We start from the raw sequence: 57320 nt of genomic DNA on the forward strand, positions 1-57320 counted from the left end.
CGCGTCCCGCCGCCTGCACCTGCACTTCCTGCACAATCCCATCGAGGTCCTGGGGGAGGACGGCAAGGTCTCCGGCATGCGCTTCGAGCGCCAGGAGCTCGACGGCTCGGGCAACGTCCGCGGAACCGGCGAGATCCTGGACTACCCGTTCCAGGCCGTCTACCGCGCCATCGGATACTTCGGGTCGGCGGTGGAGGACGTCGAATACGACGGCCGAACCGGCACGATCCCGAACGCCGGGGGCCGCGTCCTTGGCGCCGACGGTGTGCACGTGCCCGGGATCTACGCCACGGGTTGGATCAAGCGCGGCCCGGTCGGCCTCATCGGCCACACCAAGGGCGATGCGCTCGAGACCGTTACCCACCTGCTGTCCGATCTGGCAGAGCTGCCGCTCGCCACGGATCCGGCCACGGACGCCGTCGTCGCGCTCTTGGAATCAAAGGGCATCGAATACACCACCTGGGACGGTTGGCTCGCGCTCGACGAGCACGAAAAGCAGCTCGGCGCGGACGCCGCCCCCGCGCCCACGGCCAAAGGACCGGTGGTCCGCGAACGCGTAAAGGTCGTCGAGCGCGGCGCGATGGTCTCCGTCTCGCGCGGCGCCACCGCCGACAGCCGGGCCTGACGCCGAACCCCGGGCAGCGGATCCGGCGGGTCGCGTCATCCGCCGGATCCGTTAGACTGGACGCCATCGGCTTAGACCCGGCCATCACCGGCGAGCCTCCGGAAGAAAAGGCGCATCGTCCACCGGACGCCGCGTCCCAGTAGAACCGGACGGGTATGCCCGTCACAGCAGTCAAGGAGCGGCCGCGCACCGGGATTTCCCGGGGCGCGAGCAAGCGGGGTGGTACCGCGCGGACCGGCGACCGACAGCCGGGACACGTCCCCGCATCGAGTACACGCAGCGTCCCCCGGGACGCCGACCGATGCCAGGACTGCCGCAGATGACCAAGTACCCCAAGGCTTCCACCGATCCGCAGGCCACCACGGCCGCCTCGCCCCGCTTCCCCGAGATCGAGGAGCGCGTCCTGGGGTATTGGGCCGCGGACGCGACGTTCCAGGCGTCGATCGACCAGCGCGAGGCCGGCGACAACGAGTTCGTCTTCTACGACGGCCCGCCCTTCGCCAACGGCCTGCCGCACTACGGGCACCTGCTCACCGGCTACGTCAAGGACCTGGTGGCGCGCTACCAGACCCAACGCGGCCACAAGGTGGAGCGGCGCTTCGGCTGGGACACCCACGGTCTGCCGGCGGAGCTGGAGGCCATGAAACAGCTCGGCATGACGGACAAGCAGCAGATCGAGGCCATGGGCATCGACAAGTTCAACGACGCCTGCCGCTCCTCCGTCATGAAGTACGCCGACGAATGGCAGGAGTACGTGACCCGCCAGGCGCGCTGGGTGGACTTCGAGAACGACTACAAGACGCTCAACGTCGAGTACATGGAATCGGTCATCTGGGCCTTCAAGGAACTCCACACCAAGGGACTCACGTACCAGGGCTTCCGCGTCCTTCCGTATTGCTGGAAGGACGAGACGCCGCTGTCCAACCACGAACTGCGCATGGACGACGACGTCTACAAGAGCCGGCAGGACCAGACGGTCACCGTCACGTTCCCCCTTCGGGCGGGGGAGTCCGACGTCTCGCGTGAGCTGGCCGGAGTCCTCGCGCTGGCGTGGACGACGACACCCTGGACGCTGCCCACGAACGCGGCACTCGCCGTCGGACCCGACGTCGAATACTCCGTGGTGCCCATCGGTCCGGACGGCGTCAAGGCCTCGGCCACGGAGTTCGACGCCGGAGCGCGCTTCCTGATCGCCAAGGACCTCGTCGGCAACTACGCGAAGGACCTCGGCTATGCGGACGCCGGGGCAGCCGCCGCCGCGGTCACGTCCACCCACACGGGCTCTACCCTGGCCGGCATCGCGTACGAGCCCCTCTGGGACACGTTCGCGGAAGACGAAATGTACGGGATGGAGAATGCCTACCAAATCCTCGTGGCGGACTACGTCACGACCACCGACGGCACGGGAATCGTCCACCAGGCACCCGCCTACGGCGAGGACGACCAGGCCGTCTGCGAGGCCAACGGCATCCCCGTGGTCCTGTCGGTCGACGAGGGCGCGCGCTTCCTCCCGATGTTCGCGGGCGGGCCGCTGGACTCGATCGTGGGCGTGCAGGTCTTCGACGCCAACAAGACCATCACGAACGTGCTGCGTGCCGACGGCCGGCTGGTCCGCCAAGCCAGCTACGAACACAGCTACCCGCACTGCTGGCGCTGCCGCAACCCGTTGATCTACCGCGCCGTCTCCTCCTGGTACGTGCAGGTCACCGCCATCAAGGACCGCATGGTCGAACTCAACCAGGGAATCAACTGGATCCCGGGCAACGTCAAGGACGGCCAGTTCGGCAAGTGGCTCTCCAACGCACGCGACTGGTCCATCAGCCGCAACCGCTACTGGGGATCTCCGATCCCCGTCTGGGAGTCCGACAATCCCGAATTCCCGCGTCGCGACGTCTATGGATCGCTCGCGGAGATCAAGGCGGACTTCGGCCGCCTGCCGCTGAACGACGCCGGTGAGGTCGACCTGCACCGCCCGTTCATCGACGACCTCGTGCGGCCCAACCCCGACGACCCCACCGGCCAATCCACGATGCGCCGCGTCGAGGACGTCCTGGACGTCTGGTTCGACTCCGGATCGATGCCGTACGCGCAGGTCCACTACCCCATGGAGAACAAGGGCTGGTTCGAGTCGCACAACCCGGCGGACTTCATCGTCGAGTACATCGGGCAGACGCGCGGCTGGTTCTACACCATGCATGTGCTGTCCACCGCGCTGTTCGACCGCCCCGCGTTCACGAACGTCATCAGCCATGGGATCGTGCTGGGTTCCGACGGCCAGAAGATGTCCAAGTCGCTGCGGAACTACCCGGACGTCAACGAGGTCCTGGACCGCGACGGCTCCGACGCCATGCGGTGGTTCCTGATGGCCTCGCCGATCCTGCGCGGTGGCAACCTGGTGGTCACCGAGCAGGGCATCCGCGAGGGCGTTCGGCAGGTGCTGCTTCCGATGTGGAACGTCTGGCACTTCTTCAGCCTCTACACCAACGCCGCGTCCAACGGCTCGGGATACGAGGCGAAGGCCCGCTACGAGTCGACCGATCCGCTGGACCGCTACATGCTCGCCGCCACCGGGGACCTCGTTCGCGAGGCCACCACCGCGTTGGACGCGTACGACATCTCCGACGCGTGCGACGCCGTCCGCCGTTACATGGACACGTTGACCAACTGGTACGTGCGCCGTTCCCGCCAGCGCTTCTTCGAGGAGGACGGGCAGGCGTTCGACGTCCTGTACACCTGTCTGGAAACGCTGTGCCGCGTCGCGGCCCCGCTGTTGCCGCTGGCCACCGAGGAAATCTGGCGCGGTCTCACGGCCGGCCGATCCGTGCACCTCGCGGACTGGCCGGACGCCTCCGTGTTCCCGCGCAACGAGGAACTGGTTGAGCGCATGGAGCTCACCCGCCGGGTCTGCTCCGTGGGCTCGTCCCTGCGCAAGGGCGCGAGCCTCCGCGTGCGCCTGCCGCTGGGCGGGATGACCGTGGTCGCCGAGGGAGCCCGGGACCTGGAGGGAACCTTCGCGTCCATCATCGCGGACGAACTGAACCTGCGCTCGGTCACCTTCCTGGACGCGAAAGAGGCCGACGCCGGCGAATTCGGCATCAGCCAGAGGCTCGTCGTCAACGCCCGCGCGGCCGGACCGCGGCTCGGCAAGGGCGTACAGCAGGCCATCAAGGGATCGAAGTCCGGCGACTGGTCGGTTGACGCCGACGGCGCGGTCGTCTCCGGCGGGCTGGCCCTCGAGCCCCACGAGTACAGCCTCGAGACGGTCGTCGAACAATCGACCGACGGCGCGTCGATCGCGGCGGCCGTTCTGTCCGGCGGCGGCTTCGTGGTGTTGGACACCCAGGTCACCGACGAGCTCGCGGCCGAGGGGCTGGCGCGCGACATGGTGCGCAGCATCCAGCAGGCGCGCAAGGACGCGGACCTTGCGGTCAGCGACCGGATCCGCACGGTCATCCACGCCGACGCCGCAACCGTCGCGGCGCTGCACGCCAACGCGAATCTCATCAAGACGGAAACACTGACCGTGGGACTGGTGCTCGAGGAAATCTCCGGCCCCGTGCGCATCGACTTGGAAACCGTCGCGGCCGCCGAGGCCGCACTCACCGGATTGGATACCAACAAGTGACCAACATCGACGAATTTTCCGTGGAGAGCGTCTACGCGGAACTCCTGGGAAGGGCACCGGAGAACAAGATCGAACCCCGCATGGAACCGATGTTCCGTGTGATGGAGATCCTCGGTGAGCCGAACAAGGCGTTTCCGATCATCCACGTCACCGGGACCAACGGAAAGACGTCCACCGCGCGGATCCTCGAATCGCTGCTGCTCGCCCACGGCCTGCGGACGGGCCGATACACCAGCCCGCACCTCTCGAAGGTCACGGAGCGGATCAGCATCGACGGCGAACCGGTCGACGACGAGACCTTCGTGCGCATCTGGGACGAGATCCGCCCCTACCTGCGGATCGTGGACGGGGAGTTGGAGGCACGCGGCGAAAACCGGCTCACGTATTTCGAGGCGGTGACCGTGCTCGCCTTCGCCGTCTTCGCGGACACCCCGGTGGACGTCGCCGTGATCGAGGTGGGTCTCGGCGGCATCACCGACGCGACCAACGTCGGCGACGGCCAAGTGGCCGTCGTGACCCCCATCTCCCTGGACCACACGGAGCTGCTGGGAGACAGGGTCGAGGACATCGCCGCCGAGAAATCCGGCATCGTCAAGCCCGGCGGATTCCTCGTCAGCTCCGCGCAGCCGCCGGCCGCCGCGCAGGTGCTCCTCGAAGCAGCGCGTGGCAAGGACGTCCCCTTCCGATTCGAGGGCGTCGAATTCGGCGTCGAGGAGCGCACGCTTGCCGTGGGGGGTCAGCTTCTCGCCATCCGCGGACTGGCCGGGCGCTATGCCGACCTGCAACTGCCGCTGCACGGCGCCCATCAGGCGCAAAACGCCGCCGTCGCGGTCGCCGCTTTGGAGGCGTTCCTCGGTGGAGGCGAGAAGCCGTTGGACATCGAGCTGGTCCGCGAGGGCTTCGCGAACGCCGCCTCGCCCGGCCGGCTCGAGGTCGTGCGCACCGCACCGACCGCGATCGTCGACGCCGGCCACAACCCGGAGGGGCTGCGCGTGAGCGCGGAGGCGGTCAAGGAGGCCTTTGGCTTCAGCAAGCTGGTCCTCGTGGTGGGCATCCTGCGCGACAAGGACGCGCCGGCGATGCTCGCCGAACTGCGCGCCCAGTACGGCGAGCTGGTCGAGGACATCTGCCTGACCCAGTCGACGTCGCCGCGGGCGATCCCCGCGGGGGAACTGGGGGAGATGGCCATCGAGGCCGGATTCCCGGAGGGCGACCTGTACGTCACGGAGCGGCTCGACGACGCCCTGGAGTGGGCAGTCGGCCGCGCCGAGGCCACCGAGGACTTCGGCGGCGGAATCCTGGTCACCGGCTCCATCACCGTGGTGGCCGAGGCCCGAACACTGTTGGGGAGCTAGCGGCATGGCACGCATGACCAGGGCACAGCGCGAATGGCGGCCCGGGCAGAAGAGGAAACGGCGCTCGATCCGGGTGATGTTCGCCTCGACCGTCCTGACGCTCGAGGCCTTCGTGGTGCTGTTCGCGACGCTCGGCGTGTTCGGCCTGTACCGGGACCGTTTCGCCCCGGCGCTGACCCTCTCGGCCGGCGTCGGACTGGCGGTCGTCTGCATCCTCACGTGCGCGCTGCTGCGGCGGCCGTTGGGCTACTGGATCGGCTGGGCGATCCAGATCGTCCTCATCATGGCGGGATTCGTCGAGCCGCTGATGTTCGTCGTGGGCATCCTTTTCGCGTGCACCTGGTGGTACGCGGTCGCCAAGGGACGATCGATGGACCTCGAGAATGCCCGACGCGACCGCGAGCAGGAGCGCTGGGAGGCACGGAACACCGGTCCGGCGGACGGCTCCGCGCCGCCAGCGGGCGGTCGCCCCGTCGCAGACTAGACTTGAATCCGCACACCTTCCCGACCACACACCACCGAAGGAGCACACCCTTGTCCACTGAACGGACCCTGGTTCTCATCAAGCCCGACGGCGTCAAGCGCCAGCTCACCGGCACCATCCTGGCCCGCATCGAGGCCAAGGGCTACGGCCTCGTGGGGCTCAAGCAGGTTTCGGCCACCCGCGAGCTGCTCGAGGCCCACTACGAGGAGCACGTCGGCAAGCCGTTCTACGAGCCGCTGGTCGAGTTCATGCTCTCCGGACCGCTTGTCGCCGCCGTCTTCGAGGGCGACCGTGTCATCGAGGGCTTCCGCTCCCTGGCCGGCACCACCGACCCGACCACCGCGGCCCCCGGCACCATCCGCGGCGATCTCGGCCGCGACTGGGGCCTGAAGGTGCAGCAGAACCTGGTCCACGGTTCGGACTCCGCCGAATCCGCGGCCCGCGAGATCGGCATCTGGTTCGCCTAACGACAACAGAGAGGGAACGACGCCGGTGCGCACCGGCGTCGTTCCCTCTCTTTATGCGCGGGCGAACCTAGCCGACGAAGACGTTCATGAAACGGAAGAAAACGGACGCCGCGCACAGCACGAGAAGCAATGCGACCACGACCCAGGACCACTCCCGGGCCGCGCGGCGCAATCCGGTCCCCGCGGGCAGCACGCCGGCGTCGATGTTGCGGGCCGTGGTGTAGACGAACAGCGGCACCACCATGGCCCAGACCACCATGCAGTAGAGGCACAGGATGTTGATGTCGTACAGCGCTTGGGACCAGAGCCACACGCAGAACACGAACGCGAGCGTGATGCCGGCCTGGAACGCGATCCACCACCACGCGGCCAGGCGCGCGCCCGCCAGCAGGGCCGCGCCGGTGGTCACGACCACCGCGAACCCCGCGATGCCGATCAAGGGGTTGGGGAATCCGAACAGCGACGCCTGCCACGACTCCATCACCCGGCCGCAGGACACCCACGGGTTGATGTCGCAACTGGTGACGTGCCCGGGGTTCCGATAGAGCGCCAGGCGTTCCAGAACCAGAACGGCCGAGGCGATCCACGCCACGGTGCCGGCGAGGAGGAGCAACGTGCCGAATCCCCGGCTCGTCTCCGTGTTCTCCGGCTGTGGCACATGGACTCCTCGGTGGGGCCGGCGGTCGGGCCGGACGGTGGTTGCTCACGATGATTCTAGGCCGCTTCCGCGGCGCGCTTCGCCCGGTGTGAGAAGATGAAAGCGGTCGGTCGAGGATCCACAGTCCCCGTCCGGCCCAGCGACAGGCTTCCCAGCCCGCGGGCGATGGATCATTTCACGGTGCCGGAACACGGCATCGCTTGAAGACCGCCGACGGTCGCCGCAACGTAAAGCGGCTTGCCGGGAAAAGCGCCGCTGGTCCACCGGGACGTCCGCACCCCTCAATGACGGTGCACCTCGGCGGATAGCACACTGACTTCCGGGAACGGGATGGCCGCAAGGCTCCGTTCCCGAACTGAGCACCCGGCGGGCCCTGCTGTGGAGGAACTCCCCGGGTAGGAGTATGGCCTTTCATGGAAACGACCAACGAAGAACTGAACGAAACGCCGGCTACCGCCGTCGCCGAGGACGCCCCGAAGAAGCGCGCACCGCGCAAGCGAACGGCACCCAAGAAGGCCGACGACGACGCCGGGGCGTCGGGAATCCAGATGCCCGCCGCCGAGGCAACCGCTCCCGGTGCGGTTCCTTCGTCTACGGAGGAGGGGGCACCGGGCGAGCCCGTGGTCGCCAAGCGGGCGCCCCGTCGCCGTACGGCCGCCAAGAAGCCGGTCGAGGCGGAGGGACCCGCGGCGCCTACCGCCGCCACGGATGTCCCCGCCGCCGGTGCCCCGCCTGAGGAGTCCACCGAGTCGCCGGTCAAGCCCGTCCGCCGCCGTGCGAGCCGGGCCAAGAAAACCGAGGAAGCAATCCCGGCAGCCGCCGTTGAGGCTCCGGCAGGGGAGGCCGAATCAGTTGTTGCGGTCGGCTCCGCGGAGGCCTCCGCGGAGGAGGCCGTCCCGGCCGAACCAGCACCGGCCAAGGCCACCAGGACGCGCAAGGCCCCGGTCCGGCGCACGAAGAAGTCGACCGACGAGCCTGCCGAGATGCCGGCCTCCGCCGATGCGGGCGTCCCCGCAGCCGACGCCGCCGCTTCGGGCCGCGCGGTGGAAAATGCGGGTTCCTCGTCCACGGACGCCGTCGAGGCCACCGAGCCGTCGAGTGGTGCCGCGGATCCGTTCGCGGTCCCCGAATCGCCGATGTCCCTGCTCTTCCACGCGCCGGACCTCACCGCAGTCGTGGCACCCACGCGTCCGAGGTCCGCCGAGCCCGCAGGTGCCGATGCGGCGCCCACCGAGGACGATTCGGAAGAACGCTCCGGCGGACGCCGTAGCCGCCGCGGTCGGGGACGCGCCCGGGAAGAGGGCATCGAAACGCCCGCCCCGGAGGCCCAGGACCAGGAGCAGGACGAGAACGGCACCGAGGGCGACGGCGTCGTTTCGCGCCGCCGTCGCCGCCGCCGCCGTGGCGACGCCGATCTTGAGCTGACGGGCGGACAGGACGACGATCCGCCAAACACGGTGACGCGTGTCCGCGGCCCGCGTGCGGCGGCCCCCGAGCCCGCCCCGTCCAACAAGGTGACCAGCGTCAAGGGCTCGACCCGGCTCGAGGCCAAACGCCAGCGCCGCCGCGAGTCGCGCGAGACAGGCCGCCGGCGACATGTCATCACGGAGGCGGAGTTCCTCGCCCGCCGCGAATCCGTCGACCGCCAGATGATTGTCCGCCAGCGCGAGGACCGCATCCAGATCGGCGTCCTGGAGGACGGCATCCTTGCCGAGCACTTCGTGTCCAAGACGCAGCAGGACTCCCTGATCGGCAACGTGTATGTCGGCAAGGTGCAGAACGTGCTTCCGTCCATGGAGGCGGCGTTCGTCGACATCGGGCGTGGCCGCAACGCCGTGCTCTACGCGGGCGAGGTCAACTGGGATGTGGCCGGCCTCGACGGCCAGCCGCGCCGCATCGAACACGCGCTGAAGTCCGGCGACTCCGTGCTGGTCCAGGTCACCAAGGACCCGGTGGGCCACAAGGGCGCGCGGCTGACCAGTCAGATCTCGCTTCCCGGCCGGTACCTGGTCTACGTCCCGGGCGGATCCATGACCGGCATCTCCCGCAAGCTGCCGGACGTCGAGCGCAACCGCCTCAAGAAGATCCTGAAGGACCACCTGCCGGAAAACGCCGGAGTGATCGTCCGCACGGCCGCCGAAGGCGCCAGCGAGCAAGAGCTGATGAACGACATCAACCGCCTGCGCGCCCAGTGGGAGTCCATCGAAGCCAAGTCCACGTCGACGAAGACCGCGCCTCCCGAGCTGCTCTACGGCGAGCCGGACCTGACCATCAAGGTGGTCCGCGACGTCTTCAACGAGGACTTCTCCAAGCTGATCGTCTCCGGCGAAGAGGCGTGGGACACCATCGAGGCCTACGTGACCTACGTGGCCCCGGATCTCCTGTCGCGCCTGGAGCAGTGGACGTCCGACGAGGACATCTTCACGGCGAACCGCCTCGACGAGCAGATCCACAAGGCCCTCGAACGCAAGGTGTTCCTGCCCTCGGGCGGTTCGCTGGTGATCGACCGCACCGAAGCCATGACCGTGGTCGACGTCAACACCGGCAAGTTCACGGGTAGTGGCGGGAACCTCGAGGAAACCGTCACCAAGAACAACCTGGAGGCGGCCGAGGAGATCGTCCGGCAGCTGCGGCTGCGGGACATCGGCGGCATCATCGTCATCGACTTCATCGACATGGTCCTCGAGGCCAACCGGGACCTGGTGCTCCGCCGCATGGTCGAGTGCCTCGGCCGCGACCGAACCAAGCACCAGGTCGCCGAAGTCACCTCGCTCGGTCTGGTGCAGATGACGCGCAAGCGCATGGGCACCGGGCTGCTGGAGGTCTTCAGCGAGAACTGCGAGGCCTGCAACGGCCGCGGGGTTGTCACGCACGAGGAGCCGGTGGAGCACCGCCGTTCCTTCCCGTCCCAGGGCGAGGCTCCCGCGGGCCCGCGCAACGACCGCGCGCCCCGGCAGGAGCGCCGCCGGCGCCGCGGCCAGGACAAGGACCAGGACACGGGTGCGGAGGTCCAGCATGCTCCGACGCCGGCGCCCGAGGACCCCGAGCGCGCGGCGAAGGCAACCGCCGCACGTGCGGCCTTCGCCTCCATCGCCGCCGCCGCGCAGGCCGCCCACGAACACGAGGCAAACCACGGCACTGAGCAGGAAGCCGCGGTGGAACCGTTGCCGTCCGCTGCGGGGACCGCGGAGCCGGTGGACGCCGGGCAGGGCGAACAGGACGAGGACCAGGTCCTGAGGATCGCCGGCGAGGAAGTTCGTCTCCCGCGCTCGCGCCGTCGGCGCCGCGCCTCCTCGCCGGAGCAGGCACCGTCGTTGACGCTCGAGTCGCTGTCCGCGGCGTTCGGGGCATCCGCCGACAGTTCGGAGGGCCACGCAGCAGGGTCGGCGCCACCGGAGTCGTCGACGCCCGCGCCTCGGGAAGAGTCGGCCGCATCCGAGCGCCCACGGCGCAACCGGCGCTCCTCGGGGAACCGTGGCGCGGCGCCGGAAACGACGCCGGAAACCAACCCGCGTCCGGCGGTGTCGGGAGTCGCGGGCCAGTCCGTCGCGCCTGTGGAGACGGAGCCGCCCGCGGTATCGGAGCCGGCCGAAGCCCGTCGGCCGTCGGTGGCCACGGAGCTCGCTCAGCCCCAAGAGCGGCCTCGTCGACCCCGGCGCAATCGCTCGGCGCGCAGTGCGCAGGGCGCGGGCGACACGCCGATCGAGAACACCTCCACGGACGGCTCACGCACGTCCGCCGCGGTCGGAAGCGCCCATGTGGCACGGCTGTCGGACGAGAACGTCGCGGCGCCGTCCGACGGAGAAGGAACGGGCCCCTTGGTGCTCGGCGTCGGCGTTCCGGCGTCGGAACTTTAGGCGTACGCTCTTGACGACTCGCCGGGGCAGCGTGTATTTGCCCCGGCGGGCCGGATTAGCGTAACCTTGATCTTCGGTGCGAACGCCAGCTAATCGGAATTTCCGCTCGGCGTGACAGCACGGCGCAAACCCGAAACCTAGTTGCGGGTGCCTTATGCGCAGTTAGAGTAATAAACGTCGAGAGAAGTGAGTACCAAAGTGGTGTACGCGATTGTCCGCGCTGGCGGCCGCCAGGAAAAAGTCTCTGTTGGAGACTTCGTTACCCTTGACCGCGTCCCCGTGGCAGCCGGCGGCACCATTGAGCTCCCGGCCCTGCTTCTGGTCGACGGCGACAAGGTGACGTCCGCAGCCAACGAGCTGGCCAAGGTCACGGTCACCGCCGAGGTTCTGGAGAACCTCCGCGGCCCGAAGATTGTCATCCAGAAGTTCAAGAACAAGACCGGCTACAAGAAGCGACAGGGATTCCGTTCCGCGCTGACGAAGGTCAAGGTCACCTCCATCGCCTAAGGCGCCGGAGAGCAGTTTCCCCCCGATTTGAAGGTAGGCACATTCAATGGCACATAAGAAGGGCGCGAGTTCCACTCGCAACGGCCGCGATTCCAACGCCCAGTACCTGGGCGTCAAGCGCTTCGGTGGACAGGTTGTCTCCGCCGGCGAGATCATCGTCCGCCAGCGCGGCACCCACTTCCACCCCGGAGCCAACGTTGGCCGTGGAGGCGACGACACCCTGTTCGCCCTCGCAGCAGGCGCTGTCGAGTTCGGCACCCGCCGCGGACGCCGCGTCGTGAACATCGTGGCCGCCGACTAGTAGTCCGGCGACAGCGAGTTTTACTAGACTGGAGGGTGGGCCGTTCGGCCCGCCCTCCTGTTGCATTTCGGCAGTACCCGCATATCGGCAACATCGCGCCGCCGCCCCGGCGGCGCACCCTAAAGAGGAGTCCCGTCAGTGGCAGCGTTCATAGACCGCGTGGTCCTTCACGTATCCGGTGGAACCGGAGGCCACGGCTGTGTCTCCATCAAGCGCGAGAAGTTCAAGCCGTTGGGCGGTCCCGACGGCGGGGCCGGCGGCAATGGCGGCGACGTGATCCTGCGTGTCGACCCGCAGACCACAACGCTGCTCGATTACCACCACCTGCCGCACCGCCATGCGAGCAACGGCGAAGGCGGCAAGGGGGACATGCGTCCCGGCAAGCACGGCGAAACACTGATCCTTCCCGTTCCCGAGGGAACGGTCGTCAAGGACCGAAGCGGAAACATCCTCGCCGACCTCGTGGGCGAGGGAACGGAGTACGTGGCCGCGTCCGGCGGGCTCGGCGGACTCGGGAACTCGGCGCTCTCCTCGCAGAAGCGCAAGGCACCCGGTTTCGCGCTCCTCGGCATCGCCGGCACCGAGGGCGACATCGTCCTTGAGCTGAAGACCGTCGCGGACATCGCGCTGGTCGGCTACCCGTCGGCGGGCAAGTCCAGCCTGATTGCGGCCATCTCCGCCGCGCGTCCCAAGATCGCGGACTACCCGTTCACCACCCTCGTTCCGAACCTCGGCGTCGTACAGGCGGGCGAAGTCCGCTTCACCGTCGCGGACGTGCCCGGCCTGATCCCGGGCGCTTCGGAGGGACGCGGCCTCGGCCACGAGTTCCTCCGCCACGTCGAGCGTTGCGCGGCGCTGGTCCACGTGCTCGACTGCGGCACCCTGGAGTCGGACCGAGATCCGATCTCGGACCTCGACACCATCCAGGCGGAGCTCGACGCCTACGAGGTGGATTCCAGCTTCGCCGGGGTCGACGGGCAGATCATTCCGCTGAACGAACGCCCGCGACTGATTGCCCTGAACAAGGTCGACATGCCCGACGGCGACGACATGGCCCGTTTCGTGCGGCCCGAACTCGAAAAACGCGGATACCGAGTCTTCGAGGTCTCGGCGCTGGACCGCACGGGACTGCGTGACTTGACGTTCGCGATGGCCGGGCTGGTCGAAGAGGCCCGAAAGCTCATCGATGCGGCCCCGCCGATCGCACCGGTTCCGGTCCTGCGTCCCCGGGCCGTGAACTCCAAGGGCTTCGACATCCGCCGCGAGGAGCGCAACCTCGAGCCGCTCTTCCGGGTACTGGGGGAGAAGCCGCTGCGTTGGGTCAAGCAGACCGACTTCACCAACGACGAGGCAGTCGGCTATCTGGCGGACCGCCTGGCCAAGCTCGGCATCGAAGAGAAGCTGTTCCGCATGGGCGCCAAGCCCGGCGACGCCGTGGTCATCGGCGACGACCGCGAGGGCGTGCTGTTCGACTGGGAGCCCACCATGGCCGCGGGCGCCGAGCTGCTCGGATCGCGGCGCGGCCACGACGTGCGCCTCGAAGAGCTCAACCGGCCCACGCGCGAGCAGAAGAAACAGGACCATCAGGACCGCAAGGACCGCCGTGCCGCGGCTCGGGACGAACTAGAGGCCGATCGCAAGGCCGGCGTCTGGACGGAGTCCGTCAACTACAAGCACCAGCAGCGTCCGCAGGCAGACGGCGAGTAGCCATGCGGGAAAACCGGAAGCCGTCCGCGGTCAGCGAGCCGGCGGACCTGGCCCGCGCGCGCCGGGTGGTGGTGAAGGTCGGCTCCTCGTCGTTGACCACCATCGGCGGAGGGATTTCGGAGGCCGCGCTGGCGTCTTTGGTCGACCGACTGGCCGCGGTCCGCAATGCGGGGACGGAACTGATCCTGGTGTCCTCCGGTGCCATCGCCGCCGGTCTGGCTCCGCTCGGCCTCGCCCGCCGGCCGCGTGACCTGGCGACGCAGCAGGCCGCCGCCAGCGTGGGCCAGGGACTGCTCATGGCACGGTACACCCAGGCTTTCGGCGCCCACGGCGTCAACGTCAGCCAGGTGCTTCTGACGGCCGACGACCTGATCCGTCGCCAGCAGTACGCCAATGCGTTCCGGGCCCTGAGCCGCCTGCTGTCCCTCGGCGTCGTGCCTGTGGTGAACGAGAACGACACGGTCGCGACCCATGAGATCCGGTTCGGGGACAACGACCGCCTCGCCGCACTCGTCGCGCACCTCGTGAAGGCCGATGCGCTGGTGCTCCTTTCGGACGTCGACGCACTCTACGACGGTCCTCCGCAGGCCGGAGCGTCACGCATTCCGCGGGTCGATTCGGCCTCCGACCTTGCCGGTGTGCGCATTGGCAGCGCCGGCAAGGCCGGCGTCGGAACGGGCGGGATGGCCACGAAGGTCGAGGCCGCCACCATGGCGGCCGAGTCCGGCATCCCGGCACTGGTCACGTCCACCGGCAACGCGGCGCGCGCCCTGGCCGGCGAGGACGTCGGCACCTGGTTCGCCTCGCGGGGCAACCGCAGGCCGGCCCGGATGCTGTGGCTCGCGCACCTCGCCAGCACGCAGGGCAGGCTGGTGCTCGACGACGGCGCCGTTGCCGCGGTTGCCTCCGGCGTCAGGTCGCTGCTGCCCGCCGGCATCACGGGCGTGGAGGGCAACTTCGAGGCCGGGGACCCCGTCGAGATCGCCGACGCCGCAGGGACCGTCGTCGCGCGCGGCCTCGTCAACTACTCGTCGGTCGAGCTGCCCGAGATGCTGGGGCGCAGCACGCGCGAATTGTCGCGGAACCTCGGCCCGCACTACGAACGGTCCGTCGTCCACATCGACGACCTCGTCCTGGTCTAAGCGCAGGCGCCGGGCCGCAACATGCGGGCACCCGACGGCCCGGGTACTAAACTGGTGCCATGACCCAGCATGTCCACCAGGCTGAAGAAGCCGCGCCCGCCGACGCCCCCTCCCCATCCGCGCCCCACGCGGCGACGGAGACGACCCGGACGCCTCCGGTGGCACCGACGGGGCCCTCCGCGGTCGAGGCCGTTGCCGCCATGGCCGACCGGGCACGCCTCGCGTCGCGCCATCTGGCACGCGCGAACCGGGACTGGAAGGATCGGGGACTCAACGCCATCGGCCGGGCGCTGGATGCCGGGCGGCGCCCGGTGCTGGAGGCGAACGGGCGGGATCTCGACCGCGAGCGGTCGGCCGGCACCTCCGACGCCCTGCTCGACCGGCTCCGCCTGGACGATTCCCGCGTGGACGCCCTGGTGGGTGCCCTGGATGAACTCGCCGCCCTGCCCGATCCCGTCGGCAGCGTCCTCCGCGGGCAGACGCTGCCCAACGGGCTCCGCATGAGGCAGGTCTACGTCCCGATGGGAGTCGTTGGCGCCATCTACGAGGCCCGTCCCAACGTTACCGTCGACATCGCAGGCCTGGCGCTCAAGAGCGGCAACGCAGTGCTGCTCAGGGGCGGTTCCGCGGCCGCCGAGACCAATCGTGTCCTGGTGCATCTCATCCGCGATGCCCTGCGCGAAGCGGGGCTCCCCGCCGATGCGGTGCAGAGCGTGGACGAATACGGGCGCGCCGGTGCCAATGCGCTGATGGGTGCCCGCGGAAAAGTGGACGTGCTGATTCCGCGCGGCGGACGGTCCCTGATCCAGTCCGTGGTAAAGAACGCCCAGGTTCCCGTCATCGAGACGGGGGAGGGCAATGTGCACATTTATCTGGACGAATCCGCGGACGAGGCCGCAGCCGTCGAGATTCTCCTGAACGCCAAAACACAACGGCCGTCGGTCTGCAACACGGTCGAGACCCTGCTCGTACACCCCGGTTCCACCGCCGCGCCCGCTGTCCTCGCCGCGCTGGCCGCGGCCGGTGTACGGCTCCATGCCGACCCCCGCGCCGCGGGCATCGCGGGGGACACCCCCACAGTGGCGGCCACCGACGAGGATTGGGCCACCGAATACATGGACCTCGACCTCGCCGTCGCGGTGGTGGATACATTGGACGACGCACTGGAGCACATCCGTCGCTGGTCGACGGGACACACGGAGGCCATCCTTACCAACAATCTGGTCAACGCGGAGCGTTTCGTCGCCGAAGTCGATTCCGCGGCGGTGATCGTCAACGCATCCACGCGCTTCACGGACGGTGGACAGCTGGGTCTGGGTGCCGAGGTGGGCATCTCGACGCAGAAGATGCACGCGCGCGGCCCCATGGGCCTGCGGGAGCTGACGACCACCAAGTGGATCGTTCAGGGCGACGGCCACGTCCGTTCGTAGACCCTTGGCCCAGTAGGTACGATAGAGCCCAAGCAAGATCAGTTTCGCGCGCCCCCGACCGGGTCCTCCGCGTGGACGGAACCAAACTAGGAGAGACATGCTCACTCAGCAGTTCGCAGCAGTGCTGGCCAGCGCGGCGGAAGTCGAAGCCGAGTCCGCGACCGGCACAGCCCTTCTGGTCGGAGGCAGCATCATGGCGCTGTTCCTTCTGATGCTTCTGGTCACGGTTTCCTTCTCCAACGTCGGCCGGCGCCACGAGATCCACGCAGAGATTCCGGATGCCCACCGCCAGCACGCCAACAAGCACGGCGTCGAGCATCACTAGCGAAACCGAGGCAAAGGGCTCCGCGCGGCCCTTTCGCCTGGGGGTGATGGGAGGCACGTTCGATCCCATCCACCACGGGCACCTGGTCGCCGCGAGCGAGGTGGCCGCGGAATTCGATCTCGACGAAGTGGTGTTCGTGCCCACGGGCCGTCCGTGGCAGAAGTCGCACCGCGTGGTCACGGATTCCGAACACCGGTATCTCATGACCGTGGTGGCCACGGCGTCGAATCCCCGTTTCACGGTCAGCCGCGTGGACATCGAGCGTCCCGGGCCGACGTACACCATCGACACGTTGCGGGACCTTCGCCGACTCCGCCCCGAGGCAGACCTCTTCTTCATCACGGGTGCCGACGCGATGGCGCAAATCCTTTCGTGGAAGGACATCGACGAGTTGTGGAGTCTGGCGCACTTCGTGGGCGTCACCCGACCGGGACACGAACTTCCCGACCTCGGACGGCAGGACGTCAGCCTGCTGGAGGTGCCCGCGATGGCCATTTCGTCCACCGCGTGCAGGACCCGGGTACAGACCGACAAGCCGGTCTGGTACCTCGTGCCGGACGGGGTGGTTCAGTACATCGCCAAATACGAGTTGTATAGTGACGACGGCGGAGACGACAGCGCCTAGCCGGGAATGGATAGCATGAGCGACGACCAAGGGCCCGCGGTGAGCCGCCGGTCCCTGCGCGAAAAGAGACGAGCCGGGGAGGCCGCGAGCCGCAACGAGCGTTCGTCGGCCGACGGCGTCGAACACAATCCTTCGTCGCCCGAAGACCCAGCGGCTCCCCAGCACGCCCCCATAGCCGAACCGACCGACGCCACCGCGGCACGGGTCGCCCGCGCCAACCGGTCGCGCCGTGCCGCGGACGCTCCGGTCGACGCGGTGCCCGAACGCACCTCCCTGCAACGGGCCCGGGACCGCGAGGCACTGCGTACCCGGCGACGTCTCGAGACGGGCACGGCTTCCGAGGCCGCGCCGGGGGCGAGCCCCGGACCCGTGACGCGCCGGCAGCTGCGGCTGCAGTCGCTTGCGGTGGCCAAGGCCGAGTCGGCGCAAGAAAATTCGGCCGAGGCCAACGACGACGGCATGAGCGTCGAGGCGGCGCTCGCGGCGCGGCGCGAGCTGATGGGGCTGACACCCGGCACGGACGAGGACGCTGACGAGTCGGCACCCGACGACACCGGGCTGATGAACCTGGAGCGACTCGCCAAGCAACGCGAACATGCCGCGCGCGCGGCGGTCATCAATCGACGGGTCGCCGAGCGCCGCCGCCTCGAACAAGCCAACTCGCAACGTCTGCAGCAGGTGCGCTCGGACCCGTTTACGGGCTCCATGACCCAGCTTCGGGACCAACAGGCGGAGAAGGACCTGGCCAACACGGGTGTCCGCGGACCGCAAACCAGCGGTTTTCGGCTCGAGCTGGCGGCGAAACCGCCGGTCGGGCCCACGGAACCCGAAGTCGGAGCGGCGGTCCGGCCCGATGCCATACCCGTTCAAGCCGTCACGGCCCAGGGGCTGGATCCGCTGGACTACATGACCGCCGGAGTGCGTCGGGCGAATCGCCTGGCTCTCGTGGTCCTTGGATCGCTGGTCGTGGGAGCGGCAACGCTCGTGACCGGCCTGATCCTGATGATGAACTCACGCTAGGCGCCGCCTGGCGTCTGCAACACCTACTAAGGAGCCCCATGGCCTCTGCAGACCACTCCCTCGAAATCATCCGCATCGCCGCGCTCGCCGCGGCGGACAAGCTTGCGGAGAACCTGGTCGCGCTTGACGTGAGCGAACGCCTCGGGATCACCGACGCGTTCCTCATCGCCTCGGCTTCCAGCGAACGCCAGGTCAATGCCATCGTCGACGGGATCGAGCACGCGCTCGGGGAGTCGATGGACCTGCGTCCCGTCCGCCGCGAGGGTCGAGGCGAGGGCCGGTGGGTCCTGCTCGATTACCTCGACGTCGTGATCCACGTCCAGCACGAGGAGGACCGTGTCTTCTATGCCCTGGATCGCCTGTGGAGCGACTGCCCGTCGATCGAGCTCCCCACCACGGGAGAACCGGGCAAGCCGGTTATCGAGCAGGATACGGTCCAGGAAGCCGCCGAGCAGGATTAGCGCCGCCCTCCTGCCGGGATTTGCACCCCGGTTTTCCGGTGCCCTATGATGGATGAGTTGTCCACCGGATCGCTCCGGCCGGACGGCACCCGTTTGGGGGTATGGCGCAGTTGGTAGCGCGTCTGCATGGCATGCAGAAGGTCAGGGGTTCGAATCCCCTTACCTCCACCAAAGGGACGCATCGCATCGAGGCACCCCGGTCATCCGACCGGGGTGCCTTCGCGTTGGGTCGGTCCGCGCATGGCGGGGCGATCAATTGGAAAACCGTTGTCGACGACACGCCGAGCCGCGCTCGACACGCCATGAGTCGCGCCTATGGGTTCCGACTCCACAGCCTGTGGACGGTCGCGCCGGAACTCCGGATTCGCGGGGGAGAACGGCTGTCTTTTCTCCACATGGGCTGTGGACTATGGAGTCCACGAATGACATACTTGTAATACATCATCTAGGGGTCGGCGTACCCCGACTGCACTACATGTAGTATTGAAATCGCTGGAGCGGCCTAGGGGGTCGGTACGGGAAAGAGCCCGAAATTGCCCCGTTTGACGCCGTGGTCCAGGGCGGTCGGGCATCCGGACCGGAACCATTTAAACAGACATTTCGCATGAGGGGATCAGGGCCATGACCGTCACGGTTTACACGAAACCAGCCTGCGTTCAGTGCAACGCAACCTACCGCGCACTGGACAAGAAGGGCATCGCCTACCAGAGCGTGGACATCTCCCAGGATCCCGAGGCGCTGGAGCGCGTCCGGGCCCTCGGGTACATGCAGGCGCCGGTGGTCATCACCGAGGCCGACCACTGGTCCGGCTTCCGCCCGGACAAGATCAACGAGCTCGCGCTGGCCGCGACGTCCTCCGTCGCCTAGGCAGCACCCCAGCAAGCAATCAAGGCGGTTCCCATGCCACGAGGAGTAGCGGTGGCCCCGGGCCGGTCCTCACGGGACCGGTCCCCGGACGGAGCCGGCACAACCACCACGGCCACGTCCCTGGTCCACTTTTCCTCGGCCTCCGGCTACACGCAGCGGTTCGTCGAAAAATTGGGTCTCGAATCGACCCGGATACCGCTCTACGCGAGCGAACCGGAACTCGTGGCCACCGGTCCTTACGTCCTGCTTCTTCCCACCTACGGTGGCGAGGAGGGCAGGCATTCGATTCCCCCACAGGTCCTGCGATTCCTCAACAACGCGGGGAACAGGGACTTGTTGCGCGGCGTCATCGGCGCCGGCAACACCAACTTCGGAACCTCCTATTGCCTTGCCGCGCGCAAGATCGCCGCCAAGTGCGACGTTCCGCTTCTCTATAGATTTGAACTCATGGGCACGCCGGAAGACGTGGACCTCGTACGCCAAGGATTGGAACAGTTTTGGACACAACAGTCGCAGAGCCGGCCGTGACCACGGACGGCAAGGAAATGCCCGCCGCATTCGAAGGGCTCGGGTACCACGAGCTCAACGCCATGCTGAATCTCTACGGCAAGGACGGCCGCATCCAGTTCGGCGCCGACCGGGCGGCCGCGCGCCAGTACTTCCTGGACCACGTGAACAACAACACGGTGTTCTTCCACGACCTGGACGAGAAGCTCGAGTACCTCATCAAGCACGAGTACTACGAGCGCGAAACGCTCGACCAGTACACGATGAACTTCGTGCGCGATCTGTTCTCCCGCGCCTACAAGAAGAAGTTCCGCTTCGAGACTTTCCTTGGCGCCTTCAAGTTCTACACCTCCTACACGCTCAAGACGTTCGACGGCAAGCGCTACCTGGAACGCTACGAGGACCGCGTGTGCATGGTCGCCCTGCACCTCGCGCGTGGGGACGAGGAGCTGGCCACCCAGCTGGTCGACGAGATCATCGACGGCCGCTTCCAGCCGGCCACGCCGACGTTCCTCAACGCCGGCAAGGCCCAGCGCGGAGAGCTCGTGTCCTGCTTCCTGCTGCGCATCGAGGACAACATGGAGTCGATCGCCCGCGGCATCAACTCCTCCCTGCAGCTCTCCAAGCGCGGTGGTGGCGTGGCCCTCTCGCTGACGAACATCCGCGAATACGGCGCCCCGATCAAGCAGATCGAGAACCAGTCTTCCGGCGTGATCCCCGTGATGAAGCTCCTCGAGGACAGCTTCTCCTACGCCAACCAGCTCGGTGCCCGCCAGGGGGCCGGCGCCGTCTACCTGCACGCCCACCACCCGGACATCCACCGGTTCCTGGACACGAAGCGGGAGAACGCGGACGAGAAGATCCGCATCAAGACCCTGTCCCTCGGCGTCGTGATCCCGGACATCACGTTCGAGCTGGCCAGGAAGAACGAGGACATGTACCTGTTCTCCCCGTACGACGTCCAGCGCGTCTACGGAGTGCCCTTCTCCGACATCTCCGTGACGGAGAAGTACTACGAGATGGTCGACGACGCGCGGATCAAGAAGACCAAGATCAGCGCCCGCGAGTTCTTCCAGACCCTGGCCGAGATCCAGTTCGAGTCCGGCTACCCGTACCTCATGTTCGAGGACACGGTGAACCGCGCGAACCCGATCAAGGGCAAGATCACCATGAGCAACCTGTGCTCGGAGATCCTGCAGGTGTCCTCCCCGTCCGTGTACGCGGAGGACCTGGGTTACGACGTCGTCGGCAAGGACATCTCCTGCAACCTGGGCTCGATGAACATCGCCAAGGCGATGGATTCGCCGGACCTGGGCGCCTCGGTGGAGACGGCCATCCGCGCCCTCAGCGCCGTGTCGGACATGTCCTACATCTCCTCCGTCCCGTCCATCGCCGAGGGCAACGAGCAGTCGCACGCCATCGGCCTCGGCCAGATGAACCTGCACGGCTACCTGGCGCGCGAACGGGTCCACTACGGCTCCGAGGAGGGCCTGGACTTCACGAACATCTACTTCTACACCGTGCTGTTCCACGCCCTGCGCTCCTCCAACCGGCTGGCCATGGAAAAGGGGGAGGCCTTCGGCGGCTTCGCCGACTCGAAATACGCGACGGGCGAGTTCTTCGACAAGTACACGGAGCAGGAGTGGGTGCCGCAGACCGAACGCGTCGGCGAGCTCTTCGACGGCGTGCACATCCCGACGCGGGAGGACTGGCTGGAGCTGAAGGCGTCCGTCATGGAGCACGGCATCTACAACCAGAACCTGCAGGCCGTTCCGCCGACCGGGTCGATCTCCTACATCAACAACTCCACCTCCTCGATCCACCCGGTGGCGTCGAAGATCGAGATCCGCAAGGAGGGCAAGATCGGGCGCGTCTACTACCCGGCGCCCTACCTGGACAACGACAACCTGGAGTACTACGCGGACGCGTACGAGATCGGCTACGAGAAGATCATCGACACCTACGCGGCCGCCACCCAGCACGTGGACCAGGGCCTGTCGCTGACGCTGTTCTTCAAGGACACCGCCACGACCCGCGACATCAACAAGGCGCAGATCTACGCGTGGCGCAGGGGCATCAAGACGCTCTACTACATCCGTCTCCGCCAGCTCGCGCTGGAGGGGACCGAGGTTGAGGGCTGCGTCTCCTGCATGCTGTAGTCGCCGCTGGCGCACACGTACGACGGCGGGTGCCACCCGCCGTCGTACGCATAGATTCGAATTACCCTTTGCAATGCTCAAGGAAAGTCAGGGGATGACATGACCGAGAAGGTCAAACTGCTCAGCCACGTCGAAGCGATCAACTGGAACCGCATCCAGGACGATAAGGACGTCGAGGTGTGGAACCGACTGGTCAACAACTTCTGGCTGCCGGAGAAGATCCCGCTGTCCAACGACGTCCAGTCGTGGGGGACGCTCACCGAGGCCGAGAAGCTGCTCACCATGCGCGTCTTCACCGGGCTGACGCTGCTGGACACGCTTCAGGGCACCGTCGGCGCCGTCTCGCTCATCCCCGATGCGATCACCCCGCACGAGGAGGCCGTCTACACGAACATCGCGTTCATGGAGTCGGTCCACGCCAAGAGCTATTCCTCGATCTTCTCCACGCTCGCCTCCACCAAGGAGATCGACGACGCGTTCCGCTGGTCCACGGAGAACGAGAACCTGCAGAAGAAGGCCCGGATCGTCGAGGGCTACTACCACGGCGACGATCCGCTGAAGAAGAAGATCGCCTCCACGCTGCTGGAGTCGTTCCTGTTCTACTCCGGCTTCTACCTGCCGATGTACTGGTCCTCGCGCGCCAAGCTCACGAACACGGCCGACCTGATCCGCCTGATCATCCGCGACGAGGCCGTCCACGGGTACTACATCGGCTACAAGTTCCAGAAGGGCATCGAGTCCCTGAGCGAGGAGCGCAAGCAAGAGCTCAAGGACTACACGTTCGAGCTGCTCTTCGAGCTGTACGAGAACGAGGTCCAGTACACGCACGACCTGTACGACGGCGTCGGGCTGAGCGAGGACGTCAAGAAGTTCCTGCACTACAACGCCAACAAGGCCCTGATGAACCTGGGCTACGAGGCGATGTTCCCGGCCTCCGTCACGGACGTGAACCCGGCCATCCTGTCGGCTCTGAGTCCCAACGCGGACGAGAACCACGACTTCTTCTCCGGCTCGGGATCCTCCTACGTCATCGGCAAGGCCGTGAACACCGAAGACGAGGACTGGGAGTTCTAGGACCTCCCACGGGAGCGACCGACTGCACCCCAGAGCCTGCGGATTCCAAAGGGCCTGCCCCCGCGCTGGGGCAGGCCCTTTGCCGCGTCCTTGGCGGGTCCACGAGGGGATTGCCACGCCAAACCTGCACCCCTTCGGCGTGTCGTCGCTTGACGCGCCACAAATAGATACACAATACGCACTTTTACCCCTACAGTTTTCCTCAGCAACTTTCATCACTCGCTGCACGGGGGAACCATGAACACCAATGTCGCCTTACCTCGACCTGTCCGATTCGCGACGAGGGCGCGTTGGATGTCCGTGGCGACTCTGGCCGTCCTCTCCTTCGGGATTGGTGCGGCGGGACCCGCAGGTGCCATGCCGCTGCCCGTGGCGGCCGCCGTTGCGCCGACGACGGCGGCGTCGGCACTCCCCGCCGCCACAACGAAGACCAGCACCACATACGCGACGAGCGCAAACCTCTACCTCCGCACCGGAGCGTCCACCCGTCACCGCGCCATCGTGCTGCTGAAAAAGGGCACCAAGCTCACCGTGCGGGCCACTAAGGGCTCCTGGTACCAGGTCACGGCCAACGGGCGTACAGGTTGGGTGGCCAGGTCCTACGTCACGAAGACCATCGCCAAGGTCGTTGTTCCGCAGCCAACCGCCCCGACCACCGCGAAGAACGTTAAACACACCACCACGGCGAACCTGCTGCTGCGTCGCAGCGCGCCGACCGGAGCAGCAATCACGACCCTGAGGAAGGGTTCCACGGTCGTCACCACCGGAGCCGCCCGCAAGGTCTCCGGGACCACCTGGTACCAGGTCAAGTACGGCTCGCTCACCGGGTGGTCCGCGAGCGCGTACCTCAAGATGGCGCCCGCGGCCAAGCCCGTCGCCCAACCCGTCGCCAAGCCGGTGGCGAAGGCCCCAACGGCGCCAAAAATCGTCTCGGGTAAGCCCGGGAAGTTCACGACGACGGCCAACGTGTACCTGCGTGTGTCGGCGCCGGCTGGCCGGGTCCTGACGCTGATGTCCAAGGGCACGGCGGTGGCCGCCACGGGCAAGACCGTGAATCACGGAACGATCGTTTGGCGGCAGGTGAAGGTCGGGACCGCCACGGGCTGGACTTCCGGGTCCTATTTGGCGGCGTACGTCGCCCCGCCCGCCGTGGCGCGTCCAGTTGCACCGCCGGTCGTCGCCCCTGCTCCCGCTCCGGCCCCTGCTCCCGCTCCGGCCGATCCGCCCGGCGTGGACCACGTCGACGTCCCCGCGACGTTCGCGATTTCCGGTGCGGGATGGGGCCACGGCGTCGGCATGAGCCAGTACGGCGCGCAGGGGATGGCCAAGGCCGGCTCCGGCGCGGCGGCGATCCTGGAGCACTACTACGCGCCGGCCCGCACGGCGACGACGACGGCCCTGGCCTCCAGCGACATCAGGGTCCAACTGTTGTCCACGACCGCCAGCACGATCACCCCGTCCGGGGGACGCCTGCGAATCCTTGACGGGTCCGCGAGACTGGCCACCACGTCGTCGCCCGTGTCGCTCAAGCTCGTCAACGGAAAGGTGGTTGCCACGATGGGCTCCGAGACGCACACGGTCGACGGCGCCCTCACGGTCCAGTGGGAGGGGACCCGCCACTGGCCCGGTGCGGTCGTCGGCACCGTATCCGTCCCCAACGCCAACGGCGGATCCGCCGCCGGCACGTACCGGCACGGACAGATCGAGGTGTCCGTCCTGGGCGGCAAGCTGAACCTCGTGAACCAGCTCCGCATGAACGACGAGTATCTCTACGGTCTCGCCGAAATGCCGTCCAGCTGGGAGCCGGCCGCGCTTCAGGCGCAGGCCATCGCCGGCCGGACATACGCGATGCGCAACATGGCGACCCTAAAGTCCGCCTGCGGCTGCAACGTCTACGACGAGGTCGCCTCGCAGAAGTTCACCGGGTGGGGCAAGGAAAACGAGGGCGGCGGCGTGAGCGGCGCCAAGTGGAAGGCCGCCGTGGACGCCACACAGACCAAGGCCTCCGGCATCCCAACCTCCGCCACCGTGGTCAAGTACAACGGCTACCTGATCGACGCCGTCTACTTCTCCTCCTCCGGCGGCATGACCCGCACGGCACAGTCCGTGTGGGGCAACCCCCACGCGTATCTCCAGTCCCGCGGCGACGCCTACTCGGTGTCCCCGCTCTCCGGCAACCCGAACCGGGCGTGGGCCTACACGGCAACCCAGTCCAAGATGGCGACGGCGTTCGGCATCGGAGACATCGTGTCCGTGTCCGTGGCCAAGAACGCAGACCTCACCATCTCCTCGGCGACCGCCACGGCCGCCAACGGTGAAACGCGCACGATCACCGGCGCGAAGTTCCGAGCCTCGCTCCCCACCAAGTCGGCGTGGATCACCGGCGTATCGGCGCCTTAGCACCGGTCAGGCAAGCGGTGGCTGCGCCCGCAGCTTCCTGAGCGCCTTCCGGTAGCGGCGGCGGGCGGATTCTGCCGCGGACTCCTCTTCGGCGGCCAGTTCGCCATATATCCGCAGCTCCGCGGGAGCGGGGCCCGGCGTTACGCCGGTTTCCGCGTCCGTCTGCCTTTCGGAGAGAAACTGGCGGGTTAGAACACTGTCCTGGTGGTCCCCGAGGATCCGTTGGATCCGCCGTGCGGAGCGCCCCAAGCGCTTCGCAGGCTTACCGAGGACCTGAGTGGCGGGCTCCGTCGCGTGCCGGAGGCGCTTCGCGTTCTTGCGCACCCGGTGCAGAGCCGCGTCCCGACGTTTTCCGGCGCCCGTCCTGGCGGCCGAATCGGCGGACGCCCGGAACCGGGCGGCATCCCGGTCCACCAGTTTCGGCATCGTCGCGGCCGCGGCCTTGCCCCCGAGCCCCTTGCGCCTCCGAAGGATGGCCACGTTGTCCAAGGTGTCCAACAGGGCGAAATAGCGCTCCGAGTCGATGGCCTTCAACGTCCGCCGGTATCCCTCCGCGTGGTCCTGGTCCAGCCGCGCGGCAAGCCGACGGAGTCCCCGGTCCGCGGCCTCATCGCGCGACGAGTGAGGACCCAGGAGCCGGTCCCGCAGGACCTGGGCGTCGCGTGCGCCGCCCAGTGCGCCGGCCAGCCACTTCAATTCGGCCGAGAGTGCGGCCCGGGCAGGACAGCGCAGCACGCGCCCGTAGACGCCGAGCACCGAACGGATCCGCCGGATTGCCGATCTCATGCGGTGCACGGCGTCCGGATCGTCGCAGCGTACGCCCGCGTCGGCGTCCATCAACTCGGTTGTCTGCGCGGCCACGTAGGCCTCCACCACGTGCCATACCCGAAGATTCCTGCCGCCGCGGCGTTCAGTGGCCGGCGTCCGGCGGGGGTAGGCATTCCCGAGCGCCCGTTCGACGTCGGAGGTCGCTTCCGTCAGGGGCGCACCGACCGTCGCCAGGAGACCGGAGGCGCCCCGCGGCTCGCGGGCGCCGTGCCGCGCCGGAACGACGGCCCACGTCCGCCGTGGTGCGCACGGCGGCTCCTGCGCGTACGACTCGCCGGTGACAGAACTGTCGATGAAATCGGCCACATGTTCGCCCGAGTGCCCGTACAGCCGCCGAACGGTGCGGTGCTCCGTCGTCCGGGCGACGCGCACCAGGGACTCCCCGCGCGTGATCGCGCGCACGCGGTCCGCGATGGGCGGCGGCACCGCGTCCTCGCGGCCCAAGGGCACGACATCCGGGGGCACGACGTCGTCCGCGTGCGCCGCGGCGGCCGGGAGGCCGTCGATCCGCCAACCCGCGTTCACGCCACCGGTTCTGCGCCGGATTCCCATGCCCCGGACGGCGAGCCGCAGAGTGGCCGTGTCGAAGTGGACGTCGATGTGGTGTTCGTCGAATGGCTCGGCCACTCCGGCGATCCCCGGGAGGACGGTCAGGTCCGGCGGAACGGCATCCGCGGCAACCACGTAGCGCCCTGTTTCCGCCATTTCGATGATCTCCCGTCGTGGCCGTCGTACCCGTGTCTACCCACGCTAGGCCCGGCATACCGGCGCGGCAATGCCGCCTGTCCCGGCAGCTGCGGGCCCCGTGCCGATTCGTGACCTGAACGCGCTAGTCAACCCCCCATCCCCGGGCCATAATGTGGCCATGAACGAAGCCCGGAAGAAACCGGACAGGACACTGCTGGGCATCGCCGCGGCCGTTGCTGTCCTGGTCGTTGTTGCCCTCGCCGTCGTGTTCACGCGTGGAGAGCCCGAGATGCTTGACGAGGGCACGCCGCAAGGCGTCGTCCAACGCTATGCCGCAGCCGTCATCGACGGCGACGAGGCACTGGCGGCGGAGTATCTGACCGAACGGGCGAAAAAGAATTGCGAGGGTTTCGGCGAGTCGTTCTCATCCGACATGCGCGTGACCCTCATCTCGACCACGGAGCGGCCGAATTCCGCCGACGTCGAGGTCACCCTCACCGTCGGCCAAGGCGGCGGCAACCCCCTCGGAGCCTCGGAATACGAGACGGAGGGTCGATTCGATCTCACTCGTTCAGGTGACAGATGGCTCATCGACACCGCCCCTTGGGAGCTGGCGGCCTGCCCCCCTGCAGGATTCGAAGAATGAGCGCCGCGACGACGTCGTCTACCGGCCGTGCGCCGAGCCGGACGCAATCGACCGTGAGGCGACTGGTGGTCTACGTCCTCCTGTTCGTTCTGGTGGCGACGGCGGCCGGCGGTCTCAGCGGCCTCGTGGCGCGGCTGCTCGGTGAAGGAGCCGAATTCGCCGGGACCGATGTCACTGGACTGGCGCTCTCGCTGGCCTTCACCCTCATTGCCGGTCCCTTGGCGGCGCTCTTGTGGTGGGTCGTGTGGAGGCGCGCCGACACGGACACGGAACGCTCCGCGTTGTCGTGGGGCCTTTACGTCTCTGCCATGTACATCGTGGCCCTCGTGACCGCCACGGTGTCGCTGCTCTCGCTGCTGGCCGACGCCGTGGCCGGCCAGCCACACCGCTGGCAGTCGAACCTGTCCACCGGATTCATCTGGGCAGCCGTGTGGTTATGGCACCTGTGGATGTCGCGTCACCGGACGAAGGGACCACTCAGGTTGCACAGCGTCCCCTGCGTCATCGGCGCCGCCTATGGTCTGCTCATCGCCGTCGCCAACGGGATTGGCGCAATCGCGGGGGTCTTGGACGCGGCAGTGCGTGCGCTGGCCGATGCCACGACGGTGGGGGGGCCGTGGTGGACGTCGGTCCTCGGCGCAGCGGCCTGGGCAGTCGGGGGTGCGGCCATCTGGTGGTGGCACTGGATGCGACAGTCCGCACGTAACCTCCGTGGCGGCCTGGCCGACGTCGTCCTGCTGGTGGTCGGGATCCTGCTTGCCGCGGCGCTCGCCCTCGGCGGTATGGGAACAGTGCTTTTTGTGCTGCTCCGACTGGCCCTGGACCGGACGGATCCGGTCGTGGAACTCGTCGGTCCGCTGCCGATGGCTCTGGCGGCCGGCGCCATCGGCCTTCTGGTGTGGGCCTACCACCACCCTGAGGCTGTCTCCCGCGGCCAGACCCCGAGCCTGGCCGCCCGGCTGGTGGTCTCCGCGGTTGCCCTCGTGGGGGCGGCCACCGGTATCGGCGTGGTCGTGAACTCGCTCATGGCGCTGGCCGCCACCCCCTTGGCCGGAGCGGATGCCCGGACCCTGCTTCTGGGCGGCATCAGCGCCCTCTTGGTCGGCGCCCCCATTTGGTGGATCGTCTGGCGTCCCGCCGCGGCCGCCGACCCCGCAGGCAGGCGGGTGTACCTCGTTGCCGTCTTTGGGGTGAGCGCCGTCGTCGCGCTGGTGACCCTTCTGGTCATCGGTTTCCGCCTTTTCGAGTTCCTTCTCGACGACGTCACCGGGTCCAGCCTGTTGGAGCGGATTCGAGCCCCGTTCGGGTTGCTGGCGGCCACCTGCCTCGTCGCCGCCTACCACTTCGGCCTGTGGCGGCGGGACCGCTCGGCGCTCGCCGTCGCCTCAGAAGCAGGGAGCTCCGGCGACGTTGCCGGCATCGAGCGGATCAGCGTAGAACGCGTCGTACTCGTCGTTTCGCACGACGACGGCGGCGCGCTCGCCTCGACTATCCGCGAGGCCACGGGGGCCCGCGTGACGGTGTGGGTCCGAGGGGACACCGACGATGGTGCCCAGGGGTCCCTGCCTGACGGGGCGGCGCTGGTGGGGGAACTGGTGGGCCGGTTAACCGGTGTGTCCGCGCGCCGGGTCCTGGTCCTGGTGGACGCCGACGATAGCCTGGAAGTCATTCCGATCGGCGCCGAGGTGGGTTAGGAACCGGTTTCCCCGGCGGCGCGGGGCGGCATAGGGTGGCATGAGGAACGGCCGCCACGGCCGCAGGAAAGGACCCCGCAATGACGCAGGCCCCCATGCCCGGGCACACCACGGAACTCGCCGTCGGCGACTTCTTCTACGAGCCCCTCGGGGACGGCCGCTACCGCTCCACCGTGCACGCGCAGGGAGCCTGGAATGCGCACGAGCAGCACATGGCTCCGGCGACCGGAATCATCGCCCACGAACTCGAGCTGTTCCAGCCGCGACCTGACATGCGCATGGCCAAGGTCGGCCTGGACATCCTGGGCATCATCCATGGCGGCGAGTTCGACGTACGCACGCGCCTGGTTCGGCCAGGACGCACGATCGAGCTCCTCGAGGCCGAGTTGTCCTGCGCCGGCCGGACCGCCATCGTCGCTCGCGCCTGGCGGCTCAAGACCCAGGATTCGGCCAGCGTCGCCGCCTTCGAAGACCACCCGGTGTCGCACCCGGAACGGCTGCAGCCGTGGGACGGCATGTCCCCGTGGCCCGGCGGGTACATCGAGCAACTGGATTTCCGTGTGGAGCCTGGACACCGGCCGGGCCGGGGAGTCGTTTGGCTCCGCACGCCACACCCGATGGTGGCCGGCGCCGAGACCTCCGACCTGGTGCGGCTGCTGGGGCTGGTGGACACCGCCAACGGCGTCGCGCCGCGCGTCGAACCCGGACCCGCATCGTGGATGTTCCCCAACGTCGACCTCCAGATCCACATGCACCGCCGACCCGTCGGCGAATGGCTGGGTCTGCAGGCCCAGCAGACCTACGGGAACGACGGCGTCGGGCTCACGTCCGCGGTGCTCCACGACGTCGTCGGGCCGTTCGGCCGCAGCGAGCAGATCCTCACGGTGCGTCCGATGCCGCAGGCCCCGCCAGCAGGGCCCTGACGCGTCGCTTCGCAAGCGGCCGGAACCCCGCGGCGAGGTAGCGCCGGCGGTTGGCGCTGTCGGCGCGAAACAGGGCCCAACCCCGCCGAAGCAGGAACGGCACCGGTTTGCGCCGTTCGCGCACGTCGCGCACGAAGCGGCGGACCGCCGTCGTCAGCGGGTGCACGTCGATATACACCGCGTCGGCGGCGACGCCGCGGGCTCGCAGTGGCCCCGCGACCTCGTCCACGAAAACACCCTCGGCCACCACGGGTCCCTCCGCGAGGGACACCGTGCGGTATCCGCTGTGGCTCGAGCTGGCGATGGAGTAGTCGGGGACCTCCGTGCGACCGCGTCCCAGGAGACCGACGAGCGCCTCGACCGCGGCGTCGCGGTTCCAGGTCCCCGGGTGGTCCCAGTCGACCTCGTCATAGGGGGTCAGCGGCAGGGGAGTGCCGGCGGTGTGCTCGGCGAGCTCGCGGTAGAAGTTGTCCAGCTCCACGTGGGGCCGCCCGTAGCGGGCGGCCAGGTAGGACTTGCCGGCACCGGAGGCGCCGCCGAGGAGAATCAGGGGGGTCTGCGGTGAAGGCACCCTCCATTATGGGGCCGAACCGGCGGGCCCATGTGCACCATAGAATCGAGGTTATGACCGTGTGGAACCCCGACGCCGACCAGCCCCTGCGCATTCTGCGGACGGACGTTTCGGGCGACCCGGCCGCCGACCTGCGCTCCGGCGTCGAACTGTTGAACGCGGTGCGCGGAGGAAGCCGCCCGGCGGCTCTACGGATCTACCGCCCGGAACCCACGCTTGCCTTCGGCCAGCGCGACGTGCGGCTGTCCGGCTATGCCGATGCCGTCGACGCGGCGCGGCGTGCCGGATTCGCGCCGTTGGTCCGCAGGGCCGGGGGCCGGGCGGCGGCCTACCACCGCGGCACGCTGATCGTGGACCACGTCGAACCCGCCAACGAGGCGATGATCGGCCACCAGCACCGGTTCAGGGTGCTCGGGGAACTATACGCGTCGGCGCTGCGCGCACTGGGCGTCGACGCTGCGGTCGGCGAGATCCCGGGCGAGTACTGCGCGGGGGAGTACAGCGTCCACGGGTTGCCCGGGCCGGGTTCGACGGCGTCGGTGCCGGTCAAGCTCGTCGGCACGGCGCAGCGCGTGGTCGCCGGCGCCTGGCTGTTCGCCAGCGTCTTCGTGGTGGAGGACTCCGCGCCCATCCGCGCCGTCCTTCGCGACGTCTACGCGGCCATGGACCTGCCGATGGACCCGGCGACCGCCGGCGCCGTCGACGATCTGGTTCCCGGTGTCCGGGTCGCGGACGTCGAGGATGCCGTGCTGGACGCCTACGCCCAACACACGCGGCTCATCGACCGCTAACGGCGGAATTCCGGCTGGCGCGGACCACGGCCGAATCGCAGTCCGGCGAGGAACGCCAGCCCGCTCAGGCCCAGTCCAAGCAACAGCACGCCCACGGCCTGCCCTTGGGTAAGCACCACGAGCCCCTCGGGCGCGGACTCCGTCATGGCGGACAGCGGAGCATAGGCGAACCAGCCGAACGTCGCCGCCGCGGGAACGGCGGCGGCTGCCTGGATGAGGAGGATCCCGCCCCCGGCGATGCCGGCCGCTGCCAGCAACAGGACGACGGCGCCGACCCTCCCCAGCGAGGGTCGGCGCCGCGCGTCGGGTTCCATGTTCAGTGGCCTCTGGTGATCCATTCGTCGAGGTGGGGTGCCTCGGTGCCGATGGTGGTGGTGTCGCCGTGGCCGGTGTTCACGATGGTTTCGGCGGGCAGGACGAGGAGTCGGTCGCGGATGGATTCGATGATGGTGCCGAAGTCGCTGTGGGAGCGGCCGGTGGCGCCGGGGCCGCCGTTGAAGAGGGTGTCGCCGCTGAACAGGGTCCCGATTTCGGGGGCGTGGAAGCAGGTGGAGCCCGGGGAGTGGCCGGGGGTGTGTAGGGCGGTGAGTGTGGTGCCGGCGATTTTGAAGGTGTCGCCGTGGGCGATCGGGGAGTCGGCGGTGGTGCCGGGGAAGACGTCTTCCCAGAGCATCTGGTCCGCGGTGTTCAGGTAGACCGGGGCCTGGACGCGGTCGGCGAAGGCGCGGGCGTGGCGGATGTGGTCGTCGTGCCCGTGGGTGAGTAGGACGGCCCTGACGGTGCGGCCGGCGACCTGGTTGGCGATGGCGGCCGGGTCGTGGGCGGGGTCGATGACGAAGACCTCGGTGTCGTCCCCGACGATCCAGACGTTGTTGTCCACGTCCCAGGTCCCGCCGTCCAGGGAGAAGGTGCCGGAGGTGACGAGGTGTTCGATGCGGGCGCTCATGCGGACACCGCCGTCGCCCCGACAGCCGGCGTGGACGTTCCCGCGGTCTGGATTTCCACGACCGAGCGCAGGACGGTGCCGGCGTGCATCTTCTCGAAGGCTTCCTCGATCTGGTCCAGTCCGATGCGTTCGGTGACGAAGGCGTCCAGGTCCAGGCGGCCGAGTTTGTATTGCTCCACGAGCATGGGGAAGTCCCGGGAGGGGAGGCAGTCGCCGTACCAGGAGGACTTGAGGGATCCGCCGCGGCCGAAGACGTCCAGCAGGGGCAGTTCGAGTTGCATGTCGGGGGTGGGGACGCCGACGAGGACGACGCGTCCGGCGAGGTCGCGGGCGTAGAAGGCCTGCTTGTAGGTTTCGGGGCGTCCGACGGCGTCGATGACGACGTCGGCGCCGAACCCTCCGGTGAGCCCCTGGATGGCGGCGACGGGGTCCTCCTCGCGGGAGTTGACCCCGTGGGTGGCGCCGAGGGTCTTGGCCAGGTCGACCTTCGCGGGGTCGATGTCCACGGCGATGATGGTGGTGGCCCCGGCGAGCCGGGCGCCGGCGATGGCGGCGATGCCGACGCCGCCGCAGCCGATGACAGCCACGGATTCCCCGCGCTTGACCTCGCCGGTGTTGATGGCCGCTCCGATGCCGGCCATGACGCCGCAACCGAGCAGGCCGACGGCGGCGGGGTCGACGTCGTCGTCGACCTTGGTGCACTGTCCGGCGGCGACGAGGGTCTTTTCGGCGAACGCGCCGATGCCCAGGGCCGGGGAGAGTTCGGTGCCGTCCTCCAGGGTCATCTTCTGGGTGGCGTTGTGGGTGTCGAAGCAGTACTGGGGGGTGCCCTTGGCGCAGGCGCGGCAGGTCCCGCAGACCGCGCGCCAGTTCAGGATGACGCGGTCCCCGACGGCGATCTCGGTGACCCCGGGCCCGGTCTGGCTCACGACGCCGGTGGCCTCGTGGCCCAGCAGGTAGGGGAATTCGTCCCCGATGCCGCCGAGCTTGTAGTGCAGGTCGGTGTGGCAGACCCCGCAGGTGAGGATGTCGACCACCGCCTCCCCCGGACCGGGATCCGGAACGATGATGGTCTCGATGACGACCGGGGCGTCCTTGGCCTTGACGACAACGGCCTTGACCTTGTGTGGCATGGGGAGGGTCCATCCTCTCGACCGCGAGCGGCGGCCATCGGGTAGTGAAACGGTCATGGCGCCGGCCCCCGCGGGATGCCGACGCCATCATCCAATCACACGCGCGCTACAGGCGTTCGCGGACCTGCTCGATGCGCGGGTTCGTGACGGCGGTTCCGTCGGGGAAGACCAGGGTGGGGACCGTCTGGTTGCCGCCGTTGAAGGACTCGACGATTTCGGCGGTGCCGGCGACCTCCTCGATGTTGACCTCGCGGTAGGCGATGCCGTCGGCGTCCATGGCGCGTTTGAGGTTGCGGCAGTATCCGCACCAGGAGGTGGTGAACATCGTGACGGTTCCGTCGGCGGGCACGTAGTCCTGAAGGTTCGCTGTTGTCATGTCGGCGTCAACGACCGCTGTGAGAGTCTTATTCCATGTGCGGACGATACGTGATGGCGCGGGCGGTCGGTGATCTGGTTGCGGAACTGGAGGCGGAGGCCGACGAGGCCATGGAGCTGCGGCAATCGTGGAACGTGGCGCCGACCTCGGACGTGCCGATTGTCTTGGAGCGCCTGATCGACGGCGAGCGCGTTCGCCAACTGCACGTGGCGAAGTGGGGACTGGTTCCGGCGTGGGCCAAGGAACCGTCGGTCGGTGTGAGGTCGTTCAATGCGCGCAGCGAGACCGTGGTCGAGAAACCGTCGTTCCGCAAGGCGGTGAAGGCGCGCCGCTGCGCCGTTCCCGCCGAGGGGTACTACGAGTGGCTCAAGACGGGCGAGGGCAAGTCGCTGACGAGGCAACCGTACCTGGTCCGGCCCGCCGACGGTTCACTCATCCTGTTCGCGGGCCTCTACGAGTGGTGGAAGGACCCGACGATGGAGGATGGCGAGCCGGGGCAGTGGCTGCTGTCGACGTCGATCCTCACCGTGCCGTCGCCGGAACCCGGGTCGGCGGATCCGGTTCTCGAGGAACTCGCGGCGCTCCACGACAGGCTCCCGTTGCCGCTGGACCGCGGAACCCTTGCCGATTGGCTTGATCCCAGGGACACTGACGCGGCGTCCCTGGTTGCGTGGGCACGGGACGGGGCCTTTCCGGTGGCCGCGAAGTGGGAGTTGCGGGCGGTCGACCGGGCCGTGGGAAACGTGCGGAACGACAACCCCGAGCTCGTGGAAGCCGTCGACGGCCTGTTCTGACCGGTTTCAAAGGGGCACCGGCACGGGCGCGGCGGGGAGGCTAGCCCAGTTCCACGCGTCCGGCGGGACCGGTCCTGAAGGCCGGGTTGTGGACGAAGTCCCAGCGGTAGCCGTCAGGGTCGGCGATGCAGGCGCTGGTGCCGCCCCAGTCCCGCAGCGAGGGTGCATTGACCGCCTCGGCTCCGGCGGCCAGGGCAAGCCGGTAGAGCCGGTCGACCTGCTCGGCACTGTCCGTGTTGTGCCCCAAGGAGACCGGGGGCGCCTGGTTCCCGAAGCCGACCTCTCCGTATTCCCCGGGCATGCTGTCCACGTTCCAGAGCGCGAGCATCAGGCCGTGGCCCGCTGCCACAAAGGCAATCTCGCCGGGAAGGTGCTGCAGCGGCCGGAACCCCAGCCCCTCGACGTAGAAGTCGCGGGAGGCCTCCACGTCGCGCACACCGAGGGTCACGGCAGAGATGTTCGGTATGCCGGGGCGGGTTGGGGGCGTGTCCATGCGGCCAGCCTAGGCGCGGGCGCCCCGTGCCGGTAGTCGAACGCAAAATGTCGGCGGCCTCACGTAGCGTGATCTTTTATTCGAACATCTCTTCGAATACAATGGAGTTGCCGTCCCACCGCTTCCCAGGGGCGTCGACTTCCCGTTCACATTGGTGCTCCCGGGTTCTTCTCACGCCCCGGGACACGGATATGGAGGTGGCCCCATGGGCCTGTTCACGCAGTCGGTGGAAGTCGAATGCACGCCGGCCGGCCTGCCGTTGCGCATGCGCTGGCAGGGCCGGGAATACCGGGTCGCCGCGCAACCGGTGCGCTGGTTCGAGCGCCGCAAATGGTGGACGGAGGAGGTGCGCGCCGAACGAGGGCGCGGCCCCGGCCTGGTCGACCACGAAATCTGGAGGCTGCAGGTCCGCCAGACGGTCCGCGGCCCGCTTCTGACGTTCGACGTCTCCCGTCAGGTGGAGACCGGCCGGTGGAGGCTGATCCGCATCCACGACGCGTTGAAAGAGAGCGCGTGAGTTTCACCCATCTCAACGTCGCTACGGCCTACAGCGCCCACTACGGGGTCTCGTGGCCGGACGAGTTGGCGCGCCGGGCGGCGTCGAACGGCTCCGACGCGCTGGCCTGCGCCGACAGGGACGGCCTCTTCGGGACGGTGAAGCACCTCAAGGCCTGCCTCGAGAATGGACTGGATCCGATTGTCGGCGTCAGCCTGGCCGTGCTCGAACCGGACCCGGACGCTTCGCCCTCCAGACGCCCGTTGCCTCCCCGTGCGGGGGGACGGGTGCTGGTCCTGGCTCGCGGGCGGAGCTCCGGGGCCGGATACAGCGCCCTGTGCCGCCTGGTTTCCGCCGCCCACGCGGGCACCGGGGCCGCCGGCAAAAAACCGGTCGGGGTCACCCGCGCGGAACTGGCGCGCCATGCGGCCGGACCCGCCGGCGAACCGGTGCTGATGGTGCTCGCCGGACCCCAGTCCGACGTCGGTGCGGCGGCACTGCGCCGCAACTACGGCCTCGCACGCACACTGCTGGGCCGCTGGCGGGATGCTCTGCCGGCGGGCGCCCTGGCGGTGGAGGCGGTGACGCACCGCAGTGCGCCCGGTGAGAAACTGAGCACCGCGCACGCCGTGCGCATGGTCAAGACGGCACGGGACTGCGGCATCAGGGCGATCCTGAGCAACGCGGTGCGCTATGCGGATCCCGACGGCGCCGCGACGGCGGATGTGTTGGATTCGGCGCGTGCCCTCAGTTCGTTGGACGCGTTGCGGGATCTCCAACCCAACGGCCAGGGTTGGCTGCGGGAACCCGCCGCCATGGCGGAACTCGCCCGCGAGATCGCCACCGAATCGGGGGACGGCGCACCTCTCGCCTCCCGGTTGCTCCGGGACACCGAAGCTGTGGCGGACTGGTGCCGGTTGGACCCCGTCTCGGATGCCGGCTGGGGGATGCCGGTGGTGCCGGAGGCTTCGGTGATCGGCATCTCCGGGGATCCTTCCACGGAGCTGGCTGCCCGCTGCGGTTCCGGGGCCAACCGGCTCTTTTCCCGCGGACTGGACGCCCCCGGAGTGCGAGGGCGCCTCGAACAGGAACTCGACACCATCTCCCGCCTGGGCTTCTCCTCCTATTTCCTCACGGTCGCCGAGGTCTCCCGGATGATCACCGGCATGGGGGTCAGGGCGGCCGCCCGGGGATCCGGCGCGTCCAGTCTGGTGAACTACCTGCTGGGGGTCAGCCACGTCAACCCGCTGGAACACGACCTCCTTTTCGAGAGGTTCCTCTCGATGGACCGTTCGACGTTGCCGGACATCGACATCGACGTGGAAAGCGCCGAACGCCACCGCGTATACCGGAGCATCTTCGATCGCTTCGGCCCCGAGCGCGTCACCCTCATGAGCATGCAGAACGGCTACCGGGCACGCGGCGCGGTCCGCGACGCCGGGCTGGCGCTGGGTTTCGAAGGCGGCGAGATCGATGCGATCGCCAAGCAACTGTGGCGCTTCTCGGCCCGAAACTTCCGTGAGGCACTGGACGAGAAACCCGAACTGCGCCAGTTTGCGGACCGCGTCGGCGCCGAACGCCAACTGGACCTGCTGGTGGACCTGACCGAACGCCTGGATCGGCTGCCCCGGCACATCTCGATGCACCCGTGCGGGGTCATCCTCGGCGATGTCTCGCTGCTGGACCGCACCCCGGTCCAGCCCAGCGGACTCGGTCTGCCCATGAGCCAGTTCGACAAGCACGACATGGACCCCATGGGAATGCTCAAACTCGACGTGTTGGGCGTGCGAATGCAAAGCGCCATGTCGTTCGCGCTGCGGGAGGTCGTGCGAATCCATGGAACCGGGACTGCCGTCGCGGAAGCCGGCCGGCACCCGCTGGGGCAGGATGGCGCCCTCCCGGCGTTCTTGAACGAGGACGGCCGCATCGACCTGGAACGCGTCCCGCTCGACGACGAACCCACGTTCGAGCTGATCCGTAGTACCCACACCCTGGGTTGCTTCCAGATCGAGTCCCCGGGCCAACGGGAACTCGTCGGAAAGCTCGCGCCACGGGAGTTCAACGATCTCATCATCGACATTTCGCTGTTCCGTCCCGGCCCCATGAAATCGAACATGGTCAAGCCCTACCTGGAGAACCGGCACGGCTTCGCGCCGGAGATCTACCCGCACCCCGACCTGAAGCCGGCGCTCGCCGAAACCCACGGAGTCACCGTTTTCCACGAGCAGGTGCTGCGGACCTTCCACATCATGACGGGGTGTGGTCTCGCCAAGGCCGACGTATTCCGCCGCCTCATCGGCAACCCGGACCAGGAACCCATGGTGGAAACGTTCTTCCGCCGGCATGCGATGGAGAGGGGATACTCCCTGCAGGTCGTGGACGAGGTGTGGGAGACGCTGAAGGCCTTCGGAAGCTTCGGCTTCTGCAAGGCCCACGGTGCGGCCTTCGCCGTGCCCACCTACCAGTCCGCCTGGCTGAAGGCCCACCACCCCGAGGCGTTCCTTGCCGGTTTGTGGGAACACGACCCCGGCATGTATCCCAAGCGGCTACTCGTGGCCGAGGCGCGTCGGCTGGGAATCCCCATTCTTCCGCTGGACATCAACCACAGCGGGGCCGAATACCGGGTCGAGGAGGTGCCCGAGGCCCACGGAACCCGTCTGGGCATCAGGCTCAGCCTCGCCGGGATCTACGGCATGTCCGCCACCGAGGTCTCCCGCGTGGTGGCCGGGCAGCCCTACTGCTCCCTGGCCGATGTGCGCGACCGCTCCGGGCTGACCCGCGCTTCGCTGACCCGGATCGCCGCGCTCGGTGCATTCGACCACTTCCAGCGGATTTCGGGCCGGGGGAACCGCGCTGACCTGCTGCGCCACTTGGAATCCCAGCCCGCGCGGAAGGTGGCCCGGAAGTACCATCCGATTCCCGGGCAACAGCCGCTGCCCATGGCCGACCTCGAGTTCGGGGCGTTGGCCGCGCTGGAACCGGCGCCAACGCTCGAGGAGACGGTCCGCACCGAACTTGATCTCCTGGCGATCGATGTCAGCGGCCACCTGATGGAGTCGCACGCTGGGCTGCTTCGCACGCAGGGGGTCACCGCGTCCAAGGACCTGTTGGGACTGCGCAACGGCACCGAGGTGATGGTCGCCGGCGTGCGCGTTGCCACCCAGACCCCGCCGATGCGCGGCGGGCGCAGGGTGGTGTTCATTTCGCTGGACGACGGCACGGGCTGCGTGGACTGCACGTTCTTCCACGAGGCCCAACAAAACTCCGGCCCGCTGCTCTTCGCGACCCGGCTGCTGCTGGTCCACGGAATCACCCGGCGCACCGGCCCACGGGGGATCAGCCTGCAGGCGCTCCAAGCCTGGGACCTTTCCGAACCGCAGTCGCTTCCCGCCCCGGACCACCTCAGGAACCCGGAGCGTGCCACGGGGAAACGAACGACGGGACCGGTTGCGCCGCCGGGCACGGCCGGGCCCGGAACGCCGGCGCAACGAATGGAGGCCGAAGGGCTGGACCACCGGGGGAGCCTGCGCGTTGGCTGAGACCAACGCAGTCAGCGCGGCGGGTTCGTTGGGGGAGAGCCCATACCGTTAAGCTGGTCGATGGCTGGCTGTGGTCACCGTATGCCACAAGTCATGAAGCCCCACAACGAAATGAGGAGACCGAAAGTGTCTGAGCAGATCACCCTAAACGTCGACGGCGCACAACGTGAGGTGACTGCCGGGACAACCGGTGCCGAACTCTACTTCGACAACCGCGAGATCGTGGTGATGCACGTCGACGGCGTCCTCCGTGACCTGCAGCGGCCCTTGGAGGCCGGCACCTCCGTGGAGGGCGTGGCAGTTGGTTCGCCCGCGGGCCTCGAGGTCCTCCGCCACTCCACCGCCCATGTCATGGCCCAGGCCGTCCAGCAGCTGCGCCCGGACGCGAAACTCGGGATCGGCCCCTACATCACGGACGGCTTCTACTTCGACTTCGACGTCGCCGAGCCCTTCACGCCCGAGGACCTCAAGACCCTCGAGAAGATGATGCTCAAGATCGTCAACCAGAACCAGCAGTTCGCCCGCCGGGTCGTGACCGAGGACGAGGCCCGCGCCGCGATGGCGGCGGAGCCCTACAAGCTGGAGCTCCTGGACAAGTCCGCCGAGGCCGAGTCCGCCGGCGAGGGCGTCAGCGTCGAGGTCGGCGCCGGTGAGATCACGATCTACGACAACATCGACCGCAAGACCGGCGAGGCCGTGTGGTGCGACCTCTGCCGCGGACCGCACCTGCCCAACACCAAGCTCATCTCCAACGCCTTCGCGCTCACCCGCTCGGCCGCCGCCTACTGGCTCGGCAACGAGAAGAACAAGCAGCTGCAGCGCATTTACGGCACGGCCTGGCCCACCAAGGAGGAGCTCAAGGCGTACCAGGAACGCATCGCCGAGGCGGAGCGCCGCGACCACCGCAAGCTCGGCTCGGAGTTGGACCTCTTCTCCTTCCCGGACGAGTTGGGATCCGGCCTGCCGGTTTTCCACCCCAGGGGCGGCATCATCCGCAAGGCCATGGAGGACTACTCGCGTCAGCGCCACACCGAGGCCGGCTACGAGTTCGTGTACACCCCCCACATCACCAAGGGGCACCTCTACGAGGTCTCCGGCCACCTGGACTGGTACCGGGACGGCATGTTCCCCCCGATGCACATCGACGCGGAGCTCAACGAGGACGGCACGGTCCGCAAGCCGGGCCAGGACTACTACCTCAAGCCGATGAACTGCCCCATGCACAACCTGATCTTCCGGTCCCGGGGCCGGTCCTACCGCGAACTTCCCCTGCGGTTGTTCGAGTTCGGCTCCGTCTACCGCTACGAGAAGTCCGGGGTGGTCCACGGACTGACCCGGGTCCGCGGCATGACCCAGGACGACGCGCACATCTACTGCACCCGCGAGCAGATGAAGGACGAGCTCACCGACACTCTGAACTTCGTGCTGGGCCTGCTCAAGGACTACGGCCTCGACGACTTCTACCTCGAGCTTTCCACGAAGGACCCGGAGAAGTCCGTCGGCTCCGACGACGCGTGGGACGAAGCCACCCGAACCCTCGCCGAGGTGGCGGAAGCCTCGGGGCTCGAACTCGTTCCCGACCCGGGCGGCGCCGCCTTCTACGGCCCGAAGATCTCCGTTCAGGCGCGCGACGCCATCGGGCGCACCTGGCAGATGTCCACGATCCAGCTCGACTTCAACCTGCCCGAGCGCTTCGAGCTCGAATTCCAGGCCGCCGACGGAACCCGCCAGCGCCCGGTGATGATCCACCGCGCCCTCTTCGGCTCCATCGAGCGGTTCATGGGCGTGTTGACCGAGCACTACGCTGGTGCCTTCCCTGCGTGGCTGGCCCCCGTGCAAGTGGTGGCCGTGCCGGTTGCCGAGGCCTTCAACGAGTACCTGTTCGACGTCGTCGACAAGCTGAAGGCCCGCGGTATCCGCGCGGAGGTGGACATCACCTCGGACAGGTTCCCGAAGAAGATCCGCAATGCGTCCAAGGAAAAGGTGCCCTTCGTCCTGATCGCCGGGGGCGAGGACGCCGAGGCCGGCGCGGTCTCTTTCCGATACCGGGATGGCACGCAGGACAACGGCATCCCCGTCGACGATGCCATCGAACGCATCGTCGAGGCCGTGCGCGAGAGGCGAAGCTAGCGTGTCCCGGCCCGATGACGCGGACGCCGACGCCGTACACGCCGGCACGGGCGTGGACGACGACGGAACCATGAACGGCCGGTACCCGGACGACGCCGGCGCGACCGACGATTTCGGCCTCGCCGGGGTCCCGGACTCCTTCGACAGGCTCTGGACCCCGTACCGGATGGCCTACATCAAGGCCGGTCAGGGCCAGGTCACGGGCGAGGACGACTGCCCCTTTTGCCGAGGGCCGCAGCGCAGCGACGAGGAATCACTGATCGTCCACCGCGGCGAGACAGCGTTCGTGGTGCTCAACCTGTTTCCGTACAACTCCGGCCATCTACTGGTGTGCCCGTACCGGCACGTTCCCGACTACACGGACATCACGGAGGCGGAGACGGCGGAAATCGCCGCGCTGACCCAGCAGGCCATGAGGGTGCTCCGCCGCGTCGCCAACCCCTCCGGTTTCAACTTGGGCATGAACCAGGGGGTCTCGGGCGGGGCAGGAATCGCCGCACACCTGCACCAGCACATCGTCCCGCGGTGGAGCGGCGACGGGAACTTCTTTCCCATCATCGCCCGCACCAAGGCCATCCCCGCGACTCTCGGGGACGTCCGCACGGACATTGCGGCCGCATGGGCGGACTGCTGACCCATGCTCAACCGGTACGCACGCGGTTTCTTCACCCGGCTGTTCACGCCCCTGGCGCGCTTTCTGGTGCGCCTCGGGGTGACTCCGGACGCCGTGACCATCGTCGGTACCGCCGGCGCCGTGGCCGGGGCGCTCGTGCTCTACCCCCTGGGACAACTGTTCTGGGGCACCCTGTTCATCACGGTCTTCATCTTCTCCGACGTCGTGGACGGCATCATGGCCCGCCTTCCCGAATCCGCCACCGGCGGCGACGGCCGCTGGGGGAACTTCCTGGACTCCACCCTGGACCGCGTCGCCGACGGCGCGGTCTTCGCGGGCATCATGATCTGGTTCTTCACCGGTGGATCCAACGTGGCCATTGGAGTGGCGGCGGCGCTGTGCCTGCTGACCGGGAGCCTCGTCTCCTACGCGCGGGCCAAGGCGGAGTCGTTGGGATTCGACGCGAACACCGGAGTCGCCGAGCGCGCCGAAAGGCTGGTCTTGGCGCTGACGTTCACCGGGCTGACGGGCCTGGGCCTCAGCGAATGGGTGCTGTTCTCGGTGCTCGCGGTGCTGTCCGTGGCCAGCGGCTTCACGGTCGCCCAACGCATACAACGCGTCCGCACACAGGCCCGCTGACCGGCTCGGACGGGACGTTCCGTCCCCGTGCCTATCCGCTCGTCGGGACGCGCCGGGTAACCGTGCGCCGCCGCTGAAGTGATAGGGGCCACCGTGGATTAGGATGGACCGTACTCTCTTCCACCCTTGAAAGGACTTTTTGTGTCCAGCAACGAAAGCACCCCGGCACAGCCTTCCGTCACGGGTAGCTCCCGTGTGAAGCGCGGCATGGCCGAGATGCTCAAGGGCGGCGTCATCATGGACGTCGTCACCGCCGAGCAGGCCCGGATCGCGGAGGACGCCGGCGCAGTCGCCGTGATGGCTCTTGAGCGCGTACCGGCAGACATTCGAGCCCAGGGTGGCGTCTCCCGCATGTCCGATCCGGACATGATCGATTCCATCATCGCCGCGGTCTCCATCCCCGTGATGGCCAAGGCCCGCATCGGCCACTTCGTCGAGGCCCGTGTCCTGCAGTCGCTTGGCGTGGACTACATCGACGAGTCCGAGGTCCTGACCCCGGCCGACTACGTCAACCACATCGACAAGTGGGATTTCACGGTTCCGTTCGTCTGCGGCGCGACCAACCTCGGCGAGGCCCTGCGCCGCCTCAACGAAGGTGCGGCCATGATCCGCTCCAAGGGCGAGGCCGGCACGGGTGACGTCTCCAACGCCACCGGGCACATGCGCAAAATCCGTTCCGAGATTGCCCGGCTTTCCTCCCTTCCGGAGGACGAGTTGTACGTCGCCGCCAAGGAACTCCAGGCACCGTACGAACTGGTCAAGGAGGTCGCGGCGACCGGCAAGTTGCCGGTCGTGCTCTTCACCGCCGGTGGCATCGCCACCCCGGCCGACGCGGCGATGATGATGCAGCTCGGCGCCGACGGCGTGTTCGTCGGCTCGGGCATCTTCAAGTCCGGCAACCCGGCGCAGCGCGCGGCGGCCATCGTGAAGGCCACCACCTTCCACGACGACCCGGACACCATTGCCCAGGTGTCCCGCGGCCTCGGTGAGGCCATGGTCGGCATCAACGTCGAGGAGCTTCCCGAGCCGCACCGGCTCGCGGAGCGCGGCTGGTAGCCACTTCCCGACGCACGGCGCCGCCCCGGAACCAGACACGGTTCCGGGGCGGTCGCTTTTCGCACCGCGATCCGAGCACCGTACCCCTCCGCGACGGCTCCCGCCGTGGCTACGGCGTCGGGTTCCGCAACCTCAGGTGCCGACCCCGGCCCACGAGTTGCAGGCCACACGCCCTGAGGAACTCCGATCCTGCCGGTCCGGTTCCGGCCAGCACCGCCGAGGACCGGTCTTCCGCATCGTCGGCGACCAGCAGTGCGGCGGCGAGGGCCGCGGCCAGCGCGCGCCCCGCGCCCCGACGGCGGTGTTCCGCCCCCACCGCCAGTCCGTGGAGCGAGACGTCTCCGTTGCGGTGACGCATCCCGAACCCGCGTCCCACGAGTTCCCCGTCGACGGTTCGCGCCGCGGCATGCTGGACCGTTCCGGCAGGTGTGCTGCCGACGACGTGCATTCCCTCCGCCTCGGCACCCTTGGCCTCCGGTAGTTCGCCTCCGAGAAGCACCCCGCCTCGAAAAGAGCCCCCGTCGGCGTGCGGGCGTCCCGCGTGCCACAGGACGGGGGGTGCGTCGGTGAAACCCAGCTGGCCCAGGGCCGATGCGTCGGCCGCCGCATTGAGCCACACGGACACCTCCAGCGCTCCCAGCCGCGTTCCCTCCGCCAGCCCCGGACGCAGCCCGGCGGATCCCGGTGCCGGCGGGAACAGGAGATGGAGCCTCGCGTGCGCCGGCTGCCAGGCCCACGTGCAGCCATGGGTCGTGAAAACCCTGCCGCCGGTGGCCGCGGCCACGGCTTCCTGCCACGCGGAGAATGCGGCCTGCGCCCGGAGGATTCCGGCCACGATCAGTCGCCCAGCCCGAGCCGCACCAAAAGGGGAGCGATGTCCGCGTCGCGGCCGCGGAGGCACCGAAACGATTCCAGCGGATCGCGCGTGTTGCCCTTGGAGAGCAGCTCGCGGCGGAACGTATCGCCGTTGACGCGTGTCAGCCCGCCGTTCACCCGGAACCACTCGACGGTATCGGCATCGAGGATCTGGCTCCAGATATAGGAGTAGTAGCCGGCCGCGTACCCGCCGTCGAAAATGTGCTTGAAATAGCCCGTGCGGTAGCGCGGCGGAACCAGATCGGGATCGAACCCCGCCTCGCGGAGGACACGGTCCTCGAATCCGAGTGGATCCGCGACCGACTCACCGGGGGACAAGGAATGCCAGGCGAGATCCAAAACGGCGGCAGCGAGATACTCGGTGGTGGCGAATCCCCGGCCCCAGAGGCCGGCTTCCTCCAGGCGATCCAGCGTCCCGTCCGGCAGCGGCTCGCCGGTCTGGACGTGCACCGCGTAACCGTCGAGGATTTGCGGCCAGAGCGCCCACATCTCGTTGACCTGTGAGGGATATTCCACGAAGTCGCGGGGGACCGCTGTTCCGGACAGTGAAGGGTAGCGTGCCGCGGACAGTAGCCCGTGCAGCGCATGCCCGAACTCGTGGAACAGCGTGCGCACCTGGTCCATGCTCAGCAGCACCGGCTGGCCGGCGGCGGGCCGGGGAATGTTCAGCGTGTTGGTGACCACCGGCCGCTCCCCGAGCAACGAGGCCGCCAGCCGCATCGAATTCATCCACGCTCCGCCGGCCTTGGTCGGCCGCGCGAAGAAGTCGCCCACGAACAGGCCCAAGCCGTTGCCGTCGGCTTCGAAGACCTCCCATATCCGCACCTCCGGGTGGTAGCCGACGATGTCGTGCCGTTCCGCGAAGGTGATGCCGTAAAGCGCTGTCGCCGCGCGGAACACGCCGTCGGTCACCACCCGCTCGAGCTCGAACCACGGCTTCAGTGCCTCCTCGTCCAGGGCATACACGTCGCGGCTGACCCCGGCGGAGTAGTGGGCCCAGTCCCACGGGCGAATCGGCCCACCGGACTTGGCGGAGAGGATGTCCGCCTCCTTGCGGGCGTTGGCGACGGCCGCCGTTGTGAGCGACGACAGCCTCGCGCGCACCGCATCCAACGACGGGGCGGTCTGCGCGTCCAGACTGAGTTCGGCGTGGTTCGCGAAACCCAGAAGCCCGGCGCGGTCGGCCCGGAGGGCTGCGGCCTCGGCGGCCAGATCCAGGGTGCGCTCGGGGCCGTTCGTGCCTCGTCCCACGGAAGCCTCGAAGACCCTGCGGCGGCTCTCCCGGTGGTTCAGCGCCTCGAGCACGGGTTGCGCGGTGGGAAGGACGGGGGTCAGGAGGTAGCCGTCGTCGTACCCCGCATCCCGCGCCGCGGCCGCTGCGGCCTCCAGGGCGTCCGCCGGGAGCCCGTCGAGTTCCTCCTCCGACGTGAAGTGGACGGCCGCGGCGTTCATTCCCGCCAAAAGTCGCCGGGAGTAGGCCGTACCCAAAGCGGAGAGCCTGCTGTTGATGTCCCGAAGCCGGGCCTTGTCGGCGTCGTTCAGCTCCGCACCCGCACGCCGAAAGGAACGCAGGGTTTCGGAGGCCAGCCGCGCGTCTTCTCCGCCGAGGACAGATGCGTCCACGGACGCGAGCCGGGCGTACAGGGCACCATCGAGGTGGATCGCGTCGTGGTGGGCCGAGACGACGGCCTGGATCCGCTCGTCCGCGTCGAGGATCTCCGGCGTTCCGTGCGCCGCCTTCACGTTCCCGAAGGCCTCCTCCGCCCGGCGCAGCAGCTGGCCGCTGCGCTCCAGTGCCTCGAAGGTGTTCCCGAACGACGCCGGCGACTCATCCCCGGCGATCGCGGCGAGTTCGGAGAGCTGCTCGGCAGCTCCCCGTTCGACCGCATCGACGTAGTGCGCGGGACGAAGCGCAGCGAAATCCGGCATCTGGTAGGGCAGGCGGCTCTCCGAGAGCAGGGGATTGGTCATGCAAGTACCTTCCCACAGCGCGCGGGCACCGACCCGCCCGAGCGCCGCAATTGCGGAATCGCGCGATGCCGCGACGCCGGTCTAGGCTGGAGCTTCCCGATTCACCAGTCCCGCGCCCGGCGCGGACCACCGCCCGGCGCCGCCGGGGGAAAGCGACGTCGAGTGTCTAAGATTGGAGTCCTGGCCCTCCAGGGAGACTTCCGCGAGCACGCGGCCGCACTGTCCGCCGGAGGCGCGGACGCCGTGCCAATCAGGCGGCCAGAGGAGCTCGACGGCATCGATGGGCTGGTCCTTCCCGGAGGTGAGTCGACCGCGATCGACAAGCTCGCGCGCGCCTTCGGGGTGGCCGAACCGCTCAAGCGCAAGATCGCCGAGGGACTGCCCGTCTACGGATCCTGCGCCGGCATGATCCTGCTGGCCGACACGCTGGCCGACCCCGCCACCGACCGCGCGGGCAACCCGCAACAGACCTTCGGCGGGATCGACATGGTGGTGCGCCGCAACGCGTTCGGCCGGCAGGTGGACTCGTTCGAGACCGACCTGGACTTCGCCGAACTGGACCGGCTGCCGGGCGGGACCGCCGAACCGGTGCACGCCGTGTTCATCCGCGCGCCGTGGGTCGAGAAGGTCGGCGCCGGGGTCGATGTCCTGGCTTCCGTCGATGTCCCGCCGGGGCACGGGGCGGCCGCGGCGGACGGTGTCGCTAGAATTGTCGCAGTTCGATCGGGGATGCTGCTGGCCACCTCCTTCCATCCGGAAGTGACGGGGGAACGCCGCATCCACAAACTATTCATCCAGATGATCAGGGGAGAAGCGTAAGCATGTCGGGCCACTCCAAATGGGCAACCACCAAACACAAGAAGGCCGTCATCGATGGCCGCCGCGCCAAGGCGTTCGCCAAGCTGATCAAGAACATCGAGGTCGCCGCGCGCGCCGGGGGAGCCGACCTGTCCGGAAACCCCGCGCTTGAGGTCGCCGTCGCGAAGGCCAAGAAGACCTCGGTCCCCAACGACAACATCGACCGCGCCGTCAAGCGCGGCGCGGGCCTCACGGGCGAGTCGATCGACTACCAGGAGATCATCTACGAGGCGCGCGGACCGCAGGGTTCGGCGCTGCTGATCGAGTGCCTCACGGACAACAAGAACCGGGCCGCGTCCGAGGTCCGCTTGGCCGTCACCCGCAACGGCGGGACCATCGCCGATCCGGGATCCGTCAGCTACCTCTTCGCCCGGAAGGGCGTGGTGGGCCTGCCGAAAAAGGAGCTGACCGAGGACGACCTGCTGATGGCCGTGCTCGACGCCGGCGCCGAGGAGGTCAAGGAATCCGGAGAGGCGTTCGAGGTGCACTCCGAGCCGCAGGACCTGCGTGCCGTGGTCACGGCGCTTGACGAGTCCGGAATCGAGTACGAGACCGACGAGGTCGAGTTCGTGCCGTCGATGCAGGTTGAGCTCGACGCCGATGCCGCGCGCAAGTTCCTGCGGCTCGCCGAGGCGTTGGAGGATCTCGACGACGTCCAGAACGTGTACTCCAACGCCGACATCGGCGCAGAGGTCATGGCCGAGCTCGAGGACGACTAGGCTCCCGTGGCACTGCGCGTGGTCGGGGTCGACCCTGGACTCACCAGGTGCGGGCTGGCCGTGGTGGACATCGAGCCCAACCGCCGCGCCACGCTGGTGGACGTGACCGTCGTCGGAACCACTCCCGACCGTCATCTCGACGAACGGCTCTTGGCCATCGCCGACGCCATCGACGCGTGGCTGGATCGGTTCAGTCCCGATGTCATGGCCGTCGAACGGGTGTTCAGCCAGTTGAACGTCAGCAGCGTCATGGGCACCGCCCAGGCCTCGGGCATCGTGATCGTCGCCGCCGCCCGGCGGGGCATCCCCGTCGCCCTGCACACGCCAACCGAGGTCAAGGCGGCCGTCACCGGCAGTGGCCAGGCCAACAAGGACGCCGTCGGCAAAATGGTGGCGAAGATCCTCCGGCTCGACGCGCCGCCGCGGCCGGCGGACGCCGCCGACGCCGCGGCGCTGGCCATCACGCACGGCTGGCGCGGAGCGGCTCCCGGCACCCAGGCATCCCATGCCGTCGCCGGGGGGTCCAGCGGCCTGACGGCGGCGCAGCGCGCATGGGCGGCCGCCGAGGCCGGCGCCCGGCGTAACGCGGGACCGCGTCGCTGAGCCGAAACGTCGGCGCCAGCCGGTACGCTGTTCGTAGATATGTTCGGGTCGCGCGGCGGCCGGACGCCCGTACGACGCCGGAGGTTGGCCAAGCATGATCAGTTCCCTGAGTGGCGTGGTGCGCCACGTCGGACCGAGCAGCGCCGTCGTCGAGGTTTCCGGCTTCGGCATGCTGGTCCAGGCCACGCCCCAGACGCTTTCGAACCTGCACACCGGACGCGACGCGGTGGTGCACACCTCCATGGTGGTCCGCGAGGAGTCGATGACGCTCTTCGGCTTCGCCGACTCCGAGGAGCGCGGGGTCTTCGAAACGCTGCTGTCGGTGGCAGGAATCGGTCCCCGTCTGGCACTGGCCATCCTCGCGGTGCACACGCCGGAAGACGTTCGGGTGGCGGCCTCCTCCGGAGATGCGAAGGCGTTCACGCGCGTCCCGGGCGTCGGTCCCAAGGGCGCACAGCGAATCGTCTTGGAACTCGCGGGGAAACTGGTGCCGACCGGCGAGGCCGGCGGCCGTACCCCCGCCGGCGCCGGACCGGCGTGGAAGGGCCAGGTGCTCGAGGCCCTGACCGGTCTGGGCTGGTCGGAGAAGGACGCCGTCAAGGCCGTCGACGCCTCCGCGGAAGCCATGCCCGAGCTCGTCGCCGAGGGCAACGTGGGGGAGATCCTCCGCGCCGTGCTGCGGGATTTGGGTCGCGGCACGGCACGGACCGGAAGGTAGGGTGGCCGCATGTCCGAGAACGTACCGTTGACCGACGCGGGCAGCGAACCCGAGGAACGGGCCATCGAAGCCGCGTTGCGCCCCAAGAACCTCCACGACTTCGTGGGGCAGCACCGCGTGAGAAACCAACTGTCGCTAGTGTTGGAGGCCGCGCGGATCCGCGAGCGCACGGCGGACCACGTCTTGCTCTCCGGCCCGCCGGGACTGGGAAAGACCACCTTGGCCATGATCGTGGCCGCCGAAATGAACGCGCCGTTGCGGATCAGCTCCGGGCCGGCCATCCAGCACGCCGGCGACCTCGCGGCGATCCTCTCCTCGCTGACCGAGGGCGAGGTCCTGTTTCTGGACGAAATCCACCGCATGAGCCGTCCCGCGGAGGAAATGCTGTACATGGCCATGGAGGACTTCAGGGTGGACATCGTGGTCGGCAAGGGAGCCGGCGCCACCGCCATCCCGCTGGACCTGCCCCCGTTCACGCTCGTCGGCGCGACCACCAGGGCGGGGCTCCTTCCGGGACCTCTGCGGGACCGGTTCGGGTTCACGGGACACCTGGAGTTCTATTCGACCGACGAGCTGGAGCTGGTCCTGCGCCGCTCCGCCATGCTCATGGACCTCCGCGTCAACTCGGCTGCCTTCGCGGAGATCGCCTCGCGCTCCAGGGGCACCCCGCGCATCTCCAACCGGCTGCTGCGCCGCGTCCGCGACTGGGCGCTGGTCCACAAGGTGGAACAGATCGACCAGCGTGCCGCATCCGCGGCGCTGGACATGTACGAGGTCGACGAACGCGGCCTGGACCGCCTGGACCGTGCGGTGCTCCATGCGCTGTGCACCAAGTTCGGCGGCGGACCCGTCGGGCTTTCGACGCTCGCCATCGCGGTGGGCGAGGAGACGGAGACCGTGGAGACGGTCGCCGAACCCTACCTCGTGCGGGAAGGGCTTCTGGGCAGGACGCCGCGCGGCCGGATCGCCATGCCGGCCGCATGGGCGCACCTGGGGCTGGCCATGCCGCCCGACGCGTTTCTGGGCAACCAGCCCGCTCTGGTGTTCGACGACGCGGCGTCGGGGCCCATCGACTCCTGATCGCGCCGCGCGGGATCGGCACAGTGCGGCGCGGCGGTTCGGCAAGCCGTCGGCCGCGTCACACAACGTTCAGGATGCGGCTATACAATGGGGGCTTGCCCCGGTGGAGGCCCCGCGCCACACACCGACATCCAGCGAGAACAGAAACAGGTAGCAACTTTTGACCACCACGGTACTGGCCCAAAGCACGCAACCCGCCACCGGATTCGATCCGATGACGCTCATCCTTTTGGCGGCGTTCGCTTTCCTCATCTTCATGATGGTCCGCGGCCGCAAGAAGGCGAAGAAGCAGCAAGAAGAGCTCCAGTCCGACCTGCAGCCCGGTGCCGAGGTGATGACCCAGTTCGGCCTGTACGGAACCGTGGTCTCCATCGACAAGGATGAGAACAAGATCGTGCTCGAGCTGTCCCCCGGCCACCTGGCCACCGTGCATTCGCAGGCTGTCGCGCGCGTCGTTCCCACGGCCGCACCGGCCGAGGACGCCACAGACTCCGCGGACGCATCAACGCACGTCGACCCCGCCGTCGAATCCGCGGACGCGGCCCACGAAGAGACCCCCGAAGAGACCCTGCGCCGCCTCGACGGGGACGCCAAAAACAAGGAATAGCCCGCCGCGGAGCCTGCCGCACGCGGCGGGCACGGTCGTGCCCTTCGATGCCCGGACGGGCGTCTCGAGAAGAAAGTTCCCGCAATGTCATCAAACGGCCCGATCAGGCACGCCAGGCGCACGCTGCTGTGGCTCACAGCTCTCGTCGTCATCGGCAGCGCCCTCCTTGTCTCGGGCGTCGCCACCGGAAACTCGACCTGGTCCCCGAAGCTTGCGCTCGACCTCGAGGGCGGAACACAGATGATCCTCTCGCCCGAGGTCCAGGGAGGCGCCGCGGCCACGCAGGAGCAGCTCGACCAGGCGGTGGAGATCATCCGGCAGCGGGTCGACGGATCTGGCGTTTCCGAGGCCGAGATCACCACGCAGTCCGGACGAAACGTCATTGTTTCCATGCCGGGCACGCCCGACGCCAAGACGCGGGACCTCATTCAGGCGTCCGCGAACATGGAGTTCCGCCCGGTCATCATCGCCGGTTCCTTCGCCGCAATCCCGGAGGAAAGCCGCACGCCAACCGCGGAGCTTCCGGAGCCGACGGCCGAGCCGGAAAACGCATCCGACACCAACTGGATCGACGCCGATTTGATGGCGGACTTCGAGGCCTACGACTGCGCCACCGAACTCGCTGGCCGTTCCGCCACCGCGAGCGACCCGGACCAGCCGATGATCGCCTGCGATCCCGGCACGGGATCCAAGTACATTCTCGGACCGGTCGAAATCCCGGGTACGGACATTGCGGACGCCGGCTTCGGCATGCAACGCGGACAGCAGGGATTCACGACCGGACAGTGGGAAGTCACACTCGAGTTCAACGGCGCCGGCGGCTCCAAGTTCAGCGAGGTCACCCAGCGACTGGTCGGCATGTCCGGCGCGCAGAACCAGTTCGCGATCGTCCTGGACGGCATCATCGTCTCGGCCCCGACCACCAACGCGATCATCGGTGACGGCAGGGCCTCCATCACGGGATCCTTTACCGAACAATCGTCCGAGGCTCTGGCCGAACAGCTGAAATACGGGGCGCTACCGATCAGTTTCGAGATTCAAAGCGAGCAGCAGATCTCGGCGACGCTGGGCTCGGAACAGCTGAAAATGGGCCTGATCGCAGGCCTCATTGGGCTCGCGCTGGTGGCCCTCTACTCGTTCTTCCAATACCGTCTCCTCGGGTTCGTCACCATGGCGTCGCTGCTGGTTGCCGGGATCCTGACCTACCTCGCGATCGTCTTGCTCGGATGGGGACAGAACTATCGGCTCTCGCTGGCCGGCATCGCCGGCATCATCGTGGCCATCGGCCTCACGGCGGACTCCTTCATCGTCTACTTCGAAAGGGTCCGCGACGAACTCCGCGACGGCCGGAGCCTTCCGTCCGCCGTCGAAACCGGATGGAAGCGCGCCCGTCGGACGGTGGTGGCTTCCAAGGCCGTGAACCTCCTCGCGGCTGCCGTCCTGTACGTGGTCGCCGTCGGCAACGTGCGGGGATTCGCCTTCACCCTCGGTCTCACGGCCATAGCCGACCTCGTCGTCGTCTTCCTGTTCACGCACCCGGTTCTGCAATACCTCGCGCGAACCAGGTTCTTTGGCGAGGGGCACCGGCTTTCCGGCCTCGATCCGTCCCTGCTGGGCGTCGAACCGCTGTACAAGGGTGCCGGTCAGGTGCGGCGCTTCAACGTTGACGCGGCGGCATCCCGAACCAAGCGGAACACGGGTTCCGCCCAGGAGGCGGAACGGCGACAGACCATTGCCGAGCGACGCAAGGCGGCACAGGGTGCGGGGACCGCGGCGTCCCCGGCCGACGCACCGACGAAGGAATCCGACAATGCCTAATCTCGCCATCTGGGGCAACGAGCTCTACACGGGCAAGCGCTCCTACCCGTTCATCGGGATGCGACGCGTGTGGTTCTCAATCGCCGCCGCCTTGGTCCTCCTTTCCGTGGTCGTCCCCATCGTCAAGGGTGGATTCAACCTCGGCATCGAATTCACGGGTGGATCCGAATTCACCGTCTCGCGGGTAGAAAGCACCGAGATATCCCTGGGCCAGGAGGCCGTGCTCTCCGTGGTTCCGGACCACACCCCCCGGGTCACCAACATCGCCCCCAACACCATGCGCATCCAGACGGACCAGCTCGGTGGGGACCAGACGCTGGAGGTCGCGGAGTCGCTGGCAGGTGCGTACGGCGTCGAAACCGACCAGGTCACGTCCACGTTCGTGGGTCCCTCCTGGGGGCAGGACGTGTCCAAGCAGGCGCTGTTCGGCCTCATCGCGTTCGTGGTGCTCGTGGCCTTGCTCATGGCGTTCTACTTCCGCACATGGAAGATGTCGCTTGCCGCCATCATCGGGCTGTTCACGGTCGTAATCATCACGGCGGGGATCTACGCGCTCTCCGACTTCGAGGTGACCCCCTCGGCGATCATCGGCTTTCTCACGATCCTGAGCTACTCGCTCTACGACACCGTGGTGGTCTTCGACAAGATCCGCGAGAACACGTCCAACCTCTTCGAACAATACGAGAGGTCTTTCACGGAGAAGGTCAACCTGGCCATCAACCAGACCCTGGTCCGTTCGATCAACACGTCGGTCGTGGCGGTCCTTCCCGTGGGATCCATCCTCTTTATCGGCGCCTTCCTCCTTGGTGCCGGTACCCTGCGCGATCTCGCCTTGGCCCTCTTCGTCGGCATCATCGTGGGCACGCTCTGCACCATTTTTGTCCAGGCTCCGCTCTACACGGTGCTGCGTGAAGGGGAGGCGGACATCAAGCGCCACGACAAGCGCGTCATGGAACGCCGCGGGGAGAGCGTCCCGGCATAGTGGCCGCGCGCGCCAATCGCGGGGGAGCGGCCGCTCGGGGCACCCGTACGCTCCGCTTCGAGCGAGCCCTGAGGTTGAACCCAACGTGTGCCAGCTTGCTATAACCTTGTGTTTACCGTAGTTCCACAGCCGGTTCCGGATGAAGCAACGCCGGTTTCGGGTTCCAGTGAACCATCGGTACGCGGAACCACCGAGAGGAGCAGCCTTGGCCGAGCAGCCCATCAACGCCGCTCCTGGATCACCCCCGCCGTCAGAAAGGCTTGGCCCGGGTCGACGCGAGCGGACCATGTCGCGCCTCGCTAGGCTCGCGGGCCGCAACACGTCCGGACAGCCGCCAATCCTCGAGCCCCTCCTTCGAACGGTGCGCGCCAACAGCCCCCGTGAGGCGCTGGACCTGATCACTCGCGCCTACGCGGTTGCCGAGCGGCACCACGAGGGGCAGAAGCGCAAGAGCGGCGATCCGTACATCACGCATCCGGTCGCCGTGGCCACCATTCTTGCCGAAATGGGGATGACGGGGACGACACTGGCGGCCGCGCTGTTGCACGACACGGTGGAGGACACCGACTACTCCCTGGAACAGCTTCGGCACGACTTCGGCGACGAGGTGGCCATGCTGGTGGACGGCGTGACGAAGCTGGACAAGGTCCAGTTCGGGGAGGCCGCACAGGCCGAAACCGTCCGCAAGATGGTCGTCGCCATGGCCAAGGACATCCGCGTTTTGCTCATCAAGCTGGCTGACCGTCTCCACAACGCCCGGACCTGGCGCTACGTCTCGCCGGAGTCCAGCGCCAAGAAGGCCCGCGAGACCCTGGAGATCTTCGCCCCGCTGGCGCACCGGTTGGGCATGAACACCATCAAGTGGGAACTTGAGGACCTGTCCTTCGCCGCGCTACACCCCAAGGTCTACGAAGAGATCGTGCGGATGGTGGGGGACCGGACGCCGGAACGCGAGAAGTACCTGGCGACGGTCAGGGCCCAGATCGGGGACGACCTCCAGCAGGCCAAGATCCGGTCGAAGATCACTGGCCGTCCAAAGCATTACTATTCCATCTACCAAAAGATGATCGTCCGCGGCAAGGACTTCGACGACATCCACGACCTGATGGGCGTTCGGGTTCTGGTCGACAGCGTGCGCGATTGCTATGCCACTCTGGGTGCCCTGCATGCCCGGTGGAACCCCCTTCCCGGGCGGTTCAAGGACTACATTGCCATGCCGAAGTTCAACATGTACCAGTCCCTGCACACCACGGTGATCGGTCCCGGCGGCAAACCGGTGGAAATCCAGATCCGCACGCACGACATGCACCGGCGCGCCGAATACGGTGTCGCGGCGCACTGGAAATACAAGAACCCGGGAGCGAAGCCCGAGGGCAACGGACCGGACGGCTCGGACATGGGCTGGCTCCGCAGCCTGCTGGACTGGCAGCAGGAGACGCGCGACCCGGGCGAGTTCCTCGATTCGCTACGGTTTGAGATCAACGCGGCCGAGGTCTTCGTGTTCACGCCGAAGGGCGAGGTCATGGCGCTGACAGCCGGTTCGACACCGGTGGACTTCGCCTACGCCGTGCACACCGAGGTGGGCCACCGCACCATCGGCGCACGTGTCAACGGCAAACTGGTGCCGCTGAACAGCGAACTTCACCACGGCGACTGGGTGGAGATCTTCACGTCCAAGGCGGAGGGCGCCGGGCCCAGCCAGGACTGGCAGGGGTTCGTCAAGAGCGCCCGCGCGCGCAATAAGATCCGCCAGTGGTTCACCAAGGAACGCCGCGAGGAGGCGATCGACAAGGGCAAGGACCAGCTGACCAAGGCACTGCGCAAGAACAACCTTCCGCTGCAGAAACTCATGACGCACGACACCCTGACGGCCGTTGCCCACGAGTTGCGCCACCAGGACATCACCGCGCTCTACGCGGCGGTCGGCGACGGGCACACGTCCGCGCAGAACGTCATCGAGCATTTGACCGCGCTGGTGGGACCCGCCCACCACGATGAGGCCGACTTCGACGAGACGCCGATACTCTCGGACTCCCTGCGCCACAAGACGTCCGATTCCGGTGTCATCGTCAAGGGCGCGGGCGAGGTGTTGGCCAAGCTCGCACGCTGCTGCACGCCGGTGCCCCCGGACAAGATCCGCGGCTTCGTCACCCGCGGATCCGGCGTCTCGGTGCACCGCGCCGACTGCGCCAACCTCGCTGCGCTGGCCGACCAGCACGAGCGCCTGGTGGATGTCCAGTGGGCCCCGACCAAATCCAGCGTGTTCCTCGTCGAGATCCAGGTCGAGGCACTGGACCGCAAGTCGTTGCTCTCTGACGTCACCCGCGTGCTGTCCGAGAGCCACGTCAACATCCTCTCGGCAAGCGTCAGCACGACGCGAAACCGTGTGGCGATTTCCCGCTTCTCGTTCGAGATGGGCGATCCCAAGTACCTGCACCACGTCCTGAACTCGGTACGCCGCATCGATGGCGTCTACGACGTCTACCGGACAACGTCCAACACGGGAGCGCGCAGAAACTAGGCAGCCCCCGCCGGCGCTCGTTCGGCCGCCGCGGTGAGCAGACCACGGACCAGCCGTTGCGCGCGCAGCTTGCCCGGCCTGCGTGAAACGTTCTCAACGAGTCTCAGGAGGTGGCCCTTAGGGCATCCGAGTCCCGGCGCGTTGACCATCCGCGTCAGGGCAAGAACCGCCTGCTCCTCCGGACTGTGGAAGGCAACATCGAGCGCGGTGCGCGCCGGCGTGGTGCACCAGACACCGCCGACCGCACGCATCTCGTTCGGCAGCAGGCGTGCCTCGCTCACACAGACGCGGAGCGGATCGCGGGCCATGGCCGAGCGGTGAAAGCGCGGCACCAGGATCTCCAGCTCCTCCGGCGGAGGAGCACACCCGTAGACCCAGGCCGCGGTGAGCCGACCGACGGCCCCGCCGCGCAAGCGCCGCCCCGCCAATGCTCCGGCTGCCGCGGCGCGCGGGACCTGGCCGTCCGGCTCCCCGGCCGGCACGTAGGCGCCGGGAAGGACCCTGCGCAGAACGTCGTCGAGCTCCATGGCCCTGAGTTCCTCCGCCGCGTGCGGAGCCCCCGCCACCAGTACGCGGATTCCGTCGGCGTCTTCCGGGATTTCTTCCATGGACACAC

Annotated in this window: 50 protein-coding genes, 1 tRNA gene and 1 pseudogene; 41 read left to right on the forward strand and 11 right to left on the reverse strand. The window is 68.1% G+C overall.

Annotation, left to right across the window (positions count from 1 at the left end; translation table 11 throughout):
• The 5 genes and pseudogenes from ACHAAJ_RS13315 to ndk form a co-directional block, all read left to right on the forward strand.
• Window positions 1-625, forward strand: a pseudogene (locus tag ACHAAJ_RS13315) (pyridine nucleotide-disulfide oxidoreductase); the annotation flags it as partial.
• 319 nt (window positions 626-944) lie between these two features.
• Window positions 945-4250, forward strand: a complete 3306-nt coding sequence (gene ileS / locus ACHAAJ_RS13320; protein ID WP_435728676.1) for an isoleucine--tRNA ligase — start codon at window positions 945-947, stop codon at window positions 4248-4250.
• Window positions 4247-5605 (forward strand): bifunctional folylpolyglutamate synthase/dihydrofolate synthase, encoded by a 1359-nt coding sequence (locus tag ACHAAJ_RS13325; RefSeq protein WP_435728677.1) that lies wholly within the window; start codon window positions 4247-4249, stop codon window positions 5603-5605. Before ileS ends, ACHAAJ_RS13325 begins: the two co-directional genes overlap by 4 nt.
• Window positions 5606-5609: 4 nt before the next feature.
• Complete coding sequence (locus ACHAAJ_RS13330) at window positions 5610-6089, forward strand: DUF4233 domain-containing protein (protein WP_435728678.1); 480 nt, start codon at window positions 5610-5612, stop codon at window positions 6087-6089.
• A 50-nt stretch (window positions 6090-6139) separates the two neighbouring features.
• Window positions 6140-6556, forward strand: a complete 417-nt coding sequence (ndk, locus tag ACHAAJ_RS13335; RefSeq protein ID WP_435728679.1) for a nucleoside-diphosphate kinase — start codon at window positions 6140-6142, stop codon at window positions 6554-6556.
• Window positions 6557-6623: 67 nt separating this feature from the next.
• Here the strand turns inward: ndk and ACHAAJ_RS13340 are convergent, their stop codons facing one another.
• A complete protein-coding gene (locus ACHAAJ_RS13340) occupies window positions 6624-7214 on the reverse strand; it encodes a vitamin K epoxide reductase family protein (RefSeq protein WP_435728680.1) in 591 nt (196 codons plus the stop codon).
• Window positions 7215-7627: 413 nt separating this feature from the next.
• Between ACHAAJ_RS13340 and ACHAAJ_RS13345 the strand changes: the two genes are divergently transcribed.
• The 16 genes from ACHAAJ_RS13345 to ACHAAJ_RS13420 all read left to right on the forward strand — a co-directional run bounded on the left by ACHAAJ_RS13345 (window position 7628) and on the right by ACHAAJ_RS13420 (window position 25596).
• Complete coding sequence (locus ACHAAJ_RS13345; RefSeq protein ID WP_435728681.1) at window positions 7628-11071, forward strand: Rne/Rng family ribonuclease; 3444 nt, start codon at window positions 7628-7630, stop codon at window positions 11069-11071.
• 198 nt (window positions 11072-11269) lie between these two features.
• Window positions 11270-11578, forward strand: coding sequence for a 50S ribosomal protein L21 (gene rplU, locus ACHAAJ_RS13350; RefSeq protein ID WP_373970569.1), 309 nt, complete (start codon window positions 11270-11272; stop codon window positions 11576-11578).
• A 46-nt stretch (window positions 11579-11624) separates the two neighbouring features.
• The gene (gene rpmA / locus ACHAAJ_RS13355; RefSeq protein WP_435728682.1) at window positions 11625-11879 is read left to right on the forward strand and encodes a 50S ribosomal protein L27; all 255 of its coding nucleotides are present in this window, start codon (window positions 11625-11627) and stop codon (window positions 11877-11879) included.
• Between the two features lie 138 nt (window positions 11880-12017).
• Complete coding sequence (obgE, locus tag ACHAAJ_RS13360; protein ID WP_435728683.1) at window positions 12018-13586, forward strand: GTPase ObgE; 1569 nt, start codon at window positions 12018-12020, stop codon at window positions 13584-13586.
• 2 nt (window positions 13587-13588) lie between these two features.
• Window positions 13589-14728, forward strand: a complete 1140-nt coding sequence (proB, locus tag ACHAAJ_RS13365) for a glutamate 5-kinase (RefSeq protein ID WP_435728684.1) — start codon at window positions 13589-13591, stop codon at window positions 14726-14728.
• 59 nt (window positions 14729-14787) lie between these two features.
• Window positions 14788-16158 carry a glutamate-5-semialdehyde dehydrogenase gene (locus tag ACHAAJ_RS13370; RefSeq protein ID WP_435728685.1) on the forward strand — a complete coding sequence of 457 codons (1371 nt, stop codon included), beginning with the start codon at window positions 14788-14790 and terminating at the stop codon, window positions 16156-16158.
• A 97-nt stretch (window positions 16159-16255) separates the two neighbouring features.
• Entirely contained in the window at window positions 16256-16483 is a 228-nt protein-coding gene (locus ACHAAJ_RS13375; RefSeq protein ID WP_435728686.1) for a hypothetical protein, read from the forward strand.
• A complete protein-coding gene (nadD, locus tag ACHAAJ_RS13380; protein ID WP_435728687.1) occupies window positions 16437-17108 on the forward strand; it encodes a nicotinate-nucleotide adenylyltransferase in 672 nt (223 codons plus the stop codon). Before ACHAAJ_RS13375 ends, nadD begins: the two co-directional genes overlap by 47 nt.
• Before the next feature lie 15 nt (window positions 17109-17123).
• Complete coding sequence (locus ACHAAJ_RS13385; RefSeq protein ID WP_435728688.1) at window positions 17124-18128, forward strand: hypothetical protein; 1005 nt, start codon at window positions 17124-17126, stop codon at window positions 18126-18128.
• Window positions 18129-18166: 38 nt separating this feature from the next.
• Complete coding sequence (gene rsfS, locus ACHAAJ_RS13390) at window positions 18167-18589, forward strand: ribosome silencing factor (protein WP_435728689.1); 423 nt, start codon at window positions 18167-18169, stop codon at window positions 18587-18589.
• A 95-nt stretch (window positions 18590-18684) separates the two neighbouring features.
• Window positions 18685-18760, forward strand: a tRNA-Ala gene (locus ACHAAJ_RS13395).
• A gap of 450 nt (window positions 18761-19210) precedes the next feature.
• A complete protein-coding gene (gene nrdH, locus ACHAAJ_RS13400; RefSeq protein WP_435728690.1) occupies window positions 19211-19456 on the forward strand; it encodes a glutaredoxin-like protein NrdH in 246 nt (81 codons plus the stop codon).
• 33 nt (window positions 19457-19489) lie between these two features.
• Complete coding sequence (gene nrdI, locus ACHAAJ_RS13405; protein WP_435728691.1) at window positions 19490-19984, forward strand: class Ib ribonucleoside-diphosphate reductase assembly flavoprotein NrdI; 495 nt, start codon at window positions 19490-19492, stop codon at window positions 19982-19984.
• Window positions 19985-20001: 17 nt separating this feature from the next.
• Window positions 20002-22122, forward strand: a complete 2121-nt coding sequence (gene nrdE, locus ACHAAJ_RS13410) for a class 1b ribonucleoside-diphosphate reductase subunit alpha (protein ID WP_435728727.1) — start codon at window positions 20002-20004, stop codon at window positions 22120-22122.
• A 99-nt stretch (window positions 22123-22221) separates the two neighbouring features.
• Window positions 22222-23196, forward strand: coding sequence for a class 1b ribonucleoside-diphosphate reductase subunit beta (gene nrdF / locus ACHAAJ_RS13415; RefSeq protein WP_435728692.1), 975 nt, complete (start codon window positions 22222-22224; stop codon window positions 23194-23196).
• 294 nt (window positions 23197-23490) lie between these two features.
• A complete protein-coding gene (locus tag ACHAAJ_RS13420; protein WP_435728693.1) occupies window positions 23491-25596 on the forward strand; it encodes a SpoIID/LytB domain-containing protein in 2106 nt (701 codons plus the stop codon).
• Window positions 25597-25602: 6 nt separating this feature from the next.
• Here the strand turns inward: ACHAAJ_RS13420 and ACHAAJ_RS13425 are convergent, their stop codons facing one another.
• Window positions 25603-27129 carry a CYTH and CHAD domain-containing protein gene (locus ACHAAJ_RS13425; protein ID WP_435728694.1) on the reverse strand — a complete coding sequence of 509 codons (1527 nt, stop codon included), beginning with the start codon at window positions 27127-27129 and terminating at the stop codon, window positions 25603-25605.
• A gap of 160 nt (window positions 27130-27289) precedes the next feature.
• Here ACHAAJ_RS13425 and ACHAAJ_RS13430 point away from each other — a divergent pair, with 160 nt between their 5' ends.
• The 3 genes from ACHAAJ_RS13430 to ACHAAJ_RS13440 all read left to right on the forward strand — a co-directional run bounded on the left by ACHAAJ_RS13430 (window position 27290) and on the right by ACHAAJ_RS13440 (window position 30374).
• Window positions 27290-27757, forward strand: coding sequence for an LpqB family beta-propeller domain-containing protein (locus ACHAAJ_RS13430; RefSeq protein ID WP_435728695.1), 468 nt, complete (start codon window positions 27290-27292; stop codon window positions 27755-27757).
• A complete protein-coding gene (locus ACHAAJ_RS13435) occupies window positions 27754-29451 on the forward strand; it encodes a DUF5671 domain-containing protein (RefSeq protein ID WP_435728696.1) in 1698 nt (565 codons plus the stop codon). Before ACHAAJ_RS13430 ends, ACHAAJ_RS13435 begins: the two co-directional genes overlap by 4 nt.
• 80 nt (window positions 29452-29531) lie before the next feature.
• On the forward strand, window positions 29532-30374 hold the full coding sequence (locus ACHAAJ_RS13440; protein ID WP_435728697.1) for a thioesterase family protein: 843 nt from the start codon (window positions 29532-29534) through the stop codon (window positions 30372-30374).
• On the opposite strand, the gene ACHAAJ_RS13445 is transcribed toward ACHAAJ_RS13440, so the two are convergent.
• Window positions 30331-30945 carry a uridine kinase gene (locus tag ACHAAJ_RS13445; RefSeq protein WP_435728698.1) on the reverse strand — a complete coding sequence of 205 codons (615 nt, stop codon included), beginning with the start codon at window positions 30943-30945 and terminating at the stop codon, window positions 30331-30333. The genes ACHAAJ_RS13440 and ACHAAJ_RS13445 overlap by 44 nt on opposite strands.
• A 53-nt stretch (window positions 30946-30998) precedes the next feature.
• On the opposite strand from ACHAAJ_RS13445, the gene ACHAAJ_RS13450 reads away from it, so the two are divergent.
• On the forward strand, window positions 30999-31736 hold the full coding sequence (locus ACHAAJ_RS13450) for a lipoyl protein ligase domain-containing protein (RefSeq protein ID WP_435728699.1): 738 nt from the start codon (window positions 30999-31001) through the stop codon (window positions 31734-31736).
• Here ACHAAJ_RS13450 and ACHAAJ_RS13455 read toward each other — a convergent pair.
• The 4 genes from ACHAAJ_RS13455 to ACHAAJ_RS13470 all read right to left on the reverse strand — a co-directional run bounded on the left by ACHAAJ_RS13455 (window position 31733) and on the right by ACHAAJ_RS13470 (window position 34191).
• Window positions 31733-32050 (reverse strand): hypothetical protein, encoded by a 318-nt coding sequence (locus tag ACHAAJ_RS13455; protein ID WP_435728700.1) that lies wholly within the window; start codon window positions 32048-32050, stop codon window positions 31733-31735. The two genes, ACHAAJ_RS13450 and ACHAAJ_RS13455, sit on opposite strands and share 4 nt — an antisense overlap.
• A gap of 2 nt (window positions 32051-32052) precedes the next feature.
• Window positions 32053-32682 (reverse strand): MBL fold metallo-hydrolase, encoded by a 630-nt coding sequence (locus tag ACHAAJ_RS13460; protein WP_435728701.1) that lies wholly within the window; start codon window positions 32680-32682, stop codon window positions 32053-32055.
• Complete coding sequence (locus tag ACHAAJ_RS13465; RefSeq protein WP_435728702.1) at window positions 32679-33815, reverse strand: S-(hydroxymethyl)mycothiol dehydrogenase; 1137 nt, start codon at window positions 33813-33815, stop codon at window positions 32679-32681. The genes ACHAAJ_RS13460 and ACHAAJ_RS13465 overlap by 4 nt, the downstream gene beginning before the upstream one ends.
• Window positions 33816-33921: 106 nt before the next feature.
• Window positions 33922-34191, reverse strand: coding sequence for a glutaredoxin domain-containing protein (locus tag ACHAAJ_RS13470; RefSeq protein WP_435728703.1), 270 nt, complete (start codon window positions 34189-34191; stop codon window positions 33922-33924).
• A 35-nt stretch (window positions 34192-34226) separates the two neighbouring features.
• On the opposite strand from ACHAAJ_RS13470, the gene ACHAAJ_RS13475 reads away from it, so the two are divergent.
• Window positions 34227-34985 carry an SOS response-associated peptidase gene (locus ACHAAJ_RS13475; protein ID WP_435728704.1) on the forward strand — a complete coding sequence of 253 codons (759 nt, stop codon included), beginning with the start codon at window positions 34227-34229 and terminating at the stop codon, window positions 34983-34985.
• Between the two features lie 40 nt (window positions 34986-35025).
• Here the strand turns inward: ACHAAJ_RS13475 and ACHAAJ_RS13480 are convergent, their stop codons facing one another.
• Entirely contained in the window at window positions 35026-35478 is a 453-nt protein-coding gene (locus ACHAAJ_RS13480) for a VOC family protein (protein WP_435728705.1), read from the reverse strand.
• A 205-nt stretch (window positions 35479-35683) separates the two neighbouring features.
• On the opposite strand from ACHAAJ_RS13480, the gene ACHAAJ_RS13485 reads away from it, so the two are divergent.
• The 6 genes from ACHAAJ_RS13485 to pdxS all read left to right on the forward strand — a co-directional run bounded on the left by ACHAAJ_RS13485 (window position 35684) and on the right by pdxS (window position 43951).
• The gene (locus tag ACHAAJ_RS13485; protein ID WP_435728706.1) at window positions 35684-35995 is read left to right on the forward strand and encodes a DUF6504 family protein; all 312 of its coding nucleotides are present in this window, start codon (window positions 35684-35686) and stop codon (window positions 35993-35995) included.
• A complete protein-coding gene (locus tag ACHAAJ_RS13490; RefSeq protein WP_435728707.1) occupies window positions 35992-39513 on the forward strand; it encodes a DNA polymerase III subunit alpha in 3522 nt (1173 codons plus the stop codon). The genes ACHAAJ_RS13485 and ACHAAJ_RS13490 overlap by 4 nt, the downstream gene beginning before the upstream one ends.
• Before the next feature lie 111 nt (window positions 39514-39624).
• Entirely contained in the window at window positions 39625-41643 is a 2019-nt protein-coding gene (thrS, locus tag ACHAAJ_RS13495; protein WP_435728708.1) for a threonine--tRNA ligase, read from the forward strand.
• A gap of 70 nt (window positions 41644-41713) precedes the next feature.
• Complete coding sequence (locus tag ACHAAJ_RS13500) at window positions 41714-42277, forward strand: HIT family protein (protein WP_435728728.1); 564 nt, start codon at window positions 41714-41716, stop codon at window positions 42275-42277.
• 3 nt (window positions 42278-42280) lie between these two features.
• A complete protein-coding gene (gene pgsA / locus ACHAAJ_RS13505) occupies window positions 42281-42895 on the forward strand; it encodes a phosphatidylinositol phosphate synthase (protein ID WP_435728709.1) in 615 nt (204 codons plus the stop codon).
• A 141-nt stretch (window positions 42896-43036) separates the two neighbouring features.
• The gene (gene pdxS, locus ACHAAJ_RS13510; protein WP_435728710.1) at window positions 43037-43951 is read left to right on the forward strand and encodes a pyridoxal 5'-phosphate synthase lyase subunit PdxS; all 915 of its coding nucleotides are present in this window, start codon (window positions 43037-43039) and stop codon (window positions 43949-43951) included.
• Window positions 43952-44060: 109 nt separating this feature from the next.
• Here the strand turns inward: pdxS and ACHAAJ_RS13515 are convergent, their stop codons facing one another.
• Both ACHAAJ_RS13515 and ACHAAJ_RS13520 read right to left on the reverse strand, forming a co-directional pair.
• Window positions 44061-44786 carry a GNAT family N-acetyltransferase gene (locus ACHAAJ_RS13515; RefSeq protein WP_435728711.1) on the reverse strand — a complete coding sequence of 242 codons (726 nt, stop codon included), beginning with the start codon at window positions 44784-44786 and terminating at the stop codon, window positions 44061-44063.
• 2 nt (window positions 44787-44788) lie between these two features.
• Window positions 44789-46798, reverse strand: coding sequence for a M3 family metallopeptidase (locus ACHAAJ_RS13520; protein WP_435728712.1), 2010 nt, complete (start codon window positions 46796-46798; stop codon window positions 44789-44791).
• Window positions 46799-46960: 162 nt separating this feature from the next.
• Between ACHAAJ_RS13520 and pdxT the strand changes: the two genes are divergently transcribed.
• The 9 genes from pdxT (at window position 46961) to ACHAAJ_RS13565 (ending at window position 56704) form a co-directional block, all read left to right on the forward strand.
• Entirely contained in the window at window positions 46961-47617 is a 657-nt protein-coding gene (pdxT, locus tag ACHAAJ_RS13525; RefSeq protein ID WP_435728713.1) for a pyridoxal 5'-phosphate synthase glutaminase subunit PdxT, read from the forward strand.
• 2 nt (window positions 47618-47619) lie between these two features.
• Entirely contained in the window at window positions 47620-48375 is a 756-nt protein-coding gene (locus ACHAAJ_RS13530; RefSeq protein ID WP_435728714.1) for a YebC/PmpR family DNA-binding transcriptional regulator, read from the forward strand.
• Window positions 48376-48381: 6 nt separating this feature from the next.
• Window positions 48382-48978, forward strand: coding sequence for a crossover junction endodeoxyribonuclease RuvC (gene ruvC / locus ACHAAJ_RS13535; RefSeq protein WP_435728715.1), 597 nt, complete (start codon window positions 48382-48384; stop codon window positions 48976-48978).
• Window positions 48979-49072: 94 nt separating this feature from the next.
• Window positions 49073-49696: a Holliday junction branch migration protein RuvA gene (ruvA, locus tag ACHAAJ_RS13540; protein ID WP_435728716.1), complete on the forward strand. Its 624-nt coding sequence runs from the start codon at window positions 49073-49075 to the stop codon at window positions 49694-49696.
• Between the two features lie 9 nt (window positions 49697-49705).
• Complete coding sequence (ruvB, locus tag ACHAAJ_RS13545) at window positions 49706-50776, forward strand: Holliday junction branch migration DNA helicase RuvB (protein ID WP_435728717.1); 1071 nt, start codon at window positions 49706-49708, stop codon at window positions 50774-50776.
• Between the two features lie 160 nt (window positions 50777-50936).
• Window positions 50937-51383: a preprotein translocase subunit YajC gene (yajC, locus tag ACHAAJ_RS13550; protein ID WP_435728718.1), complete on the forward strand. Its 447-nt coding sequence runs from the start codon at window positions 50937-50939 to the stop codon at window positions 51381-51383.
• 84 nt (window positions 51384-51467) lie between these two features.
• Window positions 51468-53201, forward strand: a complete 1734-nt coding sequence (gene secD / locus ACHAAJ_RS13555) for a protein translocase subunit SecD (protein WP_435728719.1) — start codon at window positions 51468-51470, stop codon at window positions 53199-53201.
• A complete protein-coding gene (gene secF / locus ACHAAJ_RS13560) occupies window positions 53194-54183 on the forward strand; it encodes a protein translocase subunit SecF (RefSeq protein WP_435728720.1) in 990 nt (329 codons plus the stop codon). Before secD ends, secF begins: the two co-directional genes overlap by 8 nt.
• A 286-nt stretch (window positions 54184-54469) precedes the next feature.
• Window positions 54470-56704, forward strand: coding sequence for a RelA/SpoT family protein (locus ACHAAJ_RS13565; RefSeq protein ID WP_435728721.1), 2235 nt, complete (start codon window positions 54470-54472; stop codon window positions 56702-56704).
• Here the strand turns inward: ACHAAJ_RS13565 and ACHAAJ_RS13570 are convergent.
• Window positions 56701-57312: a type IV toxin-antitoxin system AbiEi family antitoxin gene (locus ACHAAJ_RS13570; protein WP_435728722.1), complete on the reverse strand. Its 612-nt coding sequence runs from the start codon at window positions 57310-57312 to the stop codon at window positions 56701-56703. The genes ACHAAJ_RS13565 and ACHAAJ_RS13570 overlap by 4 nt on opposite strands.
• Window positions 57313-57320 lie beyond the last annotated feature (8 nt).

It is taken from the genome of Arthrobacter arnarulunnguaqae (genome assembly GCF_051262515.1).
GTDB lineage: Bacteria > Actinomycetota > Actinomycetes > Actinomycetales > Micrococcaceae > Arthrobacter_N.

Coding starts and splice junctions, on each gene's coding strand:
- rpmA (WP_435728682.1), top strand. CDS start 11,625: ATGGCACATAAGAAGGGCGCGAGTTCCACTCGCAACGGCCGCGATTCC.
- ACHAAJ_RS13465 (WP_435728702.1), bottom strand. CDS start 33,815: ATGCCACACAAGGTCAAGGCCGTTGTCGTCAAGGCCAAGGACGCCCCG.
- ACHAAJ_RS13500 (WP_435728728.1), top strand. CDS start 41,714: ATGAACGGCCGGTACCCGGACGACGCCGGCGCGACCGACGATTTCGGC.
- nrdE (WP_435728727.1), top strand. CDS start 20,002: ATGCCCGCCGCATTCGAAGGGCTCGGGTACCACGAGCTCAACGCCATG.
- ACHAAJ_RS13480 (WP_435728705.1), bottom strand. CDS start 35,478: ATGGACACGCCCCCAACCCGCCCCGGCATACCGAACATCTCTGCCGTG.
- rsfS (WP_435728689.1), top strand. CDS start 18,167: ATGGCCTCTGCAGACCACTCCCTCGAAATCATCCGCATCGCCGCGCTC.
- ACHAAJ_RS13420 (WP_435728693.1), top strand. CDS start 23,491: ATGTCCGTGGCGACTCTGGCCGTCCTCTCCTTCGGGATTGGTGCGGCG.
- ACHAAJ_RS13435 (WP_435728696.1), top strand. CDS start 27,754: ATGAGCGCCGCGACGACGTCGTCTACCGGCCGTGCGCCGAGCCGGACG.
- ruvA (WP_435728716.1), top strand. CDS start 49,073: ATGATCAGTTCCCTGAGTGGCGTGGTGCGCCACGTCGGACCGAGCAGC.
- nrdH (WP_435728690.1), top strand. CDS start 19,211: ATGACCGTCACGGTTTACACGAAACCAGCCTGCGTTCAGTGCAACGCA.
- ACHAAJ_RS13460 (WP_435728701.1), bottom strand. CDS start 32,682: ATGAGCGCCCGCATCGAACACCTCGTCACCTCCGGCACCTTCTCCCTG.
- ACHAAJ_RS13430 (WP_435728695.1), top strand. CDS start 27,290: ATGAACGAAGCCCGGAAGAAACCGGACAGGACACTGCTGGGCATCGCC.
- secD (WP_435728719.1), top strand. CDS start 51,468: ATGTCATCAAACGGCCCGATCAGGCACGCCAGGCGCACGCTGCTGTGG.
- ACHAAJ_RS13520 (WP_435728712.1), bottom strand. CDS start 46,798: ATGACCAATCCCCTGCTCTCGGAGAGCCGCCTGCCCTACCAGATGCCG.
- ileS (WP_435728676.1), top strand. CDS start 945: ATGACCAAGTACCCCAAGGCTTCCACCGATCCGCAGGCCACCACGGCC.
- ACHAAJ_RS13385 (WP_435728688.1), top strand. CDS start 17,124: ATGAGCGACGACCAAGGGCCCGCGGTGAGCCGCCGGTCCCTGCGCGAA.
- nadD (WP_435728687.1), top strand. CDS start 16,437: ATGCCCACCGCCAGCACGCCAACAAGCACGGCGTCGAGCATCACTAGC.
- pgsA (WP_435728709.1), top strand. CDS start 42,281: ATGCTCAACCGGTACGCACGCGGTTTCTTCACCCGGCTGTTCACGCCC.
- nrdF (WP_435728692.1), top strand. CDS start 22,222: ATGACCGAGAAGGTCAAACTGCTCAGCCACGTCGAAGCGATCAACTGG.
- ACHAAJ_RS13565 (WP_435728721.1), top strand. CDS start 54,470: ATGTCGCGCCTCGCTAGGCTCGCGGGCCGCAACACGTCCGGACAGCCG.
- ACHAAJ_RS13475 (WP_435728704.1), top strand. CDS start 34,227: ATGTGCGGACGATACGTGATGGCGCGGGCGGTCGGTGATCTGGTTGCG.
- ACHAAJ_RS13530 (WP_435728714.1), top strand. CDS start 47,620: ATGTCGGGCCACTCCAAATGGGCAACCACCAAACACAAGAAGGCCGTC.
- ACHAAJ_RS13570 (WP_435728722.1), bottom strand. CDS start 57,312: ATGGAAGAAATCCCGGAAGACGCCGACGGAATCCGCGTACTGGTGGCG.
- ACHAAJ_RS13375 (WP_435728686.1), top strand. CDS start 16,256: ATGCTCACTCAGCAGTTCGCAGCAGTGCTGGCCAGCGCGGCGGAAGTC.
- ACHAAJ_RS13370 (WP_435728685.1), top strand. CDS start 14,788: ATGACCCAGCATGTCCACCAGGCTGAAGAAGCCGCGCCCGCCGACGCC.
- ACHAAJ_RS13330 (WP_435728678.1), top strand. CDS start 5,610: ATGGCACGCATGACCAGGGCACAGCGCGAATGGCGGCCCGGGCAGAAG.
- ACHAAJ_RS13425 (WP_435728694.1), bottom strand. CDS start 27,129: ATGGCGGAAACAGGGCGCTACGTGGTTGCCGCGGATGCCGTTCCGCCG.
- ACHAAJ_RS13485 (WP_435728706.1), top strand. CDS start 35,684: ATGGGCCTGTTCACGCAGTCGGTGGAAGTCGAATGCACGCCGGCCGGC.
- thrS (WP_435728708.1), top strand. CDS start 39,625: ATGAGGAGACCGAAAGTGTCTGAGCAGATCACCCTAAACGTCGACGGC.
- ruvB (WP_435728717.1), top strand. CDS start 49,706: ATGTCCGAGAACGTACCGTTGACCGACGCGGGCAGCGAACCCGAGGAA.
- ACHAAJ_RS13450 (WP_435728699.1), top strand. CDS start 30,999: ATGACCGTGTGGAACCCCGACGCCGACCAGCCCCTGCGCATTCTGCGG.
- secF (WP_435728720.1), top strand. CDS start 53,194: ATGCCTAATCTCGCCATCTGGGGCAACGAGCTCTACACGGGCAAGCGC.
- ACHAAJ_RS13440 (WP_435728697.1), top strand. CDS start 29,532: ATGACGCAGGCCCCCATGCCCGGGCACACCACGGAACTCGCCGTCGGC.
- proB (WP_435728684.1), top strand. CDS start 13,589: ATGCGGGAAAACCGGAAGCCGTCCGCGGTCAGCGAGCCGGCGGACCTG.
- ACHAAJ_RS13455 (WP_435728700.1), bottom strand. CDS start 32,050: ATGGAACCCGACGCGCGGCGCCGACCCTCGCTGGGGAGGGTCGGCGCC.
- ACHAAJ_RS13470 (WP_435728703.1), bottom strand. CDS start 34,191: ATGACAACAGCGAACCTTCAGGACTACGTGCCCGCCGACGGAACCGTC.
- nrdI (WP_435728691.1), top strand. CDS start 19,490: ATGCCACGAGGAGTAGCGGTGGCCCCGGGCCGGTCCTCACGGGACCGG.
- ACHAAJ_RS13345 (WP_435728681.1), top strand. CDS start 7,628: ATGGAAACGACCAACGAAGAACTGAACGAAACGCCGGCTACCGCCGTC.